Genomic DNA, 44,059 nt, shown 5'->3' with positions numbered 1-44,059 from the left:
AGTTTTGACTCAGTAGTACTGACTAATAAATTAACATTGGTCACTCATACTGATTATTCGTTTGCACGTATCAACACAAGTACCCACACAGATAATTGATTGCTTATTGTTAAAGAGCAGCGCTTCACTTTGAAGCGGATGACGCTTGGTTGTAACCTTGTCGTCATCAGTGGTGCGCATTATAAGGATCCGAACAAGGCGATCAAGATCTTTTTTCGAAGATCCCGTCTAAGCGCTCAGATTTTGCTCGCCTTGCGGACTTATTGAACGAATTGGTCGATTAATGCCTGCCAACGCCTTAGATCCGGCTTATGTTGATTAGGCTTGCTGGATAGCTGTTGATGCAGGTATTCGCCAAGCTCTCGATGAAACGGCAGGCCAAGCTGTTGATATTCGTAGGTATCATCATTCAGAGTTTCATTGGCATTGACATAAATGGTCGCGGTGACAAAAAACTCCAACTGTCGCTCCAAATCAATGAAATAGCCAACATCGGTTAAAAAGCCATAGGCGCTGCCAATTTTATTGAGCCAGCGTTGATGCCTTGGTAGCTCTGTTGGCTCACCACCAAATTTCAGGTATTTGTAACGATTATCAGCAATGCCATGAGCGCTGTAATTCGGTTGCATGCTTTCTGAAGGATAAAGCAACATAGCAGCAAGCAGCCAATCACGCATCTCAGGGGCCAGTTGAAACTGCTGCTGAGGTGGAAATAATTCAGGGAAAACTAGCCGCTCGAGCACGCCAGACAGATCCTGAATGGAAAAGCGGTTTTTATCACTAAAATCCATTGGCTGATTGATCAAGGCGCCTTGCTGGTAATAAGCCGAGCCAAGTTTCGGTTGCAAGGTATTTAAATAGGCGGTTGAACTGGAGCGAGCAGGCAACTGCAATATCACTTCCTGTTCTGCGTTAAAAAAAGCCAGCGGATTATAATGGCGATTTTCTTCTGCAGACATTGGCAAACTTAGGCGGTGATTAATAGTCGCACTCGATAAGCCCTTATCATGTAGTAGTTGATTGATATGGTCCTGACCCAACAATTCATACATACGGTTAAAACCTGGATTATCACTTACCATCATCACTTGCCAGATGTAATGCGCAAGCGTAGGACGCCCCCCTTTAGCCATCGCGTCCTCAGTAACCATTTGCTGCGAGTCACGGCTGGCATAGGTATGAAAGGTACTATCCAAAGTGACCTGCTGTTGTTGCTGCAGCCACTCGAGAGTTAGCAAGGCCACTGGCAACTTCACGGTGCTGGCCGGGTAAAAATACCGTTTATCATCGACAAAAAGCCGGTAGCTGATTAAATGCGGGTACAACTGTTCATCACGGACAATCTGACTAAGCTGGATTTGCACCTTATAACGTTCAGGGTCCGCCAAGACTTTCTTGAGGATCGGAAACTGATCCGGGATTTTGGTTAGAAGGTTTGGGTCAGCCTGCTGGCAGATCGCAGCATGCTCTGAGCGGCATTCAATCTGCACCGGCAATTCCAGCGCTTGTGTCGTCACAGCGAAGCTTGCCAGTAAGCAAAAGAAAAAAGAAACGCGAACGAACATAACACCAAGCCGAATAATTTATTCCATGAGTTACTGTTATAAGGAATAACGACACAAATCGCAAGCGAAAAAAAACCGGGAACAAGTCCCGGTTTTCTATTCGGTGCGCAGCTTACTCAGCTACTGCCTCTTCAGTGACGGTTTCCATATCCACTTCTGGACGGTCTACCAGCTCAATGTAACACATTGGCGCATTATCACCGGCACGGAAGCCACACTTGATGATACGAGTGTAACCACCCGGACGGGCGTTGTAGCGTGGACCAAGTTCTGTGAACAAGATACCAACTGCTTCTTTATCCTGAGTACGGGCAAATGCCAAACGGCGATTTGCCACGCTGTCGTTTTTAGCCAGTGTGATCAAAGGCTCAATAACACGACGTAACTCTTTTGCTTTAGGCAAAGTCGTTTTGATGATTTGATGCTTCACCAACGAGCTTGCCATGTTGCGGAACATTGCCTGACGATGGCTGCTGTTCCGATTTAATTGACGACCACTCTTACGATGGCGCATGACCTATTCCTTCTTACTAAACCAGGAACCGGATCCGGTTAGTCTTTGTTTACCAGACTGGCTGGTGGCCAATTCTCAAGGCGCATGCCCAGAGACAGACCACGTGAAGCCAGTACGTCTTTGATTTCGGTAAGCGACTTCTTACCCAGGTTAGGCGTTTTCAACAGCTCAACCTCGGTACGTTGCACCAGATCACCGATGTACTGAATTTGCTCTGCTTTCAGACAGTTAGCAGAACGAACCGTTAATTCGAGATCATCGACAGGACGCAACAGAATCGGATCAAATTCCGGCTTCTCTTCACGCTTCTCTGGCTCACTCTTATCACGCAGTTCTACGAAGAACTCCAGCTGTTCAGCAAGAATTGTCGCAGCACGACGGATTGCCTCTTCAGGCTCGAGCGTACCATTGGTTTCCATATCGATAACCAACTTGTCCAAATCGGTGCGTTGCTCTACCCGAGCCGCTTCCACACTGTAAGCAATACGCTCTACAGGGCTAAAAGAGGCGTCAAGCAGCAAACGACCGATAGGACGCTCGTCGTCATCAGAGGACAGACGGGCTGATGCCGGCACATAACCACGGCCTTGCTCAACTTTCAGACGCATACTGAATTCAGTATCGCCGGTCAGGTGGCAGATGACGTGATCAGGATTTACAATGACAACACCGTCACCGTGCTGGATATCAGCAGCAGTCACAGGGCCAGCACCTTTTTTGGTCAAAGTCAGTGTGACTTCATCTTTGTCTTCCAAACGGAAGGCCAGACCTTTCAGGTTCAACAGAATATCAATGATATCCTCTTGCACCCCTTCTTTCGAACTGTACTCATGGAGTACGCCTTCGATCTCAACTTCTGTGACAGCAAAACCTGGCATAGAAGACAGCAGAATACGGCGAAGTGCGTTACCCAAGGTATGTCCGAAACCGCGCTCAAGTGGTTCCAAAGTAACTTTGGCACGAGTTGGAGTGACTTTGTCAATCCCAACTAATCTCGGCTTAAGGAATTCGGTGACAGAACCCTGCATTGTATCCTCTCTTAATGGTTAGCTTTACTTAGAGTAAAGCTCGACGATTAACTGTTCGTTGATGTCAGCAGACAAATCTGAACGCTCAGGAAGACGCTTAAACACACCTTCCAGCTTAGTCGTGTCTACTTCAACCCAAGTTGGCTTCTCGCGCTGACCAGCCAACTCCATTGCCGCAGCAATACGAGCTTGTTTCTTGGCCTTCTCACGAACAGAAACAACTTGTTCTGGCAATACAGTGAAGGAAGGGATGTTTACAACACGACCATTCACCATGATTGCTTTATGGCTAACCAGCTGACGTGCTTCTGCACGAGTACTGGCCAGGCCCATACGGTACACAACGTTATCCAACCGTGACTCCAGCAACTGAAGCAGATTTTCACCGGTGTTACCTTTGATACGAGCAGCATCTTTGTAGTAATTACGGAACTGCTTTTCCAGTACGCCATACATACGACGTACTTTTTGCTTCTCACGCAACTGAATACCGTAATCAGACAAACGACCACGACGGGCGCCATGCTGACCAGGAGCAGTTGTTAAGTTACATTTTGAGTCAATTGCCCGCACGCCACTTTTCAGGAACAGGTCCGTTCCTTCACGGCGACTTAGCTTGAGCTTAGGGCCCAAATATCTAGCCATCTTCTTTCTCCAATAATCCGTGAAGCGCTGTGATTACACGCGACGTTTTTTAGGTGGACGGCAACCGTTATGAGGGATTGGCGTCACGTCGGTGATATTCGTAATACGGAAACCTGCGCCGTTCAATGCACGGATAGCAGATTCACGACCTGGTCCTGGACCATTCACGAACACTTCGAGGTTTTTCACACCATAGTCTTGCGCAGCAACGCCAGCACGCTCAGCTGCTACCTGAGCAGCGAAAGGCGTGGACTTACGAGAACCACGGAAACCTGAGCCACCAGCAGTTGCCCAGCACAGAGCATTGCCCTGGCGGTCAGTGATGGTAACAATGGTGTTGTTGAAAGAAGCATGGATATGAGCCATACCGTCTGCAACTTGCTTTTTTACCCGTTTACGAGTACGAACTTGTGCTTTAGCCATAAGTTACCTGCCTTATTTCTTAATCGGCTTACGTGGACCTTTACGGGTACGCGCATTAGTTTTAGTACGCTGACCACGAACAGGCAAACTACGACGGTGGCGCAAGCCACGGTAACAACCCAGATCCATCAAACGCTTGATGTTCAGGGTTACTTCACGGCGCAAGTCACCTTCAACGGTGTATTTTGCAACTTCTTCACGAAGGGTATCCAACTGAGCATCGCTTAACGCGCTGATTTTGGTACTTTCTTCGATACCCGCTGCTGCCAAAATGGCCTGAGCGCGAGTTTTACCGATACCATAAACATAGGTCAACGAGATGACCGCATGTTTATTATCGGGGATGTTAATGCCAGCTATACGGGCCACTAACCTTCTCCTTCACTTAAAATTTATGGGTGCCGATTTGAAAAGCCCGTAAGGATACTCAAATGGCGTCTATTTTGCAAACAATTCGTGGGCCAATTACTTAGCCCACTCAATTGCTTCTGCTGTTAGCCCTGGCGCTGCTTGTGCTTAGGCTCGCTGCAAATCACACGCACAACGTTGTTGCGCTTGATGATTTTGCAGTTACGGCAGATCTTCTTAACGGAAGCACGTACTTTCATGACTTCACTCCGCAATAAACTCTTATCGGCCTACGCCTTTAAGATTCGCTTTCTTAAGCACAGAATCGTATTGATGAGACATCAAATGAGTCTGTACCTGTGCCATAAAGTCCATAATCACTACAACGATAATCAACAAGGATGTACCGCCGAAGTAGAATTGCACATTCCATGCAACCATCATGAACTCGGGTACTAAACAGATAAAGGTAATGTACAGAGCGCCTGCCAATGTCAGACGAGTCATTACTTTATCGATGTATCTGGACGTTTGTTCACCCGGACGAATGCCTGGAATAAAGGCACCGGACTTCTTCAGGTTATCTGCTGTATCACGCGGGTTGAACACCAACGCAGTATAGAAGAAACAGAAGAAAATAATCGCAGCAGCGTACAACATCATGTACAGAGGCTGCCCCGGAGACAAGGTTAATGCCAGTTCCTGCAGGAAATTAGCAACCATGCCTTCACCGGAACCAAACCAAGTGGCAATGGTACCCGGGAACAAAATGATACTCGATGCGAAAATCGGCGGGATAACCCCAGCCATGTTGACCTTTAATGGCAAATGACTGCTTTGCGCTGCGAAGACCTGACGGCCTTGTTGGCGCTTGGCATAGTTTACCACGATACGACGTTGTCCGCGCTCAAAGAACACCACAAAAGTCGTAATGGCCACCACAATCACAACGATCGCGACCAGTAATAAAAAGTGCAAATCGCCCTGTCGAGCTTGCTCGATAGTGCCACCTACAGCAGATGGCAGTCCAGCAACGATACCTGCAAAGATCAGCAACGAAATACCATTACCAATACCACGCTCGGTAATCTGCTCACCCAACCACATCAAAAACATGGTGCCGGTAACCAGACTCACAACCGCAGTAAAATAAAATGCAAAGCCAGGATTAATCACCAAGCCAGGCATCATATTCGGCAAACCGGTTGCAATACCAATTGACTGCAGGGTTGCCAATCCAAGGGTACCATAGCGTGTGTACTGCTGAATTTTGCGCTTACCGGCTTCACCCTCTTTTTTCAGCTCCGCTAAACGCGGATGCACTACCGTCAATAACTGCACGATAATGGATGCTGAAATATAAGGCATAATACCGAGCGCAAATACAGAGGCACGCTCAAGTGCACCACCGCTGAACATGTTAAACATCTCAACAATGGTGCCTCGTTGTTGCTCGAATAACTGAGCTAGCACGGCGGCGTCAATTCCAGGAATTGGCACAAAGGTTCCCAGCCGGAAAACGACCAGGGCTAAAAGTACAAACAGCAAGCGTGCTTTCAGCTCGCCAAAACTGCCTTTACTTTTCAAGTCCGAACCTGGTTTAGCCATTACGTACTATCCTTTTGTTATTCTTCGACTTTTCCACCAGCAGCTTCAATGGCTGAGCGGGCGCCTTTGGACACACGCAGACCTTTTACAGTCACAGGGCGTGTCACTTCGCCAGACAGAACCACTTTGGCAAATTTGGTAGTGCGCGGGATGATGTTCGCATCCATCAGGGTGCTCAGATCAACCACATCACCTTCAACTTTTGTCAGCTCATGCAGACGAACTTCAGCAGTTACCAGTGACTTACGCGAGGTAAAGCCAAACTTAGGCAAACGCTGTTTCAAAGGCATTTGACCGCCTTCGAAGCCTGGACGAACTGAACCGCCAGAGCGGGATTTTAAACCTTTGTGACCACGGCCACCGGTTTTACCCAGGCCTGAACCGATACCACGGCCCAGACGCTTCTTCTCTTTTTTGGCGCCAGCTGCAGGAGAGAGTGTATTTAAAAACATCGCTTACTCCTCCACTTGAACCATGTAGAACACAGCATTGATCATGCCGCGAACTGCAGGTGTGTCTTCTAATTCAACCGTGTGACCGATACGACGCAGACCCAAACCACGCAGCGTAGCTTTGTGCTTTGGTAAACGACCGATACCAGACTTGGTCTGAGTTACTTTCACTGTCTTCTTAGCCATGGCAGATTACCCCAGAATATCGTCCACGCGCAGACCACGCTTTGCAGCAATCTGTGCTGGTGACTTCACAGAAGCCAGAGCGTCGATTGTAGCGCGAACTACGTTGATTGGGTTGGTAGAGCCGTAGCACTTGGACAGAATGTTTTGAACACCTGCCACTTCCAGCACTGCACGCATGGCACCACCCGCGATCAAACCGGTACCTTCAGAGGCCGGCTGCATGTAGACATTGGAGCCAGAATGCACACCACGCGTTGGGTGATGCAAAGTATGACCATTCAATTCTACCTGAGTCATATTACGACGCGCTTTTTCCATTGCCTTTTGAATGGCAGCTGGTACTTCGCGTGCTTTACCGTAACCATAACCTACACGGCCATTGCCGTCACCGACTACAGTCAGAGCTGTGAAGCTGAAAATACGACCACCTTTCACCACTTTGGAAACGCGGTTTACAGCAACCAGCTTTTCTTGCAAATCAGATTGTTGTTTCACTTCTTCGTTAGCCATGTGCTACTCCTAGAACTGAAGACCGGCTTCACGCGCCGCGTCTGCTAAAGCTTTCACGCGACCATGATACCGGAAGCCGCTACGGTCAAAAGCACAAGCAGTTACGCCTTTGGCAACTGCACGCTCGGCAACAGCTTTGCCTACAGCAGTTGCTGCATCGACGTTACCTGTGTACTTTAACGATTCACGGATGTCGCTCTCAACAGAGGACGCAGCCGCAATCACTTCAGCATTAGGTGCGATCAGCTGGGCATAGATGTGACGTGGCGTACGGTGCACAACCAGGCGATTCGCCCCTTGTTCGATAATAGTTCTGCGTACACGCTTGGCACGACGCAGACGAGCAAGTTTCTTATCCATCTTCCTACCCTACTTTTTCTTGGCTTCTTTGCGACGCACGTTTTCATCAGCGTAACGAACACCTTTGCCTTTGTATGGCTCTGGCTTACGATACGCGCGGATGTTCGCAGCAACCTGACCTACCACCTGCTTGTCACTGCCTTTCACAACGACTTCAGTTTGGCTTGGCGTCTCAATGGTGATCCCTTCTGGAATAGCGAAGTTGATCGGGTGTGAGAAACCCAGGTTCATGTTCAGCACTTTGCCTTCGACTTTGGCACGGTAACCAACACCTACCAGCTCAAGCTTACGCGTGAAGCCTTCTGTGACACCAGCCACCAGGTTGTTGATCAAAGCGCGGGCTGTACCTGCTTGTGCGATAGCGTTAGCGAAACCTTCACGAGGCGTGGTACGAACCACATCACCATCGATAACAATTTCTACTGCTGGGTTGACGTTGACCGTCAACTCGCCATTTTTACCCTTGACTGCTACTTTCTGGCCGTCCAGATTAATCTGAACACCAGCAGGAATAGCAATAGGGGCTTTTGCTACACGAGACATAGATTACCCCTCCGTTACGCTACGTAGCCGATGATTTCGCCACCGATCCCAACCTTGCGCGCGGCACGGTCAGTCATCAGCCCTTTGGATGTTGAAACAATAGCAACACCCAAACCACCCATTACCTTCGGTAATTCGTCGCGTTTCTTGTAAATACGCAGACCAGGACGGCTAACACGATCAATCGTTTCGATAACAGGCTTACCCTGGAAATACTTTAAGGTAACTTCCAGCTCAGGCTTGCTATCTTGTGCTACAGCGAAATCTTCGATGTAACCTTCACTCTTTAATACATTCGCAATTGCAATCTTCAACTTAGAAGAAGGCATTTTTACCGCAACTTTATTAGCCGACTGGCCATTGCGGATGCGAGTAAACATATCCGCTACTGGATCTTGTAAACTCATAGCTCGTTACTCCCGTGATTCTTACCAGCTAGCCTTGCGAAGGCCAGGAATTTCACCGCGCATTGCCGTTTCACGGACTTTGATCCGGCTCATGCCGAACTTACGCAGGTACCCATGCGGACGACCAGTCACGCGACAACGGTTACGTTGACGGGACGGGCTAGAATCACGCGGTAACGATTGCAGCTGTAATACAGCAGCCCAACGGTCTTCATCAGACGTAGTTGGATTTGCTATCAGATCTTTCAGTGCATGACGCTTTTCAGCGTATTTGGCTGCCAGTTTTGCACGCTTTTCTTCACGCGCTTTCATTGAATTTTTTGCCATAACCCTACACCTTATTTCTTGAATGGGAAGTTAAATGCAGAAAGCAATGCACGGCCTTCATCATCAGAAGCAGCAGAAGTGGTGATGGTAATATCCAAACCACGCACTGCATCGACTTTGTCGTAGTCGATTTCTGGGAAGATGATTTGCTCACGCACGCCCATGCTAAAATTCCCACGGCCGTCAAAAGACTTAGGGTTAATTCCGCGGAAGTCACGGATACGTGGGATCGCAATGGATACCAAACGCTCCAGGAAATCCCACATACGCTCGCCACGCAGAGTGACTTTTGCGCCAATAGGGTAGCCTTCACGGATTTTGAAACCGGCAACTGATTTGCGCGCTTTAGTGATAAGCGGCTTCTGGCCAGCGATAGCAGTTAAATCTGCCACAGCATTTTCCAGAATTTTTTTATCAGCAACTGCTTCACCCACACCCATATTGAGTGTGATTTTTTCAATCCGAGGGACTTGCATGACGCTGGTGTAGCCGAACTGTTTCATCAGTCCAGGAACTACGGTGTCTTTGTAAATTTCATGCAGTTTCGCCATCGTATTACTCCAATAGCAATTAGATTACTTCATTATTCGATTTGAAGAAGCGAACTTTCTTGCCTTCTTCAAAACGGAAACCAACACGATCTGCCTTTCCGGTTTTCGGATTGACAATCGCTACGTTTGATACGTGAATCGAGGCTTCTTTCTCGACGATGCCGCCAGCCTGGTTTAACGCAGGAACTGGCTTCTGGTGTTTTTTCACCAGGTTCACGCCTGAAACATAAACACGGTTTTCATCCAAAAGTACTTTGGTGACTTTACCGGTTTTGCCTTTGTCCTTGCCAGCAAGAACAATTACCTCGTCATCACGACGGATTTTAGTTGCCATGGTGACTCCTTACAGTACTTCTGGTGCCAGAGACACGATCTTCATAAACTTATCGCCACGAAGTTCACGTGTCACAGGTCCGAAGATACGTGTACCGATCGGTTCCAGCTTGGTGTTCAATAACACCGCTGCATTGCGATCAAAACGGATTAATGACCCGTCCTGACGACGTACGCCTTTCCGCGTCCGCACCACCACTGCATTCAGTACGTCACCTTTTTTTACCTTACCGCGAGGAATTGCTTCTTTCACAGTAACTTTGATGACATCACCAATTGCAGCATAGCGGCGGTGAGAACCACCTAAGACCTTAATACACATTACGCTGCGAGCGCCGCTGTTATCAGCGACATCCAGCATAGATTGCATCTGGATCATCTTAGTGCTCCGTTATCCACTTAATTAGCCCTTATCGGGCCAAGCTGCTACAAATAGAAATCCCCCCCATAGACGAGGGGCGCGTGATTATAACAGCACTTTGTAAAAAGTGGTAGTTATCCAATAAAAAAAGCGGCCCTTAGCGGACCGCTTCTATCTTCACCCTGCTTAGGATGCAGATTCTACGACGTTCACCAGGGTCCAGGACTTGGTCTTGGACAGTGGACGACACTCACGAATAGTGACAATGTCGCCAGCTTTGCACTGGTTGGTTTCATCATGAACGTGCAATTTGGTCGTGCGCTTGATGAATTTCCCGTAAATCGGGTGCTTCACCTGACGCTCGATGGCTACAACGATGGACTTGTCCATTTTGTCGCTAACCACTTTACCTTGCAGTGTACGGGTGTTTTGTTCACTCATTACGCACCTGCCTTCTCAGTCAAGATTGTCTTTACACGCGCGATATCGCGACGTACGTTCTTCAGCAGATGAGTCTGAGCCAGTTGACCTGTGCTGGCCTGCATGCGCAAATTAAATTGCTCACGCAGTAAGCTCAGGAGTTCAGCGTTCAACTCTTCAACGCTTTTTGCTTTCAGTTCGCTCGCTTTCATTACATTACCGTCCGCGTAACAAAGGTGGTCTTAAATGGAAGCTTAGCTGCGGCCAGAGAGAACGCATGGCGAGCAAGCTCTTCCGATACGCCATCCATTTCATACAGGACTTTGCCAGGTTTAATTTGGCATACCCAGTAATCCACAGAGCCCTTACCGCTACCCATCCGCACTTCCAGCGGCTTGGTGGTGATTGGCTTGTCTGGGAACACACGGATCCAGATTTTACCAACACGCTTCACCGCACGAGTCATCGCACGACGGGCAGCTTCGATTTGACGCGAAGTCATTTGACCGCGCTCAACAGATTTCAATGCATAGGTACCAAAGCTGACCTTGTCGCCTACTTGCGACAGGCCACGGTTACGGCCTTTATGCACTTTACGAAATTTAGTTCGTTTTGGTTGCAACATCGCTCAATACCCCTACTTACCTTTACGGCCGGCAGCTTTCTTCGGCGCTTTAGGCTGATTCGTGTTGTTGGTGTTGCTGTTTGCCAAAGGCAGTTGACCCAGGATTTCTCCTTTAAAGATCCACACTTTCACACCAATGATACCGTAAGTGGTTAATGCTTCAGAGGTTGAATAGTCGATGTCCGCACGCAATGTATGCAGTGGTACACGACCTTCACGGTACCACTCGGTACGGGCAATTTCTGCACCGCCTAAACGACCGCTTACTTCAACCTTGATACCTTTAGCGCCAGTGCGCATGGCGTTTTGTACCGCACGCTTCATAGCGCGACGGAACATAACACGACGCTCCAGCTGACTGCTGATGTTGTCAGCAACCAGTTTGGCATCCAGCTCAGGTTTACGAATCTCAGAGATATTGATCTGCGCAGGTACGCCAGCAATGGCTGCTACGCGCTTACGCAGTTTCTCAACGTCTTCACCTTTTTTACCGATCACGATGCCTGGACGAGCCGTATGAATAGTCACACGGATGCTCTTGGCTGGACGCTCGATATCAATCCGGCTTACAGAAGCTGATTTCAGTTCTTTGGTCAGGTACTGACGCACTTTGAAATCACCATTCAGGAAGTCCGGAAAGTCTTTCGAATTCGCGAACCAGGTCGAGCTCCAAGGCTTAGTGATACCTAGGCGAATCCCGTTAGGATGTACTTTCTGTCCCATTTCTCACTCCTAGTTATCAGCTACGATCACAGTAATGTGACTGGTACGCTTGACGATACGGTCAGCACGGCCTTTAGCGCGTGGCTTGATACGCTTCATCGAAGGTGCTTCATCAACAAAGATGGTTTGCACTTTCAACGTATCAATGTCAGCACCTTCGTTGTGCTCTGCGTTGGCGACGGCTGATAAAAGGACATTTTTCACCAGATGTGCAGCTTTTTTCGGGCTGTACGTCAGGATATCCAACGCCTTATCGACTGGCAGTCCGCGGATCTGGTCAGCAACCAGACGAGTTTTCTGCGCAGAAGAACGGGCAAATTTGTGTTTAGCTAATGCTTGCATGATTCACCCCTTAGCGTTTCTTGGCCTTTTTGTCTGCCGCATGACCACGATAAGTACGAGTTGGGGCAAACTCACCCAGCTTGTGACCTACCATCTCTTCAGAGACAAACACAGGTACATGTTGACGACCATTATGGACAGCGATGGTCAATCCGATCATATCAGGTATGATCATTGAACGACGGCTCCAAGTCTTAATAGGCTTCTTGTCACCGCTTTCCAACGCTTTCTCTACCTTCTTCAGCAAGTGAAGGTCGATAAATGGACCTTTCTTGAGAGAACGTGGCATGGCAATTCCTCACAAATTATTTATCACGACGACGTACGATAAGTTTATCAGTACGCTTGTTTGAACGAGTCTTGTACCCTTTGGTTGGTACGCCCCATGGTGTAACTGGGTGACGGCCACCAGAAGTACGGCCTTCACCACCACCGTGTGGGTGATCAACAGGGTTCATTACCACACCACGAACAGTAGGACGAACACCGCGCCAACGCGTTGCACCCGCTTTACCGTATTGACGCAGCATGTGCTCTGCATTACCAATCTCACCGATGGTGGCACGGCAGTCAGCCAGTACTTTACGTGTTTCACCACTGCGTAAACGCAGCAACACATAAGCACCGTCACGGGCGATGATCTGGATGAAAGCACCGGCTGAACGAGCCATTTGGCCGCCCTTACCTGGCTTAAGTTCCACATTATGCACCACTTGACCAACCGGGATATTGCGCATCGGCAGGGTATTACCTGCTTTAATAGGTGCATCAACACCTGATTGCACGCTATCACCAGCTTTCATGCCTTTTGGCGCCAGGATGTAACGACGCTCACCATCTGCATACAACACCAGAGCGATGTTGGCAGTACGGTTCGGATCGTATTCCAAACGCTCAACTTTGGCAGGAATGCCATCTTTGGTGCGCTTGAAATCAACCAGACGGTAATGTTGCTTATGGCCACCACCAATGTGACGCGTAGTGATGCGACCATTGTTGTTACGACCACCAGTCTTGCTTTTCTTCTCTAACAAAGGAGCATAAGGCTTACCTTTGTACAGGTCCGGGTTAACCACTTTGATGACGTGGCGACGACCTGGTGATGTAGGTTTACACTTTACAAGTGCCATTTCCTAACTCCTCTTCTTACTCAGCGCCGCCAACGAAATCGATTTCGCTGCCTTCTTTCAGGGTGACGTAGGCCTTTTTCCAGTCGCTACGCTTGCCCACGCGCAAACCGGTACGCTTGGTTTTACCCTTCACGTTGACCGTGTTTACTGCAGTGACTTCGACATCAAACAACTTTTGTACAGCTGCTTTGATATCGGCTTTGGTGGCAGTAGTTGCTACTTTGAAAACGACGGTGTTGAAGTTTTCTGCCGCAATGGTGCTCTTTTCAGATACATGCGGAGCAAGAATTACTTTCAGCAAACGTTCTTCGCGCATCATGCTAACAGCTCCTCAAGTTGTTTCACCGCAGCAGCTGTCATCAGCACTTTATCAAAGGCAATCAGACTTGCTGGATCAATACCGTGAACGTCACGCACATCAACCTTGTACAGGTTGCGTGCAGATAAGAACAAGTTCTCATCAACGTCGTTGGTGACGATCAGCACATCTTTCAGCTCCATCGCTTTCAGCTTGCCAACCAGTTCTTTGGTCTTAGGCGTTTCAACGGTGAAGTTTTCAACCACAATCAAACGTTCCTGACGTACCAGTTCAGACAGAATGCTTCTGATGGCACCACGGTACATTTTACGATTTACTTTCTGGCTGTGATCTTGTGGCTTGGCCGCAAAAGTCACACCACCGCTGCGCCAGATAGGGCTGCGGATTGTACCGGCACGTGCGCGGCCAGTACCTTTTTGACGCCATGGCTTCTTGCCGCCACCACGAACTTCTGAACGCGTTTTCTGAGCGCGGCTTCCCTGACGGGCGCCTGCTGCGTACGCAACAACGACCTGGTGAACCAGCGCTTCGTTAAACTCACGTCCAAAGGTCGCTTCGGAAACTTCAAGAACGCCTTTTGCGTCCCGTAATGCTAATTCCATCACTTATCTCCCCAGACGTTAGCTTTTGACCGCAGGCTTCACGATCACATCGCCGCCGATGGCACCAGGTACAGCACCTTTTACCAGCAGGATGTTACGCTCAGCATCAACACGGACCACTTCCAGAGATTGAACAGTCACGCGCTCAGCGCCCATATGACCGGCCATCTTCTTACCTTTGAATACTTTACCTGGTGATTGGTTTTGACCAATCGAACCTGGTGCACGGTGTGACAAAGAGTTACCGTGCGTAGCATCCTGAGTGCGGAAGTTCCAGCGTTTCACGCCACCAGCGAAACCTTTACCTTTTGATGTGCCAACCACATCAACTTTCTTGGTTTCTGCGAAAATTTCAACAGTAATCTCGCTACCCACCTGGATGTCGTTGCTTGCATTGTCTGTTAGGCGGAATTCCCACAGACCACGACCAGCGTCAACACCAACTTTAGCGAAGTGACCAGCTTCTGGCTTGCTCAGGCGGCTTGCCTTCACAGTACCAGCAGTCACTTGCAACGCGCTGTAACCGTCAGTCTCTTGAGACTTCACAGCAGTCACGCGATTTGGTGTCGCTTCGATTACGGTAACAGGAATAGAGACGCCATCTTCAGTGAAGATGCGGGTCATTCCTACTTTACGACCGACTAAACCGATAGCCATTTCCTAAACCTCTCTTAAAACCTGTCTTGTCAGCCCAGGCTGATTTGAACGTCAACACCAGCAGGCAGATCCAATCGCATCAGAGCATCCACGGTTTTATCCGTTGGCTCAACGATATCGATCAGACGCTTGTGGGTACGAATTTCGTACTGATCACGTGCATCTTTATTGACGTGAGGAGAAATCAAGACAGTAAAACGTTCCTGACGGGTTGGAAGTGGAATTGGACCACGAACCTGAGCACCAGTACGCTTGGCTGTGTCAACGATTTCTAAAGTTGACTGATCGATCAAACGGTGATCGAACGCTTTCAGGCGGATACGTATCCTTTGATTACTCATAAATCAAAGCCTCAAAGAGCAAAAAGAGCAAAAAATAACAAAAGCACAACTCCAATTATGGAGTGAGCCTTTGCAGCGAAGTACAGTTGCTCCCCAATCGGGAGCATTGTCGGGGTAAGAGTTGCCTCTTACCGCACCAACCTGATAAAACGGTTGGACGCGCATTATATAGAATTGCGGTGAAAACTCAAGCGATTTCTGTATCTGGTTGGTGCTATATCACATCATTCAGTTCAAAACCTAAACCGAAGCGGGTGACTGGTCGATTGTAGTCAATCATGCTATCGCCGTAACCGGTAAAAAATGAGGCATACCAGCGCAAGTACTTATTCATTGGCCTGGAATAAGATAGCTCGAGCGCACCTTTATTATCACTCTTCAAGTTATTTCGCAGCATCATCCGGTACGTCTCAGTATTATTTTTGTAGGCTGCAGCAATTTCAAAGTAGCCCATGTAATGACTGATGTCTGGATTATCATCGCCTTTCGGGTCCCCTTCAAACCGCTTGGCTTTTTCCGGGAAGCGATACCAGGGTGTGACACTGACAAAGACATCACCAATGGAGCCCACCCAATTGAGCTTTAACCTATTCCAGCTTCTTGATAACTCGCCAGCCCGACCGTTGGACTGATGTGACAAACTCACACTGACAACCCGGCTGGCCGCTTGATCAACGCCATAAAAGTGTGGAAAAGCCAGAATAAGCTCAGGCTCGTAGTTAGTTTCACGAAAAGGTGATGACACTGCTTTGTTGTATGATTGCCAGTAAGCTTGTTGAGTGAATGCAAAAAACAGATAGCCTTTGTCCTGATAGACACGACTCCATAACGGTGTTTTCAGGCTAAGTTGAAACTTAGTCTCAAACCGCTCCATAGGTGCACTATCACCGTCGCGGTTAATGGTTCCTCTCAGCCCTTTGGCATAACTCAAAGGCTGCAAGAAGTTATTCCTGTGTGGCAATAAAGTAAAAGGTGAGTAGTTATCCCAGTCTTCTTCTTTTAAACGCTTGTCCAACGCATCCATCGCCAACATGGGAGTACTGACAAATACCAACAACAATACCGCTAAATAACGCATAAAGCCCCTCCCCTCCGTGTATGTTCCCTATCATACAATAAAAGCGCATCTCTGCACTTTTATTGTGAATTGGAGGCGCATCTAATCCTGCATAATATGCAACAGTGTTTCAGCACGCGGTAAAATCTTCTTAAAATAGAAAGCTGCTAGCTGCTGCTTTTGTTGTTTCACTTCATTCGGCAAGTCAGCATGTTGCAGTGCATCAATTTGCTTGAGCCATACATAACCGTATAGCAGATAGCCTGTCAGCGTCATAAAGTCATAAGCAAACTCAGCAAGTACAGCTTTATCCTGTTGTGACCGGTTTAACAGCGATGCTGTTAGTGTCCGGGTTCTTTCTACATAGGTCGCTAACTGAGGATGCCACTGAATCGACGGATCCAGCCAATTTCCGATATCGGTAAACAAGCTAAATAATACAGCGCCATTGTCAGCCGCGACTTTACGCAGCATAAAATCAGCAGCCTGAATGCCATTGGTGCCTTCGTATATCTGTGCGATCCGTACATCCCGTACCAGTTGCTCCATACCCCACTCTTTGATGTAACCATGGCCACCAAACACTTGCTGTGCCTGCACTGTGCACTCAAGACCGAGATCGGTCATAAAAGCTTTGGCGATAGGTGTCAGTAAATTGGCAAATTGCTGCCCCTTTACATCACCACTGTATTTCGCCTTATCCAGTTGCAGCGCTACCCAGGTCGAAAAACTGCGACCTGCTTCATTCAGCGACTGAATGGTATAGAGCATACGCTGCACATCAGGGTGCCGGATAATAGGCTCAGCTTTATTCGCATCACGTTCGGTAATACGCCCTTGCAGACGGTCATTGGCATAGGCCAAGGCATTTTGCCCAGCCCGTTCGGCGGCACCCAGCCCCTGACTGCCCATGGCCAGCCGTTCGTAATTCATCATGGTAAACATCGCTGCCAGGCCTTTATGCGGCTCACCCAGCAAGTAGCCGACCGCACCATCGAAGTTCATCACGCAAGTTGCGGAAGCATGAATACCCATTTTATGTTCGACAGAGCCACAATGCAGTGCATTGCGCTGCCCTGGCTTACCGCCAGCATCCGGTAAAAACTTAGGCACAATAAAGAGCGAAATACCACGGCTACCAGCTGGTGCATCCGGCAGCTTGGCCAGTACCAGATGAATGATGTTATCTGTTAAATCATGCTCGCCGGCGGTGATAAATATTTTACTGCCGCTAATGCGGTAACTGCCATCCGTTTGCGGCTCTGCTTTAGTACGCATTAGGCCAAGGTCCGATCCTGCGTGGCTTTCTGTTAAACACATGGTCGCTGACCATTCGCCACTGTAAAGCTTTGGCAAGTACAAGGCTTTCACCTCGTCGCTGGCGTATTGCTGCAAGGTGACGCAGGCTCCTGCTGTAAGGCCTGGATAAAGTGAAAAGGCAATGTCAGCACTGCACATCATTTCATCCAACATCATGGACAATACTTTGGGCATGCCCATGCCACCGTATTCGGGATCGCCACTAAAGCCAGCCCAACCACCTTCGCACCAGGCCTGATAACAGGCTTTGTAATGCTCTGGAGTACTAACTTCGCCCTGGTCTAGTGATACTCCGGTTTGATCAGCCAGTTGGCATTGAGGCGCAATTTGCTGTTCACAAATCTTGGCAGCTTCCTGCAAAATGGCTTGTGCTGTCTCTGGCTCCAATTGTTCTGCCAGTGCTGGTACCTGTTGCCAATGTTGCTGGACCTGCCAGACATCGAACAACTGAAATTGCATATCATTGAGTGGGGCTTGGTATTGGCTGCTCATGAAGCACTCCTAACTGGACGGATCTGTTAGTTAGCTTCGCACAAGCCGAGCTTTCAAACAAGTGTTTGAATTTACCGAATAGCAAATTCAGCACAAAAAAAAGGCCCCTTACGGAGCCTTCTTCTTACATCACCGGCAATTAAGCGATGATTTTTGATACCACGCCCGCACCTACAGTACGGCCGCCTTCACGGATTGCAAAACGCAGACCTTCGTCCATTGCGATTGGAGCAATCAGCTCTACCACGAACTTCAGGTTGTCGCCTGGCATTACCATCTCTACGCCTTCTGGCAGCTCTACCGCACCAGTTACGTCAGTAGTACGGAAATAGAACTGTGGACGGTAGCCTTTGAAGAATGGCGTGTGACGGCCACCTTCGTCTTTTGACAATACGTACACTTCACCTTCGAACTTGGTGTGTGGCTTGATAGAACCTGGCTTCGCCAGAACCTGACCACGCTCTACGTCTTCACGCTTGGTACCACGCAACAGCGCACCTACGTTCTCACCTGCACGGCCTTCGTCCAGCAGCTTACGGAACATTTCAACGCCGGTACAAGTCGTCTTGGTGGTATCACGGATACCTACAATCTCTACTTCCTCACCAACTTTGATGATGCCCTGCTCAACACGACCTGTTACTACAGTTCCGCGACCAGCAATTGAGAATACGTCTTCGATTGGCATGATGAATGGCTTATCAATCGCACGTACCGGCTCTGGGATGTACGTGTCTAACGCTTCGCCCAGCTCCAGGATTTTCTTTTCCCACTCTGCATCGCCTTCCAGCGCTTTCAGAGCTGAACCCTGAATCACTGGCAGATCGTCGCCTGGGAAGTCGTAGTCAGACAGCAACTCACGCACTTCCATCTCGACCAGCTCTAACAGCTCTTCATCATCAACCATGTCACACTTGTTCATGAACACGATGATGAAAGGTACACCTACCTGACGAGACAGCAGGATGTGCTCACGCGTCTGTGGCATAGGACCGTCAGTCGCGGCAACTACCAGAATCGCGCCGTCCATCTGCGCAGCACCAGTGATCATGTTTTTCACGTAGTCAGCGTGACCCGGGCAATCTACGTGCGCGTAGTGGCGGGTTGGCGTGTCGTATTCTACGTGTGAGGTATTGATGGTAATACCACGGGCTTTTTCTTCAGGTGCTTTGTCGATTTGATCAAAAGCAAATGCCTGACCGCCGTAAGTCTTTGCCAACACGTTCGTGATAGCTGCAGTCAGAGTTGTTTTACCGTGGTCAACGTGGCCGATAGTGCCTACGTTTACGTGCGGTTTTACGCGTTCAAATTTAGCCTTAGCCATTTATAGACCCTTCTTAGTCAAATGTAGGGCCCGGCGTACCGGGCCTGATTTAATCGTTAACCTGCTTTGCGTGCAGCAATAATTGCTTCTTTCACGTTGTTTGGTGCTTCTGCGTAGTTCAATGGTTCCATTGAGTACGAAGCACGACCCTGTGATAAAGAGCGCATATGAGTAGCATAACCAAACATTTCAGACAGTGGCACGTTGGCGTCGATAATTTTCATACCGCCAGGTGCATCTTCCATGCCGTTGATCATACCGCGGCGGCGGTTTAAATCGCCAACCAGATCACCCATGAACTCTTCAGGCGTAACCACTTCTACTTTCATGATAGGCTCAAGGATAACAGGCGACGCCTGCAAAGCACCTTTTTTGAAGCCCATAGAAGCAGCAATTTTAAACGCCATTTCATTGGAGTCAACATCGTGGTAAGAACCGTCATACACGGTTACTTTGACATCGATTACCGGATAACCAGCCAGGATACCGTTCTTCATCTGCTCCTGAACGCCTTTATCCACCGCAGGGATGTATTCTTTTGGAATAACACCACCCACGACTTCGTTGACGAACTGGTAGCCACCACCTTCTTCCATCGGCTCGATGCGCAACCAACAGTGACCAAACTGACCACGGCCACCGGACTGACGAACAAACTTGCCTTCGACTTCGGTTTTGCCACGAATGGTCTCGCGGTAAGAAACCTGTGGTTTACCCACGTTGGCTTCTACTTTGAATTCACGACGCATCCGGTCGACGATGATGTCCAGGTGCAATTCACCCATACCAGAGATGATGGTCTGGCCTGTTTCTTCATCGGTATGCACACGGAAGGATGGATCTTCAGCAGCCAGTTTGCCCAGCGCAACGCCCATCTTTTCCTGATCCGCCTTGGTTTTTGGCTCTACCGCAACCGAGATAACCGGCTCAGGGAACTCCATCCGCTCAAGAATGATCGGGTTGTCGATATCACACAGGGTATCACCTGTGGTGGTATCTTTCAGACCAATAGCAGCAGCGATGTCGCCAGCCAGTACTTCTTTGATCTCTTCACGGCTGTTAGCGTGCATCTGCACAATACGACCGATACGCTCTTTCTTCATCTTGACCGAGTTGTAAACACCAGAGCCAGATTCAACCACACCGGAGTAAACCCGGAAGAAAGTCAAAGTACCAACGAATGGGTCAGTGGCAATTTTAAATGCCAGCGCAGCAAAAGGCTCGTTGTCGTCAGACTTACGGATACCTTCGCTTTCATCTGGTAAAATACCACGGATGGCTTTTACTTCGGTTGGCGATGGCAGGAAGTAGATCACGTTGTCCAGCATGGCCTGAACACCTTTGTTTTTAAAGGCAGAACCACACTGTACCAATACCACTTCGTTGCGCAGAGTTAATTCACGCAGTGCAGCACGGATCTCTTCTTCAGTGAACTCGTCACCTTCCAGATAGCGTTCCATCAGCTCTTCGTTGGCTTCAGCGGCTGCTTCGACCATGTTCTGACGCCACTCCTGACACTCTTCCAGCATATCCGCAGGGATATCCTCGTAAGTGAAGGTCATTCCTTGATCTTCTTCGTTCCAGTTGATGGTTTTCATCTTGATCAGGTCAACTACACCTTTAAAGTCATCTTCCGCGCCGATAGGCAACTGGATAGGGACTATGGTGCTGTTCAGACGAGAACGTGCCTGCTCAACAACGCGCAGGAAGTTGGCACCGGTACGGTCCATCTTGTTGACGAAGATCATCCGCGGAACTTCGTACTTGTTGGCCTGACGCCAAACCGTCTCAGTTTGCGGCTGAACACCTGATGAGCCACACAGTACAACGACAGCACCATCCAGTACCCGCAGTGAACGTTCAACTTCAACAGTAAAGTCAACGTGTCCTGGAGTATCGATCAAGTTAATGCGGTGCTCATCGAACTGTTGTTGCATACCAGACCAGAAGGCTGTGGTAGCAGCAGAAGTAATGGTAATACCACGCTCCTGCTCCTGCTCCATCCAGTCCATGGTCGCAGCGCCATCATGTACTTCACCAATTTTATGGGATAAGCCGGTATAAAACAGGATCCGCTCAGAGGTCGTAGTTTTACCCGCGTCCACGTGAGCACAGATACCGATGTTGCGGTAGCGTTCTATTGGGGTTTTACGTGCCACAATACACTCCTATTAAATTAGTTCAGCTTACCAGCGGAAGTGAGCAAACGCTTTGTTTGCTTCTGCCATACGGTGGACGTCTTCACGCTTCTTAACCGCAGAACCTTTGTTCTCAATGGCATCCAGCATTTCACCAGCCAAACGCTGGGACATAGATTTTTCACCACGTTTACGGGCCGCTTCAACTAACCAGCGCATTGCTAAGGCATTGCGACGAACAGGACGAACTTCACAGGGTACCTGGTAGGTAGAACCACCAACCCGACGTGATTTAACTTCGACCGTTGGACGAATGTTATCCAGTGCTACTTCAAACAAATCGATGTGTTCTTTCTTCGATTTAGTAGCTGCAATTTCTAATGCGCCGTATACGATTGATTCGGCGATGGACTTTTTACCGTCGACCATCACGACATTGACAAACTTAGCCAGTAACTCACTTCCGAACTTAGGATCTGGAAGGATTTTACGTTGACCTATAACGCGTCTTCTTGGCATTCGAAACTCCGATTGCTTCAGGTGATTCCAAAACTTTAATAAATAAAGTCGTTTAGTTTGGCCTTACTAACGGAGTTCCGTTACGATTTGGGCCGTTTGGCGCCGTACTTAGAACGGCCTTGTTTACGATCTTTTACGCCAGCACAGTCTAAGGTGCCGCGTACGGTGTGATAACGCACACCTGGTAAGTCTTTGACCCGGCCACCACGGATCAGGACCACACTGTGCTCCTGCAGGTTGTGACCTTCACCACCAATGTATGAGCTTACTTCGAAGCCATTGGTCAGACGAACACGACATACTTTACGCATAGCTGAGTTCGGCTTTTTAGGTGTAGTGGTATAAACACGGGTACAAACACCACGCTTTTGTGGACAAGCTTCCAAAGCAGGAACGTTGCTCTTCGCAAGTTTCTCCTGCCGTGGCTTGCGCACGAGCTGGTTAATTGTTGCCATTAAATACTCCTGGTTAATTGATACCCAATAAACGTGAAAAATCCGCACCCCAAAAATGGGGTCGCGGAATTCTAATGGTCAAGCTTTGAGCTGTCAAGTTTCAGTGCAATCTGCTGCCATTTTAAGCAGCAGATTAACAACCTTACTTAATCGTCGTTACCTGACATATCCATGTTCAGTGCATCGGTCAAGGCCTGTTCAGCCACTTCTGCACTCATGGTTGGTTCTGCCGTTTCAGCCGTAGCTTTTTGACGTTGACGCAGGCGGTTCTGGTGATACGCAAAACCAGTACCAGCCGGGATCAGTCGTCCGACAATAACGTTTTCTTTCAAGCCACGCAGCTGATCAATCTTGCCGCCTACGGCCGCTTCGGTCAGGACACGGGTGGTCTCCTGGAACGATGCAGCAGAGATAAACGAATCGGTCGATAGAGAAGCCTTAGTAATACCCAACAATACACGCTCGTATTGAGCTGGAATTTTGCCTTCTGCTTCCAATGCGCGATTCGAAATATTCACGCGTGCAAACTCAGCTTGTTCGCCTTCAAGAAATTCGCTGTCACCTGGGTTGGTAATCACACACTTACGCAGCATCTGACGAATGATATTCTCGATGTGCTTATCGTTAATCTTAACCCCTTGCAGGCGATAGACTTCCTGGACTTCATTCACAATGTAACTGGCCACATGGTGAATACCACGCAGACGCAGAATATCGTGCGGTGACTCCGGGCCTTCCGAGATAACTTCACCCTTCTCAATACGCTCGCCTTCGAACACATTGATCTGGCGCCATTTCGGGATCATCTCTTCATGAACATCACCCTGTTGTGGCGTGATAATCAAGCGGCGCTTGCCTTTGGTTTCCTTACCGAAGCTGATGACACCAGAGATTTCTGCCAGAATGGCAGGGTCTTTTGGTTTACGGGCTTCAAACAAGTCGGCCACCCGTGGCAGACCACCGGTAATATCACGTGTTTTCGAGCTTTCCTGTGGAATCCGAGCCAAGACATCACCCGGCTGAGCCGTTGCACCATCACGGATTTCAATGGTGGTGAAGCTTGGCAGGCGAATTTCCTGCAGGCCACCATCGTCTGTTGCCAGGATAAGCTTCGGCTCTTTCGCATTGGCTTTGGCCAGATCTTTTACCACAGTACGGGTCAGACCGGTCAGCTCGTCCTGCTGAATCTCAGTGTTGGTATCATCCACATCACTGAAACTTACTTTGGCGCTGCGTTCTACGATGATCGGATGGGAATGCGGATCCCAGGTAGCAACAATCTGACCAGCGGCCGTTTTGCTGTTGTCATCCACTTGCATCACTGAACCGTATGGCAGCTTGTAACGCTCTTTCTCACGGCCCAGCTCATCGAAAATAGTCACTTCGGCTGAACGTGACGTAATGACAATTTTGTCATCGACGTTGCGCACAAACTTGGCGTTATGCAGTTTCAGCGTACCAGCGGTTTTTACCTGCACACTGCTTTCAGCTGAAGCACGCGAGGCCGCACCACCGATGTGGAAGGTACGCATCGTCAACTGAGTACCAGGCTCACCGATGGACTGAGCAGCGATAACACCAACCGCCTCGCCCTGATTAATCAGGTGACCACGAGCCAGATCGCGGCCATAGCATTTGGCACAGACACCAAAGTCGGTATTACAGGTGATTACTGAACGCACATTGACTTCGTCAATGGAATGCTGCTCCAACAAATCACACAGCTTTTCATCCAGCATGGTGCCATCAGCGATCAGGACCTCTTCAGTGCCCGGAATAACCACATCGCCCAGTACAACACGGCCCAGTACCCGCTCACGCAGGCCTTCCACCACGTCGCCACCTTCGATCAATGGCTTCATCCAGATACCTTCCGTGGTACCACAATCGTCTTCGGTTACTACCAGATCCTGTGCCACGTCAACCAGACGACGGGTCAGATAACCGGAGTTTGCTGTTTTCAATGCAGTATCAGCCAAACCTTTACGCGCACCGTGCGTAGAGATGAAGTACTGCAGTACGTTCAGACCTTCACGGAAGTTCGCAGTAATTGGCGTTTCGATGATGGAGCCATCCGGCTTCGCCATCAGGCCCCGCATCGCAGACAACTGACGGATCTGAGCTGGTGAACCCCGGGCGCCGGAGTCAGCCATCATGTAGACCGAGTTGAAGGATTGCTGCTCGGTTTCATTGCCGTCGCGGTCAATCACTTTCTCTTTTGACAGGTTGTCCATCATAGCTTTGGACAAGGTTTCATTGGCAGTTGACCAAATATCGATAACCTTGTTGTATTTCTCACCACCAGTGACCAAACCTTGTTGGAACTGATCCTGGATTTCAGCCACCTCAGCTTCAGCAGCTTCGATGATATCTTTCTTCGCATCCGGGATCACCATGTCGTCGATACCAACAGACACGCCTGACAACATCGCGTAGTGGAAGCCGGTGTACATGATTTGGTCAGCCAGGATAACGGTATCCTTCAGACCAATCTTTCGGTAAGCACCATTTAACAAACGCGAAATTTGCTTTTTACCCATCGCCTGGTTCACTGAAGCAAACTCAAGGCCGGTTGGTAAAATGGAATACAAAATAGCTCGGCCAACGGTGGTGTCATGCACACCGGTGGTGGTAGTGCGATTGCCTTCTTCGTCAGAAACGATTTCAGTGATCCGCACTTTGACTTTGGCATGCAAGGATGCATGACCGCCACGATAGGCTTTTTCAGCTTCTTTCGGACTCTTGAATAACATGCCCTCGCCTTTGGCGTTCACCGCTTCACGCGTCATGTAATACAAGCCCAATACAACGTCCTGTGAAGGAACGATGATAGGTTCACCGTTGGCAGGCGATAACACGTTGTTGGTCGACATCATCAGGGCGCGCGCTTCCAGCTGAGCTTCCAGCGTCAGCGGCACGTGCACAGCCATTTGGTCACCGTCGAAGTCGGCGTTGTAGGCCGCACACACCAAGGGATGCAGCTGAATGGCTTTACCTTCAATCAGTACCGGCTCAAAAGCCTGGATACCAAGACGGTGCAAAGTTGGTGCACGGTTCAACAGGACCGGATGCTCACGAATAACTTCGTCCAGTACGTCCCAAACGGCGCCTTCTTCACGCTCAACCATCTTCTTAGCTGCTTTGATGGTGGTGGCCAGGCCACGACCTTCCAGCTTGCCATAAATGAATGGCTTGAACAGCTCTAGCGCCATCTTCTTCGGCAGACCGCACTGGTGCAGACGCAAGGTAGGACCTACGGTAATGACCGAACGGCCCGAGTAATCGACCCGCTTACCCAACAGGTTCTGACGGAAACGACCCTGCTTACCTTTGATCATATCGGCCAAAGATTTCAGTGGGCGCTTGTTGGTACCGGTAATAGCACGGCCACGACGACCATTATCCAGCAGCGCATCGACCGACTCTTGCAACATCCGCTTTTCGTTGCGGACAATGATATCCGGCGCAGACAAGTCCAGCAGGCGCTTCAGACGGTTGTTCCGGTTGATGACGCGGCGGTACAGATCGTTCAAATCCGAGGTAGCAAAACGGCCGCCATCCAGCGGTACCAAAGGACGCAGATCCGGTGGCAGCACTGGCAGTACTGTCATGATCATCCACTCAGGCTTGTTGCCAGAGGTATGGAAGGCTTCCATCAGCTTTAACCGCTTGCTGATTTTCTTGCGCTTGGTTTCCGAGTTGATGGTTGGCAACTCTTCGCGCATCATTTTGATTTCGGTGGCCAGTTCTAAATCACGTAACAGATCCAGAATGGCTTCTGCACCCATTTTGGCTTCGAACTCGTCGCCGTGCTCTTCCAGCACATCCAGGTACTCTTCTTCGGTCAGCATCTGACGACGCTCCAAAGACGTCATGCCTGGCTCGGTAACCACATAAGATTCGAAATACAACACCCGCTCAATATCACGCAGGGTCATATCAAGCAACAAGCCAATGCGGCTTGGCAGGGATTTCAAAAACCAGATATGGGCAACCGGGCTGGCCAGCTCGATATGCCCCATACGCTCGCGACGCACCTTGGTCAGAGTGACTTCAACGCCACACTTCTCACAAATGACACCACGATGCTTTAAACGCTTGTACTTACCGCACAAACACTCGTAATCTTTTACCGGCCCAAAGATACGGGCACAAAACAAGCCGTCACGCTCAGGCTTAAAGGTCCGGTAGTTGATGGTTTCAGGCTTTTTCACTTCACCAAATGACCAGGAACGGATCATATCCGGTGAGGATAAACCGATTTTGATCACATCAAACTCTTCGGTCTTTGTTTGTTGTTTCAGAAACTTTAATAAGTCTTTCACCTTAGCTCTCCTGTAAGAGGGTAAACCGATGGAGCCTGCTGCCAGGCTCCATCACGCCATGGAACGTGGGGCTTATTCCTCTTCCAATTCGATATTGATCCCGAGCGAACGGATTTCTTTCATCAGTACGTTGAACGACTCTGGCATGCCAGGCTCCATCCGGTGGTCGCCATCCACGATGTTTTTATACATCTTAGTACGGCCATTGACGTCATCCGATTTCACCGTCAGCATTTCCTGCAGGGTGTAAGCGGCACCGTAAGCTTCCAGTGCCCAGACTTCCATCTCACCGAAGCGCTGACCACCGAACTGCGCCTTACCACCCAACGGCTGCTGGGTAACCAGGCTGTAAGAGCCGGTAGAACGGGCATGCATTTTGTCATCAACCAGGTGGTTCAGCTTCAGCATGTACATGTAACCAACCGTGACTTTACGCTCAAAGGCATTGCCGGTACGGCCATCGTACAAAGTGATCTGACCGCTGGATGGCAGGTCTGCCAGCTCCAACAACTCTTTGATCTCAGACTCTTTGGCACCGTCGAACACTGGTGTGGCAATAGGTAAACCTTTGCGCAGGTTGTTGGCCAACCGCACCACTTCATCATCGCTGAAGGTAGTGATATCGACTTGCTGACGCGACTCGCCCAAGCTGTATGCGCGTTGTAGGAACTCACGCAGCTCGCCAATTTCACGCTGCTCTTGCAGCATGGTATCGATTTTCTCACCGATGCCGCGTGCTGCAAGTCCCAGGTGGGTTTCCAGGATCTGACCAATGTTCATCCGCGATGGAACACCCAGCGGGTTCAGCACGATATCGACCGGACGACCACGCTCATCGTATGGCATGTCTTCCACTGGTACGATGGTGGAGATAACACCCTTGTTACCATGGCGACCGGCCATCTTGTCACCCGGCTGAATACGACGCTTCACTGCCAGATAGACTTTAACGATTTTCAGCACACCAGGTGCCAAATCATCACCCTGGCTGATTTTACGGCGCTTCACTTCGAACTTCTTGTCGTACTCGGCACGAATTTCTTCGTACTGGGCCGCCAGTTGCTCCAGATCACTTTGCTTCTGATCATCGCTGATGCTCTGGTTAAACAAGCCATCACCTTTTAACGTCGCCAGCTTGGCACGGTCAACACCAGCAGATTCCAGCAGGTTGCGAGCACGCTCGAAAATACCTTGCTCCAGGATACGGAACTCTTCATTCAGATCTTTTTTGGCCTGACGAATTTCCATGTCCTCAATTTCACGGGCACGTTGATCTTTTTCCACGCCATCACGGGTAAAGACCTGCACGTCGATGACAGTTCCGTTGACAGAGTTAGGCACCCGCAGCGAGGTATCTTTCACGTCAGAGGCTTTTTCACCGAAGATAGCACGCAACAGTTTTTCTTCTGGCGTTAGCTGGCTTTCGCCTTTTGGCGTCACCTTACCGACCAGAATATCGCCGCTCTTCACTTCAGCACCAATGTAAACGATACCGGCTTCGTCCAGCTTCGACAGGGCAGACTCACCGACATTCGGAATATCGGCGGTAATTTCTTCCGGCCCAAGCTTGGTATCACGAGCAATACAGCTTAGTTCCTGAATATGGATGGTAGTCAGGCGGTCTTCTTCAACCAGACGCTCGGACAACAAAATCGAGTCTTCGAAGTTGTAACCATTCCACGGCATAAATGCCACACGCAGGTTTTGACCCAGTGCCAATTCACCCAAATCGGTAGACGGGCCATCAGCCAGCACATCGCCACGTTCAACTGGCTCGCCCTGGCTAACGCATGGACGCTGGTTGATACAGGTGTTCTGGTTGGAACGGGTGTACTTGGTCAGGTTGTAGATGTCGATACCGGCTTCACCGGCTACCATTTCATCTTCATGTACCTTCACCACGATACGGCTGGCATCGACATAGTCGATGGTACCGCCACGCTTAGCCACCACAGTAACACCGGAGTCTTTCGCAACCACGCGCTCAACACCGGTACCTACCAATGGCTTATCTGCCCGCAGAGTAGGTACTGCCTGACGTTGCATGTTCGAGCCCATCAAAGCCCGGTTGGCATCGTCGTGCTCAAGGAATGGGATCAATGCAGCTGCCACAGATACGATTTGCTGTGGTGCAACATCCATGTACTGGACTTGATCAGCTGGCATCAGCGTGAATTCATTTTTGTGACGGCACGGTACCAACTCTTCCACCAGACGATTTTCATCGCTCAGCTCAGCGTTGGCCTGCGCAATCACAAAATTGCCTTCTTCAATCGCTGACAGGAAATCAACTTCGTCGGTCACCACGCCATTTTCAATACGGCGATACGGCGTTTCCAGGAAACCATACTCGTTGGTTTGAGCAAACATTGACAAAGAGTTGATCAGACCGATGTTTGGACCTTCCGGCGTCTCGATAGGACAAACCCGACCGTAGTGTGTTGGATGCACGTCACGGACTTCAAAGCCGGCGCGCTCACGGGTCAAACCGCCCGGGCCAAGCGCAGAAATACGACGCTTGTGGGTCACTTCCGACAATGGGTTGTTCTGATCCATAAACTGCGACAGCTGGCTGGAGCCAAAGAACTCTTTCACCGCAGCAGAAATTGGCTTGGCATTGATCAAGTCTTGTGGCATCACAGCATCCAGATCGCCTAATGACAGACGCTCTTTCACCGCACGCTCAACCCGAACCAGGCCAACGCGGAACTGGTTCTCGGCCATTTCACCCACAGAGCGGATACGGCGGTTACCCAGGTGATCGATGTCATCGACATCGCCTTTACCATTACGAATGTCGATTAGGACCTTCATCACCGCCAGGATGTCGTCTTTCGACAACACACCTTCGCCAGTATTTTCATCAAAACCAACGCGGCGGTTAAACTTCATCCGGCCGACGGTGGACAGATCGTAGCGATCTTCCGAGAAGAACAGATTATCAAACAGAGTTTCGGCCGCATCACGTGTTGGTGGTTCACCAGGACGCATCATGCGGTATATTTCAACCAGAGCTTCGATCCGGTTCGAGCTTGGATCAATACGCAAGGTCTCAGAAATGTAAGGACCTTGATCCAGGTCGTTGATGTACAAAGTTTCAAAACTGGTGTAACCGGCTTTTGCCAATTGCGCAAGCAGCTCAAGATTTAACTCGGCATTGGCTTCAGCGATAATTTCGCCGGTGCCTTCGTCGACGTAGTTTTTCGCCAGTACCCGACCAATCAGATACTCAGCCGGTACTTCCATCATGGTCAGGCCGGTTTTTTCCAGCTGGCGGACGTGACGGGCAGTAATACGACGGCCCTGCTCAACAATGACTTCACCATCGTTATCGATGATATCAAAAGCGGCAGTTTCACCACGCAAACGGCTAGGCACGACTTCCATCATGAACTTGCCGTCCTGGATATCAAAACGGGTGTTCTCAAAGAAAGTTGTTAAAATGGTTTCGGTATCGAAATCCAGCGCCCGCAACAAAATCGTTGCTGGTAGTTTACGGCGGCGGTCAATACGGACAAAGAGGTTGTCTTTGGCGTCGAATTCGAAGTCCAGCCAGGAGCCACGGTATGGAATCACCCGCGCGTTGTACAATACCTTGCCGGAAGAATGCGTTTTGCCGCGGTCGTGATCAAAGAACACACCCGGGCTACGATGCAGCTGAGAAACGATCACCCGCTCAGTACCATTGATCACAAAGGTACCGTTCTCGGTCATCAGTGGGATTTCCCCCATGTAGACTTCCTGCTCGCGGATGTCTTTGATGGTGCCTGGTGCTTCTTTATCAAACAACACCATGCGCAGTTTCACCCGCAGCGGTGCTGAGTAAGTGACACCACGGATTTGGCATTCTTTCACATCAAAAACAGGTTCCCCGATGCGGTAGCTGACGTACTGCAATTCCGCGCTGCCAGAGTAGCTTTTGATGGGAAAAACAGAGCGAAATGCCGCTTCCAGGCCATAATCACCTTCTGGATCAGGCTCGATAAATTTGTTGAAAGATTCGATCTGAATCGACAACAGGTATGGCACATCCAATACTTCTGGACGTTTGCCGAAGTCCTTACGGATACGTTTCTTCTCAGAATAAGAGTAAGTCATGGGGTTCCTCAGCTTGCTGATTTTTTTCCCAACTGCCCTGCGGGCGGCTTTATATGGCAATAGCTGGTTGCCATTTGGGGTGGGGAAATCAAAGTCCCACAGCGCAAAAAGGCCGGTGATTAATTCATCACCAGCCCGGCCTGCTTAACAGGCAGTAAGACGGGTCAAGCCCGAATTACTTAACTTCAACAGACGCACCAGCGGCTTCAAGTTCTTTCTTGAGCGCTTCGGCTTCGTCTTTAGAAACGCCTTCCTTGATTGGAGCTGGAGCGCTCTCAACCAGATCTTTCGCTTCTTTCAGGCCCAGGCCTGTAGCGCCACGTACTGCTTTGATCACAGCAACTTTGTTAGCGCCTACGCCAGCCAGAACAACGTTGAACTCGGTTTGCTCTTCAGCAGCAGCACCGGCATCGCCAGCAGCTACAGCAACTGCCGCAGCAGCAGATACACCGAACTTTTCTTCCATAGCGCTAACCAGCTCTACTACGTCCATGACAGACATTTCAGCGATAGCGTCTAGAATTTGGTCTTTAGTTACAGACATGACAAATTCCTACATTAAACGGCATTTAGCCTACATTAAACTCTTAATTGCACACAGCGTAAATTACGCTGCCTGCTGCTCTTTTTGCTCGCGAACCGCGGCAATGGTACGTACCAATTTGCCAGCTGCTGCTTCTTTCATCGTGCTCATCAGACGTGCCAATGCTTCCTCGTACGTAGGTAGCGTTGCTAACACATCGATACTGACGGTTTCACCGTTGAAGGCGGCACCTTTGAGCTCAAACAGCTTCTCTTCTTTGGCAAAGTCTTTAAAAAGACGTGCCGCTGCACCTGGGTGCTCGTTAGAGAAAGCAATTAACGTTGGGCCAACAAAAGTTTCGCTCAGACACTCGAAGGAGGTGCCTTGCACTGCACGACGGGCCAGGGTATTACGCACAACGCGCATCCAGACACCATTAGCACGAGCTTGCTTACGCAAACTAGTGATTTTATCGACAGTAACACCACGAGCATCAGCGACTACGGCAGAAAGAGCACCAGTTGCGGCTTGCTGGACTTCAGCAACAATTGCTTTTTTGTCATCAAGCTTAATCGCCATTGGCTCTTAACTCCTGGTTCATCCAGACAAATGCCTGGCTTTCCAACACATCACCGGCACAATGCCGGTGCGCGATTTACGGTGAGAGCCAGAAGAGTTTAAATACAATTCTGGGGCTAACACCGTCTGCGTAGGCAGTCATTAAGCAACAGCATGCTGTTGCACCTACGGTCTCGGACGGAAGCGGCCACTTTGCAAGCAAAACAACCACTTCTACCCTAAAAAAAGAACGCGGGATTATATCGCAACCCCTGCCATTCTGTAAAGCACCATTTCTTCGGAGCTTAGACCTGAGAAGCCAGGGAAGCCTGGTTCAGGGCAATACCTGCACCCATGGTCGAAGAAATCGTGACTTTCTTGATGAAAACACCTTTCGCAACGGATGGCTTAGCACGTTTCAGTGCTACCAGCAGAGCTTCCAGGTTTTCTTTCAATTTGTCTGCGTCAAAATCCACTTTACCGATGGTAGTGTGGATGATGCCGTTTTTGTCGTTGCGGTAACGAACCTGACCAGCTTTAGCGTTTTTCACTGCTTCGGCTACGTTAGGGGTAACAGTACCGGTTTTTGGGTTTGGCATCAGGCCGCGTGGACCTAAGATCTGGCCCAAGGCACCGACCACACGCATAGCGTCTGGAGAGGCAATCACCACGTCAAAGTTCATTTCGCCTTTTTTGACCTGTTCGGCCAAATCTTCCATCCCTACGATATCCGCACCGGCAGCTTTAGCAGCTTCGGCGTTGGCACCCTGAGTGAATACAGCAACACGAACATCACGACCAGTACCGTGAGGCAGTACGGTAGCACCACGCACGTTTTGATCAGACTTACGGGCATCGATACCCAAATTTACCGCTACATCAACGCTTTCAACGAACTTAGCAGTTGCCAGTTCTTTCAGCAGAGTGACTGCATCCTGAAAATCGTATTCACGAGTGGAATCTACTTTTTCACGGATCAATTTTGCACGCTTTGATAATTTAGCCATGTCTTACCCCTCCACTACCAGGCCCATTGAACGAGCAGTACCAGCGATGGTACGCGCGGCAGCGTCGTGATCTGCAGCAGTCAGATCCGGCTCTTTCAATTTGACGATTTCGTCGATTTGCGCCTGAGTCACCTTACCAACTTTCTTGGTATTCGGCTGACCAGAACCGCTCTTCAAACCAGCGGCTTTCAGCAACAGAAAAGATGCTGGTGGCGTTTTGGTTTCGAAGGTGAAAGAACGATCGCTGTACACAGTGATCACAACTGGGATTGGCATGCCTTTTTCAATGGAATCTGTTTTGGCGTTGAAACCTTTACAGAATTCCATGATATTCACACCGTGTTGACCCAACGCTGGACCAACTGGTGGTGACGGGTTTGCCATACCGGCTTTTACCTGCAATTTAATTAATGCAGTGACTTTCTTTGCCATAGTACACCTCTGTATCGGGTCTTAGCCTCGTAAATGCGAGGACATTTACTCGAACGGCTCCCCTTGGTTAAAAAGGCCGCAGATCATAAAGCAATCGGCGGCCGGAATCAATGAATAAAATTTAGGCTTTTTCGACCTGACCAAACTCCAGATCGACCGGGGTAGAACGGCCAAAAATAAGCACAGACACTTTGACCCGACTCTTCTCGTAATCGACTTCTTCTACCACACCGTTGAAATCGGCAAATGGACCTTCAGTCACACGCACCACTTCACCAGCTTCAAACAGTGTTTTCGGCTTCGGTTTGTCGGCGTTGTCTTCCAGACGGTTCAGAATAATGTTGGCTTCTTTCTCAGAAATAGGTGCAGGACGATCCGAGGTGCCACCGATGAAGCCCAGTACCCGAGGTACACTCTTCACCAGATGCCAGCTTTCCTCACACATTTCCATTTGCACCAGCACGTAACCCGGGAAAAACTTCCGCTCGGATTTACGCTTTTGACCAGCGCGCATCTCCACCACTTCTTCAGTAGGGACTAATACTTCACCAAATTTATCTTCCATCTGATGGATTCGGATATGCTCACGCAGCGAGGTAGCTACCTTTTGCTCGAAGCCAGAAAAAGCCTGTACCACATACCAGCGCATCTTACCCGCCATGATTAAACTCCTACACCGGTGAAAAAGGATACGACCCGCAACAATATTGCATCAAGGCCCCAAAGCAGCAAGCCGACAATCAGCGTGGCAACCATCACAATAATGGTGGTTTGGGTGGTTTCCTGGCGGGTAGGCCAAACGACTTTACGTACTTCAGTACGAGCGTCCTTGGCAAAAGCAAGGAAAGTCTTGCCCTTGGCGGTCTGTGCTGCAACCAGCCCGGCAGCAGCCACCAAAACCACGATGGCAACGGCTCGCTCTAAGGTGCCGAAATCAAACATATAATTACCGACTACCACCAGTGACAGCAGCGCAAAAACGGCCAGCCACTTTACGGAATCCAGACTGCTTTTTGGGGTTTCACTCGTTGCACTCATGCTTACTTTCACCTCAGCTCGGCTTCGCCGATACATGCTTTCATCACAGCATCACAGATGCTCTGGATATGTTGGCAGGGGCAGAGGGATTCGAACCCCCAACCGTCGGTTTTGGAGACCGCTGTTCTACCAATTGGAACTATGCCCCTGCAAAAAACGGTTCACTGCTTTTAAGCAGTACTCAAAATAGCCGCTCATTATACTGCCTTCATAGGTTAAGGCAAGCCTAACCGGTAGCATTCAAAGCTTTTTCCATCTGAGACGGAAAAGGCCCCTTACGGAGCCTTCTTCTTACATCACCGGCAATTAAGCGATGATTTTTGATACCACGCCCGCACCTACAGTACGGCCGCCTTCACGGATTGCAAAACGCAGACCTTCGTCCATTGCGATTGGAGCAATCAGCTCTACCACGAACTTCAGGTTGTCGCCTGGCATTACCATCTCTACGCCTTCTGGCAGCTCTACCGCACCAGTTACGTCAGTAGTACGGAAATAGAACTGTGGACGGTAGCCTTTGAAGAATGGCGTGTGACGGCCACCTTCGTCTTTTGACAATACGTACACTTCACCTTCGAACTTGGTGTGTGGCTTGATAGAACCTGGCTTCGCCAGAACCTGACCACGCTCTACGTCTTCACGCTTGGTACCACGCAACAGCGCACCTACGTTCTCACCTGCACGGCCTTCGTCCAGCAGCTTACGGAACATTTCAACGCCGGTACAAGTCGTCTTGGTGGTATCACGGATACCTACAATCTCTACTTCCTCACCAACTTTGATGATGCCCTGCTCAACACGACCTGTTACTACAGTTCCGCGACCAGCAATTGAGAATACGTCTTCGATTGGCATGATGAATGGCTTATCAATCGCACGTACCGGCTCTGGGATGTACGTGTCTAACGCTTCGCCCAGCTCCAGGATTTTCTTTTCCCACTCTGCATCGCCTTCCAGCGCTTTCAGAGCTGAACCCTGAATCACTGGCAGATCGTCGCCTGGGAAGTCGTAGTCAGACAGCAACTCACGCACTTCCATCTCGACCAGCTCTAACAGCTCTTCATCATCAACCATGTCACACTTGTTCATGAACACGATGATGAAAGGTACACCTACCTGACGAGACAGCAGGATGTGCTCACGCGTCTGTGGCATAGGACCGTCAGTCGCGGCAACTACCAGAATCGCGCCGTCCATCTGCGCAGCACCAGTGATCATGTTTTTCACGTAGTCAGCGTGACCCGGGCAATCTACGTGCGCGTAGTGGCGGGTTGGCGTGTCGTATTCTACGTGTGAGGTATTGATGGTAATACCACGGGCTTTTTCTTCAGGTGCTTTGTCGATTTGATCAAAAGCAAATGCCTGACCGCCGTAAGTCTTTGCCAACACGTTCGTGATAGCTGCAGTCAGAGTTGTTTTACCGTGGTCAACGTGGCCGATAGTACCTACGTTTACGTGCGGTTTTACGCGTTCAAATTTAGCCTTAGCCATAATAAAAACCCTTCCTTTAACGGCGGTTCATGCAAAATATTAGGATGTAGTTACGAGAGATGAAACAAGAAGTGGTGCTGATACCCAGAATCGAACTGGGGACCTCATCCTTACCAAGGATGCGCTCTACCGCCTGAGCTATATCAGCATCGAAAATTGCTTGGAGCGGGCAGCGGGAATCGAACCCGCATCATCAGCTTGGAAGGCTGAGGTAATAGCCATTATACGATGCCCGCAATCTACTCGTAGCCATGGCTGACGAAAGTGGTGGAGGGGGAAGGATTCGAACCTTCGAAGGCTGAGCCGGCAGATTTACAGTCTGATCCCTTTGACCACTCGGGAACCCCTCCACTAATGGTGCCGCTTATCCGAGTCGAACGGATGACCTACTGATTACAAGTCAGTTGCTCTACCAACTGAGCTAAAGCGGCACAACGTCAGTGGGTGCGAATTCTAGTAGAATGATTTGGCAGGCGCAACAGAAAAAAAGCGAAAAGTGCAATTAAATGCATTGAATGCCCAATTCTTAGCCAAAACCCTGGTTTTCGGCTGTGTTCCCCTTTAACTATCAATAAAACGTCCAAGGCCATAAAATAGCAAATCAGGCTCCAATCGTAACGGGTACTGTTTCAGATACGACGCCAGCAACTGTGCATCACCACCTGTTAGTAACAACTGTTGCATCGGCTGCAACTGCCAGGCTTGGGCAATGGCTCCGAGCACAGCTACCAGACAACCATTCTGCAGGCACGACACCGTATCATCCCCAAGTGCCAAACGGGCCTGATGGGTATCGGCATTAAAAACTTTAGCCGTTTTTTGTACCACACTTTGCTGCTGTAGCTTCAAGCCGGGCAGGATCCAGCCCCCCAGATGCTGACCGGTAGCACTTAGCCAATCCAGAGTCACTGCCGTGCCGGCATCCACTACCAATACATCACTACCAGGCAGCAACCAATTGGCCCCAAGCATACCTAGCCAACGATCAACTCCAAGTAAATGGGGCTGGTTATAGCAATTCTGTACGCCAAAAATCTGGGCTTCACTTTCAATTTGGCGCCAGGGTTTATGCTGTAACTGCAACTGCTTTTTCAATGCCTGCACTTTATCCTGGCCTGCTACCGCCGCATAATACACAGCCTGTACTTTGGATACATCGACCTTATTGTTTTGCAAATCCAATCGCTGCATAGTACCCGCACAACTGGCCAGCATGGCTTTACTGCGCGTATTGCCAATATCAAGCAACAAATACATGATTCAGTTCTCCGCCCGCAAGCTTAGTTCGCCACCGTGAAATAGCTGCTTCTTACCCTGATTCTCTATCACCAGATTACCCTGTGCATCCACACCATGACAAATGCCGCGCACCAGTTGCTGCCCCTGCATTAATTGTACAGCTTGATTAGCAAATAAGTGTCGGCGATTGAACTCAGCCTGAAAAGGCGCAAAACCCTGCAATTCAAAGCGTCTTAGCTGCCCTGCGCAACGGCTTTGCAACCGAGCAACCAGCTGATTGCGATCCAAAGTGCCCAAGACCGAAGTTAGGTCAGCCCATGGTTGATCAATCTGACGCGCTGCCTGGCCGGCTGGCAACTGCACATTGATGCCAATCCCAATCACCAGTTGACAACGGCCATCGCTCTGCCCCGATAACTCAATCAAAATACCAGCCAGCTTTTTACCTGCTAAATAGATATCATTGGGCCACTTCAACTGCGGCGATAGTTGGTAATCTGCTTCCAGCATTTCAGCGACAGCTACCCCTACCACCAAACTAAGACCCATCGCTGCCTGAATGCCCTGCTCCAGTTGCCACGCCATAGAAAATGATAAACTGGCAGCAAAAGGGGAATACCACAGCCGGCCATGCCGCCCCCGACCCGCAGTTTGCGCTTCAGCAACTAACACCAGCCCCTTGGGTAGAACTTCCCCCTGCTGCAATCGTTGCATTAACTGCAAGTTGGTTGAATCGGTGATAGACAACACCTCAATTGGAGCACTGTCATCGCTTTGCCACTGCTGAATAGCTTCACGGTCCAAGAGCTGCAGTGGGGTAGCCAGACGGTAGCCTTTCCCTTTCACGCTAAAAATATCCAAGCCCAGCCGCTGCAACTGCTGCATATGATTAGCAATGGCTGTGCGACTTAACTGCAACTCTTTACCCAGCCAGCTCCCTGAATAGAATTGACCATCGTTTAAATACTGCAGCAGTCGCCGTTGAATTTGCCAGCTACTGTGTTCCGTCATGCCTGAGTTGCTCCAGCCGTTTGTGCCAACATGCCCACCAACTGAACTTCAGGCTCCAGTGCTACACCAAAGCGGGCCTGTACTTGCAATTGAATCGCTGCAATCAACTGCAGTAATTGTGAGGCTGTGCCGGCACCATAATTGACCAGTACCAGTGGTTGGCGGCTATAACAACCAATATCACCAAGCTTCTTCCCTTTGAACCCAGCCTGATCAATCAGCCAGGCGGCTGATAGTTTGCAGTAGCCATCGCTCTGCGTAAAAACAGGCAGTCCCGGATAGCGTATCTTCAGTGCCTGAGCCGCTTGTGCCGGTAGCAGCGGGTTTTTAAAAAAACTACCACAATTAGCCAATTCGTCAGGGTCCGGCAGCTTGGACCTGCGAATGGCCACCACCGCAGCAAACACTTGCTGTAGTGAGCAATCCTCCGCCAATTGATCCAGCCCCTGATAACTTAACACCCGCCGTGGACTTTTGGTCAGCTCCAGGCCTATCGCCACGATCACTCCCTTACCAGCCAGTTGATGCTTAAACACACTATCACGATAAGCAAAAGCGCACTCGTTCACGCTTAATCGCTGCAGTTGCTGGCTATCCCAATGATAAAAATCAACATACTGACAGCGGTCAGCTAACTCAACGCCATAAGCCCCAATATTTTGTACCGGAGCTGCACCAACGGAACCAGGGATCAAGGCTAGATTCTCCAGGCCCCATAACCCCTGCTCCACGCTCCAGCACACCAACTGATGCCAGTTGTGTCCCGCCTCTACATGCAGCAAAACGCGGTCGCCATCCAACTGGTTCAAAGCTTTGGCAGAGGCAACAAAACGACACAGTGGGGGCAGTTCATCACCCACAAAGATGGTATTACTGCCCTCCCCCTGCACCCGTGGCAAGGGCTTTAAGGGCACCTGGCGCAAATCATCCAGGTGCTGGCATTGGTAAACGGTCTCTAACCGGGCTGGCAGACGAAAGGTGGAGTAATCGCGTCCATCCTGCTGTACAAGGATTTCCATGGCTGGCTCAGAAGCTAAATCATTGGGTTATTCTAAACAAAGAGAGCAGGAAACACTACGCAGTTCGTTCAGCGCCATAGCGGATAAAATTCTGTTGCCGGAATTTTATCCGCCGCATACAATAGCAGCGCCAACAATCCGTTGGTTCCCAGAGTATCTACGTTTCTTACTTTATTTGCTTTTTCGTTCGGAGTCTTTATGCAACGACTGCGTGAATTGTCGCGTCGTGTTGAGGCTGTGTATGGCGAAATGGCGGACATCTACGCCGGTTACCAACAAGTGCGCGGTCTTCATTGCCGCAGTGGTTGTGGTGCCTGCTGCCTGCACCCAGAGATCGAAGCCTCGGTGCTGGATATGTTGCCGCTGGCAATGCACCTGTTTGATCAGGGCACGGCCGAATCCACACTGGCACAACTAGAAGCGGCCCCAGCTGGTAACAGCTGCCCGATGTACCAACCTTTATCCTTTGATGGCAAACAGGGGCAGTGCCGTATTTATCAATGGCGTCCGACTTTGTGCCGAACCTTTGGTGCCGCAGGTTATCGGGATAAGCATGGTAAAACGGCTTTATCCACCTGCAAAACCATTAAGCAGGAGCGCAGTAGTGCCTACGCCGAGACCTTGATCGCCATGGAGTTAGATCCGCCTCCGATGCTCAGTCATGCCCGCCAGCAGGTGGACCAACTGGACTACGAGTTAAGCAGAAGCAGCCTGCCAATTGCTGAAGCGATGCAGCTTGCCTTGTATAAAGTACTGTTTCAGGCCTGCTATTCGGAAGTGGCCCATGATCAGCGCATTGCTTAAAAGACGTTCAAGGCCACCTGATGACTAGCCACTTGTGGTAAGCCACTGGCTCAGTTTTTCATGCCAGAGACACAATCGAGTTTATGCTGCCGCCTGTCCAGGCGGTAAAAATGATCTGGAAATGTCAGGTGAAGCTTCTTACGTAACGACAAGCCCGGCTTGAACCAGTGTCTGCGGGCTATACTCTGAAGCTGTCGCCGCATCACTGCCGGCATGGTCTCATCACGGCCTGTATCTTTCCACAACTGGAACAGCAAATAGGCTAATCGCGCCTGAAATAAGCTGCGCCACAACTCAGGCATGTTTTGATAACACTGCCGCCGCTCAAGTGCCAGACTAAACTGGCGAATAGTTTCCACCTGTTCACTGCATACATTCGAGGTGGCATTGCTACCATGCACCCGATAGCCATACAACGGTAACCTCAGGTGATAGAGCGTTTTTGCCTGTTGGTACAAGGCAGGCAACGCCATTAAGTCTTCACAAAAGGCCACACCATGTGGAAAGCAAAAATCCGGGGCCATCGCTTTTCTGTACACTCGCATCCAGGGGTACCAGCGGTTTGCTTTGAACACTGCCGGAGCCATCTGCATACAACTGCGCATCCCATGATGCCGATGCAGATAACGTGGCTTGGCCTCAGAAAGCATGGGCAGTTCAACAAAACGTTTAAAGCCCAACTCAATCAGATCAGGCTGATATTGCCGTATCACCGACAACAGCTGCTCACTGTAACCATCCAGCAGTACATCGTCGGCATCAACAAAGCCAATATAGCTCCCTCTGGCATGCTGGATCCCCAGATTTCTGGCCGCACTGACTCCGGCGTTGGCTTGTTGCAGCAACTGATAGCGCTGCGGTGAAGGAGAAGCAGCCAGATGCTGTTGTGCTACAGCCAGACTGTTGTCCGTCGCTCCATCACAAACCAATACTACCTCCACACCTTCAATCAACTGCCTGGACAAAGAATCCAGCAGTGGCTTAAAGTGCATACCAACATTGTAAAAAGGAATGATAAGAGACAACAGCACATCCGACGACATAGATCACCAGCAAAAGCCTGATTAAAGGCCGCGAAATCTACCAGACCCGGACGAAAAAGGCAAAACCTTAAAACAATTCCTTAACTATAAGTACAAATCATAAAGTATGTTACTAAACAAGACAGTATCACAGAGTTACTACCAACAGATTTGGTACACAGTCCAGCAAATTCCCGCTGGCAAAGTCGCCAGCTATGGTCAAATTGCCGATTTAGCTGGCCTGCCCGGCCGCGCCCGGTTAGTCGGCAAAGCACTTGGCGCTGCGCCCAAAGAACTGGCACTTCCCTGGTACCGAGTACTACGCAGTGATCGCAGCCTGGCTTTTGCTGCAGGCTCAGACACAGCCAAACAACAACGTCAGTTATTGCAACAGGAAGGGGTGCTGCTGAAAAATAACCGGGTGCGCAAAGACGATCTCTGGCAACCGGATCTGATGGACTTGTTGTTTCGCTTAAAGTACTAAATCGCAGGCTGCTCTTCAGATTGACATGGTGTAACCACGCAAGCTGTCCGCTACCAACGGAAACTTCGCTCCACCACTTCACCATCCGCCAAACTCACCTGGCGATAGCTCAGCTGGCCGGTCGTTTTACCGCCGTTGAACTGCCATGCGCTTTTCAAGGTAATGTGTTCATCTTCTGTTCGTGAATCATAGTCCAGACGCCCATGGCAATGGCTAGTCTCCTGAATATAAAAATTGGTACTTTCGGACGTAAGACGAACACTTTCCTCACCGCTTTCTGAGCGCTGATAATCAAAGCGTTCACCACCTTTAGCATCTGAAAAAATAAAGCTAATAGTACCAAGGTCCCCAACTTTGCCTTCAATTCGATACTCTTCCTGCCATGGCCCCTGCTCGGTTGGTCCTGCCTCGATACGCCGCACATAGCTGCCATCATCAACCTTGGTGTTCAATCGTTGATACCGGGCATCCGCAGCTCCGGGCATAGCGGCAGGGGTAATTCTGGTCGCACAACCGCTAACAGCAAATTCATCAGCACTGCAGTAATTTTGCAGCATCAGGCCAGAAAAAGCCGTGGTAAGTTGGGGGCTTGCCATTGCCATGGAAGCACTGCTGGCTACCGACATATCCTCTATTACAGTCAAATCCCCAGCGGCAAATCTGTCGTGCAAAGACTTAACGACAATGGCCATAAAGTCGGCATTGGCTTTTGTCAGTGAGTCGACTGCTGTTAACGTGGCGGGGCCATTGACCGCTTGAGCATGCTGCAGCCCCTGATTCCCCATGACACACAGACTATGGGTACTACTGTTATCCACCGCATTCAAACTGCCTGGAGTGGCAGCTATTAAAGACTGGCTAACAACAGCGGCCATAAAAAAAGCCGGCAAAGTAAGTAGCCGGTGTGAAGCAACTCGGACATCGCGTAACACGAACATCTCACCTCCTCCAAAGTAGCATTGCTACTATAGCGTACATGTAAAAGACACTACCCAAGCCAAGCTTACACTATGGATCAGCACTCGGTAAAACAAATGGCAGTTACAGCAACACTGCAGCAGCGGATAACAAATGCTTAGGTGAACTGTTAACAGTATTGACCGGCGACCCAGCCCGAGCTCCAGGCCCACTGAAAGTTGTAGCCACCGAGCCAGCCGGTGACATCGACCACCTCACCGATAAAGTACAGGCCAGGCTGATGTTTCGCTGCCATGGTTTTCGACGACAGCTCATTGGTATCCACCCCGCCCAGGGTGACTTCGGCGGTGCGGTAGCCTTCGGTGCCATTGGGCTTGAATACATAACGGCTCAGGCTATCGCACAGCCGCTCAATGCTTTTCGGGCTCAGTGCTTTGAGCGGCTGGTTCTGAAACACATTGAGCGCCAGCAGTTTTTCTACCAGACGCTTTGGCATTACACGTGCAAGTGTGGTTTTGAGCTCTTGCGCCGGGTGCTGCTGTTGTTGGCTCTGCAGAAAACCTACCAAGTCCTGCCCAGGGGTCAGATTCACCAGCAGCTCATCGCCTGGCTGCCAGTAACTGGAGATTTGCAAAATGGCCGGGCCACTTAAACCGCGGTGGGTAAATAGCATGTCTTCCGCAAAGAGGGTATGGTTTGCTTCTGCTGTGACCGGCAGCGAAACACCACTGATTTCTTCAAACACTGCTTTATCGCTCGGTTGCCAGGTTAGTGGCACCAGACCAGCCCGCACCGGCAGTACCTTCAAGCCAAATTGCTCAGCCAACTGATAACCAAAGGCGGTAGCACCCAAATTCGGCAGGCTCAGGCCACCACTGGCTACCACCAGGCTCTGGCACTGCAGCTGATGCGTTGCTGTATGAAGTTGATAACCGGCCTCAATGGAGCTAACGGCCGTAATTTGCTGCGATAAAGCAATCTGAACGCCTGCCTGTTCGCACTCCTGCGCCAGCATGGCAACAATGTCTTTGGCGCTGTCATCGCAAAACAACTGCCCCAGGGTTTTCTCGTGGTAAGGAATTTGGTAGCGCTGCACCAAATCAATAAAATCCCACTGGGTGTAGCGGCTTAGCGCCGACTTACAAAAATGTGGGTTGGCCGAAATAAAATTGTCCGGGCTGGCATACATATTGGTGAAATTGCAGCGCCCGCCGCCAGACATCAGAATTTTGCGGCCAATGCGTTTGCCATTATCCAGCACCAGCACACGGCGGCCACGCTTACCTGCTTCGATGGCACAAAACAGCCCGGCGGCACCGGCCCCAACCACAATCACATCCCAATCAAGCTGCACTTGATTGCTCCTGTAGCTGCTGCTGATAACCAGTCTGTAGTTGCTGCCAGTCAGACTCTTGCCAAAAGAAGGGGTTTAGTTTGCCCTTTTCTTTGTTGAAGGATCGCAGCA

General features: G+C 49.9%; 53 protein-coding genes and 5 tRNA genes (1 of these 58 cut by a window edge). 2 read left to right on the top strand and 56 right to left on the bottom strand.

Going from position 1 to position 44,059, the window contains the following annotated elements; translation table 11 throughout:
• Positions 1–260: 260 nt before the first annotated feature.
• From ABC502_RS12980 to murB, 52 genes are all read right to left on the bottom strand, one after another.
• Complete coding sequence (locus ABC502_RS12980) at positions 261–1,517, bottom strand: serine hydrolase (RefSeq protein ID WP_345916142.1); 1,257 nt, start codon at positions 1,515–1,517, stop codon at positions 261–263.
• Between the two features lie 160 nt (positions 1,518–1,677).
• Positions 1,678–2,079, bottom strand: coding sequence for a 50S ribosomal protein L17 (gene rplQ, locus ABC502_RS12975; RefSeq protein WP_091344876.1), 402 nt, complete (start codon positions 2,077–2,079; stop codon positions 1,678–1,680).
• 38 nt (positions 2,080–2,117) lie between these two features.
• Positions 2,118–3,107, bottom strand: a complete 990-nt coding sequence (gene rpoA / locus ABC502_RS12970) for a DNA-directed RNA polymerase subunit alpha (protein ID WP_091344875.1) — start codon at positions 3,105–3,107, stop codon at positions 2,118–2,120.
• 24 nt (positions 3,108–3,131) lie between these two features.
• Positions 3,132–3,752: a 30S ribosomal protein S4 gene (gene rpsD / locus ABC502_RS12965; RefSeq protein WP_305946486.1), complete on the bottom strand. Its 621-nt coding sequence runs from the start codon at positions 3,750–3,752 to the stop codon at positions 3,132–3,134.
• A 33-nt stretch (positions 3,753–3,785) separates the two neighbouring features.
• Positions 3,786–4,175, bottom strand: coding sequence for a 30S ribosomal protein S11 (rpsK, locus tag ABC502_RS12960; protein ID WP_330089347.1), 390 nt, complete (start codon positions 4,173–4,175; stop codon positions 3,786–3,788).
• 12 nt (positions 4,176–4,187) lie between these two features.
• Positions 4,188–4,544, bottom strand: coding sequence for a 30S ribosomal protein S13 (gene rpsM, locus ABC502_RS12955; RefSeq protein ID WP_091344872.1), 357 nt, complete (start codon positions 4,542–4,544; stop codon positions 4,188–4,190).
• Positions 4,545–4,669: 125 nt separating this feature from the next.
• Positions 4,670–4,783: a 50S ribosomal protein L36 gene (gene rpmJ / locus ABC502_RS12950; RefSeq protein WP_091344871.1), complete on the bottom strand. Its 114-nt coding sequence runs from the start codon at positions 4,781–4,783 to the stop codon at positions 4,670–4,672.
• 22 nt (positions 4,784–4,805) lie between these two features.
• Positions 4,806–6,131 carry a preprotein translocase subunit SecY gene (gene secY, locus ABC502_RS12945; protein WP_330089348.1) on the bottom strand — a complete coding sequence of 442 codons (1,326 nt, stop codon included), beginning with the start codon at positions 6,129–6,131 and terminating at the stop codon, positions 4,806–4,808.
• Between the two features lie 17 nt (positions 6,132–6,148).
• On the bottom strand, positions 6,149–6,583 hold the full coding sequence (rplO, locus tag ABC502_RS12940) for a 50S ribosomal protein L15 (protein WP_330089349.1): 435 nt from the start codon (positions 6,581–6,583) through the stop codon (positions 6,149–6,151).
• A gap of 3 nt (positions 6,584–6,586) precedes the next feature.
• Positions 6,587–6,769: a 50S ribosomal protein L30 gene (gene rpmD / locus ABC502_RS12935; protein WP_330089350.1), complete on the bottom strand. Its 183-nt coding sequence runs from the start codon at positions 6,767–6,769 to the stop codon at positions 6,587–6,589.
• Between the two features lie 6 nt (positions 6,770–6,775).
• Positions 6,776–7,279 (bottom strand): 30S ribosomal protein S5, encoded by a 504-nt coding sequence (gene rpsE / locus ABC502_RS12930; protein ID WP_330089351.1) that lies wholly within the window; start codon positions 7,277–7,279, stop codon positions 6,776–6,778.
• 9 nt (positions 7,280–7,288) lie between these two features.
• A complete protein-coding gene (rplR, locus tag ABC502_RS12925; protein ID WP_330089352.1) occupies positions 7,289–7,639 on the bottom strand; it encodes a 50S ribosomal protein L18 in 351 nt (116 codons plus the stop codon).
• A 9-nt stretch (positions 7,640–7,648) separates the two neighbouring features.
• A complete protein-coding gene (gene rplF, locus ABC502_RS12920; protein ID WP_330089353.1) occupies positions 7,649–8,182 on the bottom strand; it encodes a 50S ribosomal protein L6 in 534 nt (177 codons plus the stop codon).
• A 14-nt stretch (positions 8,183–8,196) separates the two neighbouring features.
• Entirely contained in the window at positions 8,197–8,589 is a 393-nt protein-coding gene (gene rpsH, locus ABC502_RS12915) for a 30S ribosomal protein S8 (protein WP_330089354.1), read from the bottom strand.
• Between the two features lie 21 nt (positions 8,590–8,610).
• On the bottom strand, positions 8,611–8,916 hold the full coding sequence (gene rpsN, locus ABC502_RS12910; protein WP_330089355.1) for a 30S ribosomal protein S14: 306 nt from the start codon (positions 8,914–8,916) through the stop codon (positions 8,611–8,613).
• 11 nt (positions 8,917–8,927) lie between these two features.
• Positions 8,928–9,467: a 50S ribosomal protein L5 gene (rplE, locus tag ABC502_RS12905; protein WP_305946480.1), complete on the bottom strand. Its 540-nt coding sequence runs from the start codon at positions 9,465–9,467 to the stop codon at positions 8,928–8,930.
• 19 nt (positions 9,468–9,486) lie between these two features.
• Entirely contained in the window at positions 9,487–9,801 is a 315-nt protein-coding gene (rplX, locus tag ABC502_RS12900; RefSeq protein WP_330089356.1) for a 50S ribosomal protein L24, read from the bottom strand.
• Between the two features lie 9 nt (positions 9,802–9,810).
• Positions 9,811–10,179 (bottom strand): 50S ribosomal protein L14, encoded by a 369-nt coding sequence (rplN, locus tag ABC502_RS12895; protein WP_091344860.1) that lies wholly within the window; start codon positions 10,177–10,179, stop codon positions 9,811–9,813.
• A 168-nt stretch (positions 10,180–10,347) separates the two neighbouring features.
• On the bottom strand, positions 10,348–10,602 hold the full coding sequence (gene rpsQ / locus ABC502_RS12890; protein ID WP_330089357.1) for a 30S ribosomal protein S17: 255 nt from the start codon (positions 10,600–10,602) through the stop codon (positions 10,348–10,350).
• Positions 10,602–10,793: a 50S ribosomal protein L29 gene (rpmC, locus tag ABC502_RS12885; RefSeq protein WP_091344858.1), complete on the bottom strand. Its 192-nt coding sequence runs from the start codon at positions 10,791–10,793 to the stop codon at positions 10,602–10,604. The genes rpsQ and rpmC overlap by 1 nt, the downstream gene beginning before the upstream one ends.
• Entirely contained in the window at positions 10,793–11,206 is a 414-nt protein-coding gene (gene rplP / locus ABC502_RS12880) for a 50S ribosomal protein L16 (RefSeq protein ID WP_091344857.1), read from the bottom strand. The genes rpmC and rplP overlap by 1 nt, the downstream gene beginning before the upstream one ends.
• 12 nt (positions 11,207–11,218) lie before the next feature.
• Positions 11,219–11,929 (bottom strand): 30S ribosomal protein S3, encoded by a 711-nt coding sequence (rpsC, locus tag ABC502_RS12875; RefSeq protein WP_091344856.1) that lies wholly within the window; start codon positions 11,927–11,929, stop codon positions 11,219–11,221.
• 9 nt (positions 11,930–11,938) lie between these two features.
• Entirely contained in the window at positions 11,939–12,271 is a 333-nt protein-coding gene (gene rplV, locus ABC502_RS12870) for a 50S ribosomal protein L22 (RefSeq protein ID WP_330089358.1), read from the bottom strand.
• Positions 12,272–12,281: 10 nt separating this feature from the next.
• Positions 12,282–12,560 carry a 30S ribosomal protein S19 gene (gene rpsS / locus ABC502_RS12865; RefSeq protein WP_019677720.1) on the bottom strand — a complete coding sequence of 93 codons (279 nt, stop codon included), beginning with the start codon at positions 12,558–12,560 and terminating at the stop codon, positions 12,282–12,284.
• Positions 12,561–12,576: 16 nt separating this feature from the next.
• Positions 12,577–13,401 (bottom strand): 50S ribosomal protein L2, encoded by an 825-nt coding sequence (rplB, locus tag ABC502_RS12860; RefSeq protein ID WP_330089359.1) that lies wholly within the window; start codon positions 13,399–13,401, stop codon positions 12,577–12,579.
• Positions 13,402–13,417: 16 nt separating this feature from the next.
• Positions 13,418–13,720, bottom strand: coding sequence for a 50S ribosomal protein L23 (gene rplW, locus ABC502_RS12855; RefSeq protein ID WP_091344853.1), 303 nt, complete (start codon positions 13,718–13,720; stop codon positions 13,418–13,420).
• On the bottom strand, positions 13,717–14,322 hold the full coding sequence (gene rplD, locus ABC502_RS12850; protein WP_305946473.1) for a 50S ribosomal protein L4: 606 nt from the start codon (positions 14,320–14,322) through the stop codon (positions 13,717–13,719). The genes rplW and rplD overlap by 4 nt, the downstream gene beginning before the upstream one ends.
• An 18-nt stretch (positions 14,323–14,340) precedes the next feature.
• Complete coding sequence (gene rplC / locus ABC502_RS12845) at positions 14,341–14,979, bottom strand: 50S ribosomal protein L3 (RefSeq protein ID WP_330089360.1); 639 nt, start codon at positions 14,977–14,979, stop codon at positions 14,341–14,343.
• 29 nt (positions 14,980–15,008) lie between these two features.
• On the bottom strand, positions 15,009–15,320 hold the full coding sequence (gene rpsJ / locus ABC502_RS12840) for a 30S ribosomal protein S10 (protein WP_091344848.1): 312 nt from the start codon (positions 15,318–15,320) through the stop codon (positions 15,009–15,011).
• 214 nt (positions 15,321–15,534) lie between these two features.
• On the bottom strand, positions 15,535–16,398 hold the full coding sequence (locus tag ABC502_RS12835; protein WP_345916140.1) for a phospholipase A: 864 nt from the start codon (positions 16,396–16,398) through the stop codon (positions 15,535–15,537).
• 81 nt (positions 16,399–16,479) lie between these two features.
• Positions 16,480–18,189, bottom strand: coding sequence for an acyl-CoA dehydrogenase family protein (locus tag ABC502_RS12830; protein WP_345916139.1), 1,710 nt, complete (start codon positions 18,187–18,189; stop codon positions 16,480–16,482).
• 139 nt (positions 18,190–18,328) lie between these two features.
• Positions 18,329–19,513 carry an elongation factor Tu gene (gene tuf / locus ABC502_RS12825; RefSeq protein WP_345916137.1) on the bottom strand — a complete coding sequence of 395 codons (1,185 nt, stop codon included), beginning with the start codon at positions 19,511–19,513 and terminating at the stop codon, positions 18,329–18,331.
• A gap of 56 nt (positions 19,514–19,569) precedes the next feature.
• On the bottom strand, positions 19,570–21,672 hold the full coding sequence (fusA, locus tag ABC502_RS12820) for an elongation factor G (RefSeq protein WP_330089370.1): 2,103 nt from the start codon (positions 21,670–21,672) through the stop codon (positions 19,570–19,572).
• A 27-nt stretch (positions 21,673–21,699) separates the two neighbouring features.
• Positions 21,700–22,170 carry a 30S ribosomal protein S7 gene (gene rpsG, locus ABC502_RS12815; RefSeq protein ID WP_091345527.1) on the bottom strand — a complete coding sequence of 157 codons (471 nt, stop codon included), beginning with the start codon at positions 22,168–22,170 and terminating at the stop codon, positions 21,700–21,702.
• An 80-nt stretch (positions 22,171–22,250) separates the two neighbouring features.
• A complete protein-coding gene (gene rpsL / locus ABC502_RS12810; protein ID WP_091345529.1) occupies positions 22,251–22,625 on the bottom strand; it encodes a 30S ribosomal protein S12 in 375 nt (124 codons plus the stop codon).
• A 146-nt stretch (positions 22,626–22,771) separates the two neighbouring features.
• Positions 22,772–26,950: a DNA-directed RNA polymerase subunit beta' gene (gene rpoC / locus ABC502_RS12805; protein ID WP_345916138.1), complete on the bottom strand. Its 4,179-nt coding sequence runs from the start codon at positions 26,948–26,950 to the stop codon at positions 22,772–22,774.
• A 72-nt stretch (positions 26,951–27,022) separates the two neighbouring features.
• Positions 27,023–31,048 carry a DNA-directed RNA polymerase subunit beta gene (gene rpoB / locus ABC502_RS12800; protein ID WP_330089368.1) on the bottom strand — a complete coding sequence of 1,342 codons (4,026 nt, stop codon included), beginning with the start codon at positions 31,046–31,048 and terminating at the stop codon, positions 27,023–27,025.
• A 175-nt stretch (positions 31,049–31,223) separates the two neighbouring features.
• The gene (gene rplL, locus ABC502_RS12795) at positions 31,224–31,592 is read right to left on the bottom strand and encodes a 50S ribosomal protein L7/L12 (protein ID WP_330089367.1); all 369 of its coding nucleotides are present in this window, start codon (positions 31,590–31,592) and stop codon (positions 31,224–31,226) included.
• Positions 31,593–31,655: 63 nt separating this feature from the next.
• Complete coding sequence (gene rplJ / locus ABC502_RS12790) at positions 31,656–32,150, bottom strand: 50S ribosomal protein L10 (protein WP_330089366.1); 495 nt, start codon at positions 32,148–32,150, stop codon at positions 31,656–31,658.
• Positions 32,151–32,434: 284 nt separating this feature from the next.
• Positions 32,435–33,136 (bottom strand): 50S ribosomal protein L1, encoded by a 702-nt coding sequence (gene rplA / locus ABC502_RS12785; RefSeq protein WP_330089365.1) that lies wholly within the window; start codon positions 33,134–33,136, stop codon positions 32,435–32,437.
• Between the two features lie 3 nt (positions 33,137–33,139).
• Complete coding sequence (gene rplK, locus ABC502_RS12780; RefSeq protein ID WP_305894757.1) at positions 33,140–33,568, bottom strand: 50S ribosomal protein L11; 429 nt, start codon at positions 33,566–33,568, stop codon at positions 33,140–33,142.
• 121 nt (positions 33,569–33,689) lie between these two features.
• Positions 33,690–34,229: a transcription termination/antitermination protein NusG gene (gene nusG, locus ABC502_RS12775; protein ID WP_330089364.1), complete on the bottom strand. Its 540-nt coding sequence runs from the start codon at positions 34,227–34,229 to the stop codon at positions 33,690–33,692.
• 2 nt (positions 34,230–34,231) lie between these two features.
• Entirely contained in the window at positions 34,232–34,606 is a 375-nt protein-coding gene (secE, locus tag ABC502_RS12770; protein WP_330089363.1) for a preprotein translocase subunit SecE, read from the bottom strand.
• Positions 34,607–34,678: 72 nt separating this feature from the next.
• Positions 34,679–34,755: transfer RNA gene (locus ABC502_RS12765), tRNA-Trp, on the bottom strand.
• Positions 34,756–34,912: 157 nt separating this feature from the next.
• Entirely contained in the window at positions 34,913–36,097 is a 1,185-nt protein-coding gene (gene tuf / locus ABC502_RS12760) for an elongation factor Tu (RefSeq protein ID WP_345916137.1), read from the bottom strand.
• Positions 36,098–36,169: 72 nt separating this feature from the next.
• Positions 36,170–36,245, bottom strand: a tRNA-Thr gene (locus tag ABC502_RS12755).
• Positions 36,246–36,258: 13 nt separating this feature from the next.
• A tRNA-Gly gene (locus tag ABC502_RS12750) sits at positions 36,259–36,333 on the bottom strand.
• 29 nt (positions 36,334–36,362) lie between these two features.
• Positions 36,363–36,447 (bottom strand) — tRNA-Tyr (locus tag ABC502_RS12745).
• 5 nt (positions 36,448–36,452) lie between these two features.
• A tRNA-Thr gene (locus ABC502_RS12740) sits at positions 36,453–36,528 on the bottom strand.
• Between the two features lie 130 nt (positions 36,529–36,658).
• Complete coding sequence (locus ABC502_RS12735; protein WP_345916136.1) at positions 36,659–37,354, bottom strand: type III pantothenate kinase; 696 nt, start codon at positions 37,352–37,354, stop codon at positions 36,659–36,661.
• A 3-nt stretch (positions 37,355–37,357) separates the two neighbouring features.
• Positions 37,358–38,347 (bottom strand): bifunctional biotin--[acetyl-CoA-carboxylase] ligase/biotin operon repressor BirA, encoded by a 990-nt coding sequence (gene birA / locus ABC502_RS12730; protein ID WP_345916135.1) that lies wholly within the window; start codon positions 38,345–38,347, stop codon positions 37,358–37,360.
• The gene (gene murB / locus ABC502_RS12725) at positions 38,344–39,366 is read right to left on the bottom strand and encodes a UDP-N-acetylmuramate dehydrogenase (RefSeq protein ID WP_345916134.1); all 1,023 of its coding nucleotides are present in this window, start codon (positions 39,364–39,366) and stop codon (positions 38,344–38,346) included. Before murB ends, birA begins: the two co-directional genes overlap by 4 nt.
• Before the next feature lie 198 nt (positions 39,367–39,564).
• Between murB and ABC502_RS12720 the strand changes: the two genes are divergently transcribed.
• Entirely contained in the window at positions 39,565–40,170 is a 606-nt protein-coding gene (locus ABC502_RS12720) for a YkgJ family cysteine cluster protein (RefSeq protein ID WP_345916133.1), read from the top strand.
• 50 nt (positions 40,171–40,220) lie between these two features.
• On the opposite strand, the gene ABC502_RS12715 is transcribed toward ABC502_RS12720, so the two are convergent.
• Positions 40,221–41,213, bottom strand: coding sequence for a glycosyltransferase (locus ABC502_RS12715; protein WP_345916132.1), 993 nt, complete (start codon positions 41,211–41,213; stop codon positions 40,221–40,223).
• Positions 41,214–41,319: 106 nt separating this feature from the next.
• On the opposite strand from ABC502_RS12715, the gene ABC502_RS12710 reads away from it, so the two are divergent.
• The gene (locus ABC502_RS12710) at positions 41,320–41,676 is read left to right on the top strand and encodes an MGMT family protein (RefSeq protein WP_330089330.1); all 357 of its coding nucleotides are present in this window, start codon (positions 41,320–41,322) and stop codon (positions 41,674–41,676) included.
• 50 nt (positions 41,677–41,726) lie between these two features.
• On the opposite strand, the gene ABC502_RS12705 is transcribed toward ABC502_RS12710, so the two are convergent.
• The 3 genes from ABC502_RS12705 to waaA all read right to left on the bottom strand — a co-directional run.
• Positions 41,727–42,614: a hypothetical protein gene (locus ABC502_RS12705; RefSeq protein ID WP_345916131.1), complete on the bottom strand. Its 888-nt coding sequence runs from the start codon at positions 42,612–42,614 to the stop codon at positions 41,727–41,729.
• 149 nt (positions 42,615–42,763) lie between these two features.
• Positions 42,764–43,948 (bottom strand): NAD(P)/FAD-dependent oxidoreductase, encoded by a 1,185-nt coding sequence (locus ABC502_RS12700; RefSeq protein ID WP_345916130.1) that lies wholly within the window; start codon positions 43,946–43,948, stop codon positions 42,764–42,766.
• Positions 43,938–44,059, bottom strand: partial view of a lipid IV(A) 3-deoxy-D-manno-octulosonic acid transferase gene (waaA, locus tag ABC502_RS12695; RefSeq protein WP_345916128.1) — the end only. 1,933 nt of this gene lie beyond the right edge of the window; 122 of the gene's 2,055 nt are visible here — the last part of the coding sequence; the start codon falls outside the window, past its right edge — the gene reads right to left on this strand; it ends in the stop codon at positions 43,938–43,940. The genes ABC502_RS12700 and waaA overlap by 11 nt, the downstream gene beginning before the upstream one ends.

The sequence above is a fragment of the Alkalimonas sp. NCh-2 genome, assembly GCF_039631345.1.
Classification (GTDB): Bacteria; Pseudomonadota; Gammaproteobacteria; order Enterobacterales; family Alteromonadaceae; genus Alkalimonas; species Alkalimonas mucilaginosa.
Note: the sequence above shows the minus strand (reverse complement) of the source record. Positions and strands in the feature narration are given on the sequence as shown.

Excerpts from the sequence above, each read along its gene's own strand:
- secE (WP_330089363.1), bottom strand. The coding sequence starts at position 34,606 with ATGAGTGCAACGAGTGAAACCCCAAAAAGCAGTCTGGATTCCGTAAAG.
- rpmC (WP_091344858.1), bottom strand. The coding sequence starts at position 10,793 with ATGAAAGCGAGCGAACTGAAAGCAAAAAGCGTTGAAGAGTTGAACGCT.
- rpoA (WP_091344875.1), bottom strand. The coding sequence starts at position 3,107 with ATGCAGGGTTCTGTCACCGAATTCCTTAAGCCGAGATTAGTTGGGATT.
- ABC502_RS12710 (WP_330089330.1), top strand. The coding sequence starts at position 41,320 with ATGTTACTAAACAAGACAGTATCACAGAGTTACTACCAACAGATTTGG.
- rpsE (WP_330089351.1), bottom strand. The coding sequence starts at position 7,279 with ATGGCTAACGAAGAAGTGAAACAACAATCTGATTTGCAAGAAAAGCTG.
- rpsC (WP_091344856.1), bottom strand. The coding sequence starts at position 11,929 with ATGGGACAGAAAGTACATCCTAACGGGATTCGCCTAGGTATCACTAAG.
- rplX (WP_330089356.1), bottom strand. The coding sequence starts at position 9,801 with ATGGCAACTAAAATCCGTCGTGATGACGAGGTAATTGTTCTTGCTGGC.
- ABC502_RS12735 (WP_345916136.1), bottom strand. The coding sequence starts at position 37,354 with ATGTATTTGTTGCTTGATATTGGCAATACGCGCAGTAAAGCCATGCTG.
- rpsN (WP_330089355.1), bottom strand. The coding sequence starts at position 8,916 with ATGGCAAAAAATTCAATGAAAGCGCGTGAAGAAAAGCGTGCAAAACTG.
- rplQ (WP_091344876.1), bottom strand. The coding sequence starts at position 2,079 with ATGCGCCATCGTAAGAGTGGTCGTCAATTAAATCGGAACAGCAGCCAT.
- rplR (WP_330089352.1), bottom strand. The coding sequence starts at position 7,639 with ATGGATAAGAAACTTGCTCGTCTGCGTCGTGCCAAGCGTGTACGCAGA.
- rplC (WP_330089360.1), bottom strand. The coding sequence starts at position 14,979 with ATGGCTATCGGTTTAGTCGGTCGTAAAGTAGGAATGACCCGCATCTTC.
- rplE (WP_305946480.1), bottom strand. The coding sequence starts at position 9,467 with ATGGCGAAACTGCATGAAATTTACAAAGACACCGTAGTTCCTGGACTG.
- rplF (WP_330089353.1), bottom strand. The coding sequence starts at position 8,182 with ATGTCTCGTGTAGCAAAAGCCCCTATTGCTATTCCTGCTGGTGTTCAG.
- ABC502_RS12720 (WP_345916133.1), top strand. The coding sequence starts at position 39,565 with ATGCAACGACTGCGTGAATTGTCGCGTCGTGTTGAGGCTGTGTATGGC.
- ABC502_RS12705 (WP_345916131.1), bottom strand. The coding sequence starts at position 42,614 with ATGTTCGTGTTACGCGATGTCCGAGTTGCTTCACACCGGCTACTTACT.
- tuf (WP_345916137.1), bottom strand. The coding sequence starts at position 36,097 with ATGGCTAAGGCTAAATTTGAACGCGTAAAACCGCACGTAAACGTAGGT.
- ABC502_RS12835 (WP_345916140.1), bottom strand. The coding sequence starts at position 16,398 with ATGCGTTATTTAGCGGTATTGTTGTTGGTATTTGTCAGTACTCCCATG.
- rplB (WP_330089359.1), bottom strand. The coding sequence starts at position 13,401 with ATGGCACTTGTAAAGTGTAAACCTACATCACCAGGTCGTCGCCACGTC.
- rpsL (WP_091345529.1), bottom strand. The coding sequence starts at position 22,625 with ATGGCAACAATTAACCAGCTCGTGCGCAAGCCACGGCAGGAGAAACTT.
- rpsS (WP_019677720.1), bottom strand. The coding sequence starts at position 12,560 with ATGCCACGTTCTCTCAAGAAAGGTCCATTTATCGACCTTCACTTGCTG.
- rpsD (WP_305946486.1), bottom strand. The coding sequence starts at position 3,752 with ATGGCTAGATATTTGGGCCCTAAGCTCAAGCTAAGTCGCCGTGAAGGA.
- rplO (WP_330089349.1), bottom strand. The coding sequence starts at position 6,583 with ATGTTTTTAAATACACTCTCTCCTGCAGCTGGCGCCAAAAAAGAGAAG.
- rplD (WP_305946473.1), bottom strand. The coding sequence starts at position 14,322 with ATGGAATTAGCATTACGGGACGCAAAAGGCGTTCTTGAAGTTTCCGAA.
- rplA (WP_330089365.1), bottom strand. The coding sequence starts at position 33,136 with ATGGCTAAATTATCAAAGCGTGCAAAATTGATCCGTGAAAAAGTAGAT.
- rpsH (WP_330089354.1), bottom strand. The coding sequence starts at position 8,589 with ATGAGTTTACAAGATCCAGTAGCGGATATGTTTACTCGCATCCGCAAT.
- rpsK (WP_330089347.1), bottom strand. The coding sequence starts at position 4,175 with ATGGCTAAAGCACAAGTTCGTACTCGTAAACGGGTAAAAAAGCAAGTT.
- nusG (WP_330089364.1), bottom strand. The coding sequence starts at position 34,229 with ATGGCGGGTAAGATGCGCTGGTATGTGGTACAGGCTTTTTCTGGCTTC.
- rplW (WP_091344853.1), bottom strand. The coding sequence starts at position 13,720 with ATGATGCGCGAAGAACGTTTGCTGAAAGTAATTCTTGCTCCGCATGTA.
- rpsQ (WP_330089357.1), bottom strand. The coding sequence starts at position 10,602 with ATGAGTGAACAAAACACCCGTACACTGCAAGGTAAAGTGGTTAGCGAC.
- secY (WP_330089348.1), bottom strand. The coding sequence starts at position 6,131 with ATGGCTAAACCAGGTTCGGACTTGAAAAGTAAAGGCAGTTTTGGCGAG.
- rpsJ (WP_091344848.1), bottom strand. The coding sequence starts at position 15,320 with ATGAGTAATCAAAGGATACGTATCCGCCTGAAAGCGTTCGATCACCGT.
- ABC502_RS12830 (WP_345916139.1), bottom strand. The coding sequence starts at position 18,189 with ATGAGCAGCCAATACCAAGCCCCACTCAATGATATGCAATTTCAGTTG.
- murB (WP_345916134.1), bottom strand. The coding sequence starts at position 39,366 with ATGGAAATCCTTGTACAGCAGGATGGACGCGATTACTCCACCTTTCGT.
- rpmD (WP_330089350.1), bottom strand. The coding sequence starts at position 6,769 with ATGGCTAAGAAGACAGTGAAAGTAACTCAGACCAAGTCTGGTATCGGT.
- rpsG (WP_091345527.1), bottom strand. The coding sequence starts at position 22,170 with ATGCCAAGAAGACGCGTTATAGGTCAACGTAAAATCCTTCCAGATCCT.
- rpmJ (WP_091344871.1), bottom strand. The coding sequence starts at position 4,783 with ATGAAAGTACGTGCTTCCGTTAAGAAGATCTGCCGTAACTGCAAAATC.
- rplK (WP_305894757.1), bottom strand. The coding sequence starts at position 33,568 with ATGGCAAAGAAAGTCACTGCATTAATTAAATTGCAGGTAAAAGCCGGT.
- rplL (WP_330089367.1), bottom strand. The coding sequence starts at position 31,592 with ATGTCTGTAACTAAAGACCAAATTCTAGACGCTATCGCTGAAATGTCT.
- rplJ (WP_330089366.1), bottom strand. The coding sequence starts at position 32,150 with ATGGCGATTAAGCTTGATGACAAAAAAGCAATTGTTGCTGAAGTCCAG.
- rpoB (WP_330089368.1), bottom strand. The coding sequence starts at position 31,048 with ATGACTTACTCTTATTCTGAGAAGAAACGTATCCGTAAGGACTTCGGC.
- rplN (WP_091344860.1), bottom strand. The coding sequence starts at position 10,179 with ATGATCCAGATGCAATCTATGCTGGATGTCGCTGATAACAGCGGCGCT.
- rplV (WP_330089358.1), bottom strand. The coding sequence starts at position 12,271 with ATGCAAGCATTAGCTAAACACAAATTTGCCCGTTCTTCTGCGCAGAAA.
- ABC502_RS12715 (WP_345916132.1), bottom strand. The coding sequence starts at position 41,213 with ATGTCGTCGGATGTGCTGTTGTCTCTTATCATTCCTTTTTACAATGTT.
- tuf (WP_345916137.1), bottom strand. The coding sequence starts at position 19,513 with ATGGCTAAGGCTAAATTTGAACGCGTAAAACCGCACGTAAACGTAGGC.
- birA (WP_345916135.1), bottom strand. The coding sequence starts at position 38,347 with ATGACGGAACACAGTAGCTGGCAAATTCAACGGCGACTGCTGCAGTAT.
- rplP (WP_091344857.1), bottom strand. The coding sequence starts at position 11,206 with ATGTTGCAACCAAAACGAACTAAATTTCGTAAAGTGCATAAAGGCCGT.